Here is a 45,199-nt window from a genome sequence, read left to right as displayed (position 1 = left end):
CCCGGGCGGCCGGGGGGGGCACTCCGCGGGTTTTGGGGGGAGCGCGCGTGCGCGCGATGGGTGCTCGCGGCATCTCCCATCGCGCGCAAGCGCGCTCCCACAAGCGATAGGCAACTTAGGCGAAGGCCAGCGTCTCGGTCAGATCACCCGGTGCCGGCCCACCGGCCTTCACCATCGCATCGTCACGCATCTGCAGGCCCGGCAGCTTCTCCAGCTTGAAACGCCGCGTGAGGAAGCGGGAGATCGAGCCGGTGTCGTAGATGGTGTGCTCGACGTGGCCCTTCTTCGCGAACGGCGAGATGACCAGCGCGGGAATACGTGTACCCGGGCCCCAGCGATCGCCCTTGGGCGGCGCGATGTGATCCCACCAGCCGCCGTTCTCGTCGAAGGTGACGATGACCAGCATGTTCTTCCACTGCGGGCTCTGCTGCAGCTGGTGCACGATGCTGCCGATGTGGCGATCGCCGGCTTCCACGTCGGAGTAGCCGGCGTGCATGTTCAGGTCGCCCTGCGGCTTGTAATACGCCACGGTAGGCAGCTTGCCGGCCTTCGCATCGGCCAGGAACTTGTTGGTCTTCGGCGATTCGCCGACGCCACCATCGCGCAGGTGCTTCGCGCGCGCGTCCGTTCCCGGTGCGAGTGAAACGAAATAGTTCAGCGGCTGGTGATGCGGCTGGAAGTTCGGCGTGGAGGGGAACGTGCCGTCGTCGCTATCGCCTTTCCCGTCGAGCGCGGCCTGGAAGCCGCCACCATACCAGGCCCAGTCGATATCCCTGGCCGAGAGCATGTCACCGATCTGCTTGTGCTTCTGCGGCACAAGCGTGTTCGGGCTCGTCGCATCCGCCAGCAAGGGATTCTTGCGATCGACATTGAAGCCCGGCGAATACGGCGGGCCGATCGTGTTGACCGCGTAGAAGTCCGGCGTGAGCTGGTTGTGGTGAGCGAACTTCGGCTTGCCCTGCATCGCGCTCTTCGGCGACTTCTCGTCCATCTTGAGGCGGTAGTCGGTGGCGCTGCCGCTCTCGGTCACCGCGATGGCGAACTGCGCCGGGCTCTTGTCCGCATCCGGATAGAACGGCGGCTGCGCGGCGACGAGGTACTGGTGGTTGAGGAAGGAACCGCCGAACGCACCCATGAAGAAGCGGTCGCACAGCGTGAACTGCTCGGCCAGGCGCCACAGGCGGAGATGCACCGGCGTGTCGGCGTAATGACCCATCGTGAGTGCGCCATTGTCGCCCCAGGCGACGAAGCCATCGTTCTTGCCGCCGTTGATCTGCAGCTGGTTGTTATAGAACGCATGCACCAGGTCGCGCGTGACCACGCCATGCGGCAGCGGCGTGCCGTCACCGATATGCAGTGCCCATGGCGCGTTGGGCAGGCCGGTGATCGCGTCCTCCGCGATCTTGTACGTGCGGTGGTCCACGGTCTGCTCGTGCGGCACCAGGCCGCCCCAGATCGGCGGGAGCGTCTTCAGCACCGAGCCGTCGCGGTCGCGCTGGATGTAGCGCTCCGGCGGCACGTCCTTCAGCGGCTCCTTCAGCCCGGGGAAGTTCGCGAACAGGTTGTTGAAGCTGCGGTTCTCCGCGTAGATCACCACGACGTTGTGAATGTGCTTCTCGAGCAGCGCATCCAGCGCGGCGCCGGTGGGCGCGGGCGCATGGGCCTTCGCCGCGGGCGTGGCCGCATCCGCTGTGCCGCCAAGCGCGAGCATCGCACCGGTGGTGGCCATGCCACCAAGGAGGCGGCGGCGGCCGGTGTCGGGGGTATCGTTATCGTGCTTCTTGGTCATCGCTGCGAACCGTGGGCGTGGAGCTATCGAGGGGGAAGCTCCACGGTTTGAGAAAGTTCGGAGACGCCATGCTCGTCGAAAGCTTCAACCGCCACGACGTAGCGGACGCCCCTGTTCAGACTACGCAGGGTAAACGATGTGGGCTGATCGGCAAAACGCTGGTAGGTCGAGTGCAGCCGATCCGCCGCGAGGCCCCAGCGCACGTTATAACCGACCGCCCCCGGCACGGCTTTCCAGGCTATCGTTGCCTCGCGGGTGTCCGCGCCACGCTTTGCGCTTACGTCCCGGGGCGCCTGTGGCGCCGGGCCATCGGCGTTTCCGAACACGCGGATATCCGAGATCGCAAGGTGCTTCGCGCCGACATGCTTATGCACGTAACGGATATAACGAGGGCGCGCGGGCTGATCGAGTTCCAGGTAAGCGTTGGGCCGGTCGCGGTCGGATGACGAAAGATCGGCGAGGGTCACCCAGTGCTTGCCGTCCGTGGAACCTTCGAGCACGAATTGCGTCACGATGTCGGGTGCATCGCCGTAGCGATCCGACTGGTAATCCGCATAGTTCACCTGGATGGCACGCACGGTTGGCGTGCCTTGCAGGTCCAGCGTCACGTTCTCGCCTGCGCGGTTTTCCTTCGCGACCCAGAACGTGCGCGGGTTTTCATCGGTGAGCGCCGACGCGGCATGCTCCGGCAGTGCGGACGAAGCCGTCGCCTTCTTGCGATAAGAAAGCAGCATCCAGCCGGTGAAGGTCGTCTCGCCGTCGCGAAGCGCGCGATCGGGCATGCGGTGGGGAAAATCGCCGAAGCGTGTGTCGACCCACATCTCGCCATCGTCGTGCCAGCCCGCGGGGAACATGACGATGCGTCGTTCGAAGGTCTGGTTGACGCCCAGCCACGTGGTGCCCGTGTTCCACGTATTGCCGTACGCGTCGTCGAACGTCGAGCCGTGTCCGGCGCCGGTGGCGAAACCACCCGGTTTATAGCCCACGGGGTTGTAAGGTGCATAGGCGAACGGACCCATCGGCGAAATCGCGACATATACCCCGGTGCCGTACACGTTGTATTCGGTCCCGGGTGCACCGTACTGCAGGTAATAACGCCCGCCGTGCTTGTTCATCCACGAGCCTTCGATGTACGCCGGTTTGTCGCCCATCGTATGGTCCGGACCAAACCGTTCCCAGCCATGGTTCGCGGGATCCAGATGCAGAAGCGCAAGCGGCTGGGTCACGAACGCAAGGCGCTTTCCCTCGCCTTCGCTCGAGTCGAGGCGCATGTCGAGCTGCGCACCATAGAGCGGATACTTATCCGACGAGCCCCAGTAGAGATACACCTTGCCGTCGTCGTCGCGAAAGAGACCGGGATCCCACGGTCCAGGGGGGAGCGGTCCACGGACCTCGAGATTCCCGGCGGGGTCGTAGCGCGTCGCCCCAGGCACGGGCGGCAACTGGTGCGTCCAGAAGCTCCATTTCCCGTGGGCCGGTTCCGTCGACACCATCAACGGCTTCGGCGCGAATGCCGATTGCATAAGGAATAACTTGCCGTCGGCGACAAGGGTTGCCGGTGCGACATTCCCGTCGAATGGCCAGTGGTCGGGGCTGACAAAGTCCCAGTGCAGCAGGTCCTTTGATACCCAGTAGCCATCGGCAAGGGTCTGGAACAGGTAATACGCGTCGCCATACCGCACGATCGTGGGATCAGCGCCCGTGCGGAACGAAACGCCATCGTTCATCACCTCCCAGTTGTACCGGTAGTCGATGTCGATCGGATTGGCGTACGTATGCTGCGTGGCGCGCGCGATCACAGGTAGCGCCATTAAAAGGGTGAGGCACAAGGTACGGTGGCTCATGGATACCTCATGCTCAAAGGCTACCCCAATCAAGAGAGTATAAGCGGCGTTACATCGTCGCCCCGGCGAGCAAACGCCTGCGGTCACCATTTGGCCGCCGAGGTAGACGGAGCCGGCCTTCGGCGGTTTGCTTACGGGCGGGTGGGTCGGTCACCCTCATCCACGTAGGGTGCCGCCTACCGCCTCCGGGCTCATGCCCTACATTCTATTCAGACGTTACGTACGTCCACAACGGCCTAAACGTCTGAGCTATAGGGTATTATTTCTCGAGTCAAGGAAGAGGTGCCTATGTTGCGTTCGATGTATGCAGAATTCTGTGCTGAGAAGCTGACGGCCCTTGCTGGGCAGGTCGAGACCCTTGGTCGACTGAATGTCCTTCATCTACACACGCACTGCGAGACCTTCTATTTACATCTGCTCAACCTTATCTTCGGTCTGAAGCTGATAAATCTGAATACCACGTCGCAGAACGCGCCCGGTATCGACTTAATCGATGAATCTGCAGGACTCGCCATTCAAGTATCGGCAACTGCTACAAAGGACAAGATTGAAGGGGCTTTGGCGAGAGACTATACCGCCTACAAAGTAGACCGATTTCAGTTCATATCAATTTGTAAAGACGCGAGTAAGCTGCGAAAGCAGGTTTACGAGAATGTATCGGGCCTAAGCTTTGATCCGGTCAAGGACATCCACGACGTTATCTCTATCATGAACTGCATAGTGGCGCTTCGAGCCATTGATCAGGCGCCGGTCTATGAGTTCATAAAGAGCGAATTTGTCGAACGACGGACAGCTAAACTTCAGAGCACACTCGGCGCCATGATCGTTAAGCTTGCAGAGGCGGAAGCCATTTCAAGCCTGGCGAGCGCCGGTCTCCCCTTTGCCATCGACGAGAAGATCGACCATAACAAGCTGATTGAGGCCAGGCGCATCATTCAGGAGTGCGCGCCATACACGGCGAAGGTCGATGCTATATATGCGGAGTTCGACCGTCTCGGAAACAACAAGAGTCGATCAGTTTTTCTGGCGATTCTCGCCCTTTACGCAAGTACCTCTGACGAGGCGTCGAGCGATAAGAGGTTTCTAAAGCTCGTTTCTTTGGTCGTTGGACGCTTTTCGGAAAGTGAAGGTTTCGCAGGTCATGTAGCGATGGAGGATGCGGAGTTTGCGGCTGCTGCCCTTGTCGTTCACGCTTTCATGAACTGCAAGGTCTTTGATAGACCGCCAGGGGTCGTTCATGCTCTTGCCTGAAGACGTTAATCCAAGGCAATCGGCCTACTTCGGCGGCGGTCTTTTACTTCAGCACCTGTACGAGGTTCGTCGCGCTTCTATTTACGAGTTATTCGGACTCGTTAAGTCGGAGATTTCTTTTCCCGTTTTCGTGCTCTCGTTGGACTGGCTTTTTCTACTTGATCTTGTGGAGTTGGATGGAGATGGTTGGTTAGCCCTATGTTCTTAAGAGCCTTGGTCATATCATCAGTGGACGGCTTGATTCGAGAAATCAAGTTCCGTCAGGGCCTAAACCTAATCGTTGATGAGACGCCAACAGGTGCGGGCAAGTCTACGGGTAACAGTGTGGGCAAGACGACGGCCCTCATGCTCGTCGATTTCTGCTTGGGGGGAAGCCCGAAGCAGATCTATACCGATCCTGAAACTGGTAAGGACGAGTATCGTCTTGTTAAGGACTACTTGATTGAAAAAGAGGTTCTCGTCTCGCTGTGCCTAACTCAAGATCTTTCCTCCGACCCTTCGGGAGACGTGTGCATCGAACGCAACTTCCTATCGCGCAAGCGAGCAATTCGGCGCGTGTCGGGTCAGTCTTATACGGAGGAGGGCTTCAAAGAGGCGGTTTCGGAACTGTTGGTGCCGGGCCAGCTCGGGAAGAAACCCACATACAGGCAGATCATTTCCCATAATATTCGATATAGTGAATCGGCGAATTCGAATACGCTGAAGACGCTAGACAAATTCACGAGGGATGAGGAGTATGAGTCCCTCTATCTCTTCATGTTCGGTTGCGACGTGGCCGACGGAGAGCAGAAGCAGATGCTTCTTGCTGATCGACGCATTGAACAGAGCTTTCTGGCTCGCCTTCAGCGAACGCAATCGTTATCTGGATACGAGGCGACGCTTGCCGTCGTCGAGGCCGGGATCTCGCGAATAAACGCCGAGGTCACCTCGCTAGGCGTTAGGGCTAGCATGGATGAGGATCTGAGGATACTCAGCGATCTTAAGGTCCAGGCTCACGTGGCATCTGAAGAGATATCGCATCTTCAGCTTAAGGAGAAGCTGATCACTGATGCGGCGAGAGAGCTTCGCACCTCAAGTGTCACGATTGATATGGCGGCCTTACGGCAGCTCTATATGTCGGCACGTGATCACGTCGACGGGATACAGAAGTCGTTCGAACAGCTTGTAGAATTCCATAATGGAATGCTTGAGCAGAAGGCCGCATATATCGAACGCGACCTGACGTCAATTCGTGAGCGCATTTCCAGCCTGAAGAATCTGCGTGCCCACGTTGTAAGCGAGGAACGGTCGCTGGCGTCTTCGGTGCTCGATGGGATGACATACGAGCGTTTGTCTGACCTAAACGCAAGGCTAAATGACCTTAGTAGAAGAAAGGGAGAGGCGGAAAGCCAAATTGCATCGATACGATCGGTAAACGCTCGCATCGATGAGATAGAAGTTAGCCTCAGGAATCTCGAGAGTCTCATGTTCTCGCGTGATGCCCAGCAGCGCATTCAGTCTCAACTCAATCGGTTTAATGTCATTTTTTCCGAAGTATCTCAAGAACTTTATGGGGAGAGCTTCGCTGTTAAAGTCGAGCGAGTTGCAAGACGTGGAGCCTCGATATTCAAGTTTTCTGCGTTCAACACGAATATGAGCTCCGGAAAGAAGCAAGGCGAGATCGCTTGCTTCGATCTGGCGTACACAATTTTCGCCGACGATCAGATGATCCCCTGCGTTCATTTTCTGCTTAACGATAAACGAGAGTTGATGCACGGAAATCAGCTCGCGAGGATCGCCGCGCTCGCTGAACGTGAAGGTATTCAGTTCGTTGCATCTATGCTTCGCGACAAGCTTCCCGCTGAATTGAATCAAGACGTGTTCATCGTAACGAGGCTGTCCCAGCGCGATAAGCTATTCCGCATAGAGAAGTATGATTAGGGGTGCCAGTCACCGATTTTGGGGTATTCATAAAATCGGTTCGTCAACACGAGGGGCGCAGATGGTTTCACGAGTTCAGGGCACGACGGTGCCCGCCGGTGGCTATGAGCCACAATAATGCGCCGACACTCGTGCTGCTCCCCGGCATGGATGGTACCGGCATGCTTTTTGAACCATTCCGGGCGTGCCTGGGTGACGATCTGCGAGTACAGATCATTCCATACGCTGATCAGGCCGGCGCCGGATACGACCAGCTCGCGGAGTACGTCGCACCGTTGCTTCCGCCGTCGCCCTTCATCTTGTTGGGTGAGTCATTCGCCGGTCCGCTCGCTATCCTGTTGGCCGCGAAGAAGCCACCCGGCTTGCGTGGCCTGGTGCTTGCCGCGACGTTCGCACGTAGCCCGAGGCCTTGGGCAAGGCATCTCTCGTCCCTGGTCCCACTCATGTTCATGAGCCGGGCCTGGGCGCACGCATCGCTTCCGTTCCTGATCGGCAATCGTGCACCGCGAGCGTTGAGGCAATCCTATATGGAGGCAGTGTCGGGCATTGGGAACGCGGCGCTTCGAGGGCGCCTGGCAGCCACGCTATCGGTGGATGTCTCCTCCTCGCTCGCCTTGACGGTAGTTCCGCTGCTCTGCCTGCGTGCGACACGCGATGTTCTCGTGCCGCAAGCGGCGACGGAGCATATCCACGCCACCCGCCCGGATTCGATTCTCAAGGCAGTCGATGGACCGCACGGCATCCTGCAGTCGAATCCCCAGGCCTGCGCAGACTATGTGCGCGACTTCGTTGCAGCGAACGTCTGCAGGAAGTCTGTTCAACGTCACCAGGGTTTGCGCAACCAGTAAAGGCAGTGCGTACACGACTCGACGGAGTAGGGATCGACCCCACGCCGAAAGGGTGGATAAGGCAACTCGCCACAATGGGGACACTTCGGCGCGGCCGTCCTCGACGTTACGGCCGCTGCGAAGAAGGCGCCCATGCCCGGTATGACGGCCAGGAGCATCCACTTGCCCGCGAGCCACTGGCCTGCCAGGCCAACCACCATCCCGACGCCGCCCACGACGTAGAGCCAGCCAAAGCGTTTCCCGTACGCAGCGAGCGCAGCGCTCCATGCTTTCGTGACCTCGGGATCCAGCGTGGCGCGGATGGGTGGCGAACTCGCCACGGTCACGCTCCGCGCACCCTGACGCCTGCAGCGCGCGCCAGTTCAAGGAAGCGCGCATCGTGCGCGCCACGATCAATGAAGAGCGCGCAGGAGCGCGTGGTGAAGACGTACAGCGTGTGTGGTGACACGCAGACGCTGTGTACCGCGCGCCATGCCACTTCGGCGGACATGACCGTGGTGGTGTACTTCACGGTGTCGCGGGTGATCGTGAACACCGGTGAGCCTTCGCGCTGGGCCTTGTCGGCAAGCCTGCGTACCGTCGTCGTCATCATCCACACGATGAAGCCCAGGCCGGAGACGATGCCGACGATGGGCGGGAGCCAGTCAAGGGGGCGATGGCTCGGCGTACCCACGGAGCAAGCGATCACGGCGACGGCCGCGATCGCCATGACGAACAAGGCGCGCGGCGCCCAGCGGTACATGCCGATCACGCTGCGGCGGAGGCTGGCGGGTGTGCGTACGGTATGGATGGTCAGGACGTCGGTCTGCGGCGTTGGTGCGGTCGCGTTGCTCATGGTTCGCCTGCAAGAAGAAGCGGGTTGGACTTCGGGAAGAGGGAAGGTGAGGCCGGCCTCAGTGAACCCACGCGATCACGCCACTCGCCGTGACGCGTACCGGGGCACGGTGCCATCGAGAAGCTCCCATCGGTGGCGAGAAGGATGTCGGCTGCCGGTAGGACGATGCGGAGCTGGCCGGGCTCGGCTACGGCCCCGTAAGGCGCCCAGGGCAGGCGGCGCCAGTACGTGGCGTGCCAATCGCCGTGCTGGGCGCGCTCGAGCTTGTACACGGCACCATTCACCCAGCCCAGGTGCGACAGACCCGAGATCGCGATGATGTCGGTGCCCAGCCGTGCGATGGCCTGCACGTTCATGTCGCCTAGCTGGCTGACATGGCCTTGACCATCGTCGAAGTACAGCCCACCCCCGAACTCGCCCTTGTCGATGCCGTATAGCCGTCCACCATCGATGGACAGCTCCGGCAAAACCATGGGGCGATCGGTAAGCGCGCAACGCGAGTCGTAAGGCAACGTGCGGCCCAGGGCCCATTCCTGTCGGTGGAACGGGGTAAGCGGCGCCGGGTGCTCGATCTGGTTGATCGCGGCCGCGGCGTAATCCCGAACCGGTGGATACCAATAGCCGCTGGCGGCCCGGTGGAGCGCAGGTAATGCGGCGCGGTCGCCCAGGCGCCCCAAGGCAAGGGCCGCGAAGGCACTGGCGTAGGCATCGGCAGGATCGGCCAGTACGCGCTGGAGTGCCTGCTGTGCCGGCGGGTAGCGGACGTAGCCGAGGGAGGCTGCCGCGATCGCGCGAATGTCGGGTCGTGGACTATCAAGCAGCGCGATGGCGGCGTCTCCCGCCGCCGAGGGTGCGGAGGGTCCCAAGCTTGCCAGATCGAACAGGTCGCCCTCCGTGGGCGCACCTTGCAGCGCTGCAACGAGGTCTTTGCCTTCGCGCGTGGTGGGGCGTGTGTCATCCCGTACGGCTGCGGTGTCTATCGGCGGCAGTGCTGCTTGGGCACCGGCCATGTGCCAGGCCAATAACAGCAAGCACGCGATCCATCGCTGGGGCTTCGCACCCATGGCTCTCTCCCGGTCCCTGAAAGCCGCGACGCCCCCGCCCCGTTCGGCGAGCGCATCTTGCGTGGGCGCGGCGCATTGGCGCAAGGCATGCCGCAACGCAGCCGATTTGGTGCATGAGGCTTATAAATGCACCGTCGTGGTGCAATCCAGCACATGTCATTTGGCGGGTTTATGATGCCGGGGCTTGATCCAGGCCGGTCTTCCCATGCGGGGCCGCTGGCATAGCGATTGCTACAAGCCCTGCGCCCCAACACCTATTGCCGAGGTTTTGCCCATGTCCGCCGCTTCGAAAGTGCTGAACCTGATCCAGGACGAGGAAATCGAGTTCGTCGACCTGCGTTTCGCCGACATGCTCGGCAAGCACCACCACGTGACCTTCCCGGCCCACCAGATCGACGAAGGCACCTTCGAAGACGGCAAGATGTTCGACGGCTCCTCGATTGCTGGCTGGAAGGGCATCAACGAGTCCGACATGGTCCTGATGCCGGATCCGGAAACGGCCCACCTCGATCCGTTCAGCGCGCACAAGCAGCTGATCCTGCATTGCGACGTTCTCGAGCCGAGCACCATGCAGGCCTACGGCCGTGACCCGCGCTCGATCGCCAAGCGCGGCGAGGCGTACCTCAAGTCCACCGGCATCGCCGATACGGCGTTCTTCGGCCCGGAGCCGGAGTTCTTCATCTTCGATTCGATCCGCTGGCAGAACGACATGGGCCGCGTGTTCTACGAGATCAACTCGGAAGAAGCCGCCTGGTCGTCGCGTTACAAGTACGACGGCACCAACACCGGCCACCGCCCGGGCGTGAAGGGCGGCTATTTCCCGGTCAGCCCGGTGGATAGCCTGGGCGACCTGCGCGCCGACATGTGCAAGGTGCTCGAGTCGCTCGGCCAGGTGGTCGAAGTGCACCACCACGAAGTGGCCAATGCGGGCCAGTGCGAGATCGGCACCCGCTTCAACACGCTGGTGAAGAAGGCCGACGAATTGATGACGATGAAGTACGTCATCAAGAACGTCGCCCACCAGGCCGGCAAGACCGTGACCTTCATGCCGAAGCCGATCGTCGGCGACAACGGCTCGGGCATGCACGTGCACCAGTCGCTGTCGAAGAACGGCGAGAACCTGTTCGCGGGTGACCTGTACGGCGGCCTGTCGCAGACGGCGCTGTGGTACATCGGCGGCATCTTCAAGCACGCCAAGGCCATCAACGCGTTCGCCAACAGCACCACCAACAGCTACAAGCGCCTGGTGCCGGGCTTCGAAGCGCCGGTGATGCTCGCCTATTCGGCGCGTAACCGTTCGGCTTCGTGCCGCATCCCGTACGTCGCCAGCCCGAAGGGCCGTCGCATCGAAATCCGCTTCCCGGATCCGATGCAGTCGGGCTACCTGACCTTCACCGTGCTGATGATGGCCGGCCTGGACGGTATCCTGAACAAGATCGACCCGGGTGCACCGGCCGACAAGGACCTGTACGACCTGCCGCCGGAAGAAGAGAAGAACATCCCGCAGGTGTGCGCGAGCCTGGACGAAGCGCTCTCCGCGCTCGATAAGGATCGCGAGTTCCTGAAGGCCGGCGGCGTGTTCACCGATGATTTCATCGATGGCTACATCGCGCTGAAGATGCAGGAAGTGACCCGCTACCGTGCGAGCACCCACCCGCTGGAATTCCAGATGTACTACGCGATCTGATCGCATTCCTCGGGGTGAGGAAGGGAGGGGGAGCTTCGGCTCCCCCTTTTTTTGCCTCAAGCCTGCCCGTTTCCGGCCGATGCAGCAGGGCCAGATGACAGTTTTGTGACCGCCTGTGCCTTTTTGGCCACGCAGGAACCTGCGATGGCTGCTAATTTTTGCTGGAACCGCCGGAGTGGGTGGCGGGGTAGGAAGGGGTACATGAGTGAAGAAGACGATCCTTGCGCTGCTGGCGCTGGCCGGTAGCGCCTGCGCCATGGCGGACGACGCGCCGCGCAACCAGTACGACTGGCGCAACAACTGGCCGACGCACTATGTGTTCGCCGATGGCACCGACCTGGGCCTGTCCGTGAAGTACCAGTTCGATCTGGATCGCTTCAGCAATGACCAGGGTACGTACGAGGACGCCCAGACCAACCGCCGCAAGGAGTTCGGCTTCTTCATCCGCAAGAAGGGCGTGTATGACGCCACGGCGGTGTTCGATTTCCAGGCGAAGACGTGGCTCGACGTGTTCTTCCGCCTGCAGACCAAGGCGCTGCTCGGCGACGATGCCGGCGCGGTGCGCGTGGGCTTCATGAAGACACCGGTGGGCTTCGAGGGCAACACCAGCACGGGTACGACCTCGTTCCTGGAAACCTCGTTACCGATGCAGGCCGTGTACGCCAACCGCCGCATCGGTGTGGATTGGGCACTTGCCCGCAAGGCCTACCTGGTCCAGCTGGGTTACTACAACGGCGGCAACCTGCAGGGCGACCTGGATGGCCGCATGGTCGCGGCACGCGCGGCCTGGACGCCGAACAACGCGCCCGGCCACGTGCTGCACCTTGGCGGTTCCGTCTCACGCGAAGACCCGAAGGGCACGTGGGATGGCCGCGGCCACTACAACGTGCCGTCGGCGCGCCTGCGGGCCTTGCCCGAGGCGGGCCTGATCACGCAGCGCCTCATCGACTCCGGTGCACTGTCGCCCGCCAGCCACATCGATCGCCGCGGCGCGGAGGCGTTGTGGATCGAGGGTCCGTACAGCGTGCAGGGCGAATACCTGGATGCAAAGGTAAAGCTGGTCGGCAAGCCGGCGTACAAGGCGCATGGCTGGTACACCTTTGGCAGCTGGGTGCTCACCGGCGAGTCGCGCTCCTACAGCGCGGGCAACGTGTCCGACGTGGTGCCGAAGGGGCCGTGGGGCGCCGTCGAGGTGCTGGTGCGCTACAGCACCCTCGACCTCGACGACGGCACGACCCGTGGTGGCAACGAACACGACTGGACGCTCGGCGCCAACTGGTACCTCACGAAGTACCTGAAGCTCCAGGCCAACTACGTGCGCGCGTTCAGCGATCGGCGTGACCTGCGCATCGATCCGCATGTGTTCGAGGTGCGTGCGCAGGTCATGTTCTGACGGCGGCTAGCTCTCGCCAAGCATGGCTTCGACCAGCTCGCCGGCATCGGCAGGTGATAGCGAACCGTCGTCCCTTGGCTTGCGCGGTGGCTTCGGCGTGGGCACGTATTTGCACCCGTTGAGCTTCTGGGTGGGCACCACGCCGTCGAGCAGGAAGCGGCCGGCGGCCTCCTCGATGCACGGGGTTCGCGAGCCAGCCACGATCCCATGGCCCGAGACGCCCTGGGCCACGACGATGCGCGCATTGCCAAAACGCTCCAGGATGCGCGAGGCGCCGTCGAGTGGCGTGCGCACGTCGTACTCGGCGTGGATGAGGAGAAAAGGCGCCGTGCCCTGGATGGGCTCCAGCGAGGGACGCGTCGAAACGCGCCCTTGCCACATCGAGCAGACGAGGGCAAAGAACTCGATGCCTTGCTGGCTCGCCGGGTAGTCCCTCGCGCGCTGGCGGGCCACGTCGCGCCAATGCGTTGCCGCCGGGTTCCACGGATTGTCGTTGCAGCGCGTCGCGAGCATCACCGACTCGCGGTTGGGCAGCAGGCGCACGGGCCAGGCCGGTGCATGGATGAGCTCGCCGTCGCCGTCGAGAGGATCGACCGCATCGACCACCTGCGTGTCGTCGCCAAAGAACCAGCTGACCAGCGTTCCGGCGCGCTTGCGGACCTTGCGGTCGACCGCGTCGTCCGGCGCAAAGCGCAGGCCGGCTAATGCAGCGCGGAAATCCGATTCCGTGATCCACGGCGAGGCGGTGACCACCGGGGCGAGCGCCAGCGCGGCCTTCAACGAGGCGGGGCTGTCGATCTTCGGCAGCCATGCCTGCTTCACCCGCGGGTGCATCGCGGACACGGCCCGGATCATGTCTTCTTCGCTTTGCGTGACACCGTAACGTTCGGGCTTCGCCAGCATGGGGCGCACCGCGCGGCGGCGGAACGCGCGGTCGCGCTCGCGCAACGTGGCGAGGTCGGCATCGTCAATGCTTGCGGTGAAGTCGATGCTGGAATCCAGCAGCATGCGACCCGCCCTGGCCGGGAACATCGCCCGGTGCCATGCGCCTACCATCCCGCCATAGGAATAGCCGACGAAGTTGAGCACGTCTTCGGCCATGGCCCGTCGTGCCTGCTCCAGGTCATAGACGTGCTGCTCCGTGCCGATCCAGCGCGTCGCCGGGTTTCCCGCGCAGTCGTATGCGATCGACTGCGCGGCATCCAGGGTGGATGGCCAGTCATCGAACGCGTCCGGCGGCATGCGGATATCCTCGACGCTGCCGCAGCGAAAGGTGTAGCTCCCATCCATCCCGCGTGGAATCACCGCCACCAGGTCGTACCGGTCGGACAGCTTGCGCTGCCATCCCGTGATGGGATCGGCCGCATCGCCGGTGGCCCACTTGGAAGCGATCGAAAGAATGAAATCGCGCGGATTCCCGCCCGGGCCGCCGATGTGGAAGAAGTAAGCGCCCTGGCGCTGCGCGGGGTCCAGCGCCCTCGCCCGTACGAGCCCTACGCTGATCTTCGGGCCATCGGGGTGGTAGTGATCAAGTGGCACGGGCATGTTCGCGCATTGCAGCCTGTCGCCCAGGTGTGCGTGCAGTTGCGCTTTCAGGGCGCCCACGGCGACGTCGGTGTCGGCGAAGTCGGTGGCGGCACACTGACTCCAGGTGAGCTGCGGTGCAGGGCCATCCAGGGGGCGTGCCGCTTCGCATGCGATCGAGTGCGCGAGCAGTCCACCGCTGAAAAAACAGAGGAAAAAAGTTCGTTTCATGTCGCGTCCTTGCGTAGGTCAGGGGGCCACCGCATCCATGCGGCAATCGGTTCGGCGGGCGGGCGCGTCGGGGACTTCGCCGGTGAGCAGGAAGCGCGCCGCCGCGCGCTCGATGCACGGAACACCCGAGGCATTGAAGAGGCCATGGAGGTCACTGCCCCGCGCCATCACGAGATGCGCATTCGGGTAGTGCGCAAGCAGCGCTTCGCTGCCGCGCGCGGGTGTCGGCACGTCGTCTTCCGCTTGCAGCATGAGGAAGGGCGGCCCGCTTGCAATCACGTCCAGGTCGGGCTTGTCGACCGCGTTCCCGCCCCAGCGCGTGCACACCAGGTAGGGCGCGATGTCGGTGCCGTCAGCCTCCCAGAAGCTGAGGGCGAAGTGATCGGCGCGCGCACGTATCGCCGCATCGGTTCCCCACCACGGGCCGTCGTTGCACAGCGTGGCCATCCAGACGGAATCGCTCGGCGCGCCGATGAGTACACCCGCGGGCCGTGTTGCGCGGTACCGGGCGCTGAAGCGGTAGGGCGGCAGTAGCGGACCGGGCGCGCTGGCAGGGAGGAGCAGTTGCCGGGCCGCCGTGCGCAGCGAGGCGTCGAGCGTGGCGGCGCTCGCAAACGGGCGCCGCTCCGCCTTGGCGGAAAGTGCTTCCCAACCGTCCCAGCCGTCCTGGGCCACCCAGCCCTGCATCGTCAGCGCGGCAGCCAGGTACGTCGGCGATGTGAGCCGGTCATGCCAGGCTTCGCGCAACACGCCGGGCATCCGCCAGAGCATCGGCTTGATGTCATCGCTTTCCATGGTGAGCCCGTACATGGCAGGCGATGCGATAGCCGGGGCAAGCACGTCACGTCTGAACAGGCGCCGCTCGGCTTCCAGCGAGAGCACCGTCGCCGTCTGGTAGCTGTCGCGGAAATAGAACGGCGAATCGAGCAACATCCGGCCCATGTGCGCCGGAAACATCGCCGCATACCAGGCGCCGACCAGTGCGCCATGCGAGATGCCGTAGAAATGGATGCGTTCATCGCCGATGGCGCGGCGCACGTAATCCATGTCACGCACGTGCTGTTCGGTGTTGATCGAGCGGGCCCCGGGCACGTCGCGACAAGCCTCGGCCTCTCGTTGTGCATCGCCGAGCGTACGCTGCCAGTTCGCGTCACCGCGGTCGGTGGGAAGGAAGCGCGCCGTGGGTTGCAGGGGTGTAAGGCAGTCATAGCGCCAGCCGGCGCCGAGACCACGCGGCACCACGGCGACGAGATCGAAACGTTCGGCGAGGCGTTGCTTCTCCCGCTCGGGTGTGCCGCCGGGGCCTGGGTCCATCCACACCGAGGCGAGCGACGGCAGCACCGCGGCGGGTTGTCCGCCAGGGCCACCGACGTTGAAGAAGATGCTGCCCTCGCGACGTGCCGGATCGGCCGCCAGCACACGGACGACATCGACCTTGACCGTCCGGCCGTCCGGCTGGCGATGGTCCATCGGCATATCGACCTGCGCGCAACGAAGGCGGCCGCCCAGTTCGGGCCAGTCGCCAGTGCCGGCACCTTCGGGACATGCAGCCCAGGCGATGGCCGGAGCAGCCACGTTACCGGCTCGTGCGACCCCGGCGGGCAAGAGTGCAAGCAACATCAGAGCGCACGCGTGGTGCTTGGTGACGTCCATGTCAGCGAATCTCCAAGGGTGGGCAGTTGGTCAATCGATCGGCTGGAAGGGTCGCGTCGAGGAGGTACCGACTTGCCGCGCGGGCGACACACGGCAGGTCTTCGCGATCCGCGACACGGTGGCCGTCGATGCCGCGCGCCACCACCAATGACATGTTCTGTCGCGGGTGGAACGATGCGACGGCGCCGTGCAACGGCGCGTCGACATCGTATTCCGCGTGCACCATCAGCATCGGCGGCTGACTCGATGTATCAGGTACGTGCCACTCGGCAGCCCACGCGCGGGGCCAGTGCGCGCACACCAGGCCGGCGAAGGTTTCATTGCCCACGGCGCCAGGCCAGCTGGCGCGCAGGTCGTCAGTGCGTTGTCGCCACCACGCGTTGTCGCCGTGTAGCGAGGCATCGTCATTGCAGAGCGCGGCGAGCCTTGCTGCCACGCGTCCAGGGCCCGCAGTGAGCGCGTGCACGCCGAAGGGATCGACACCCGCATGGATGCCCTGTGCCACCACCACCTGCCGGGCCGCAGCCCGGATAGCGCCATCGCTCTCCGGATAGGGGCTGTATCGCAACGTCTCGACGCGTCGTAGCAACGTTTCCGTGTCATGCCAATCGGTAGCCTCAAGATGTGCGCCCAGGACGAGGATGGCCTTCAGCGCTTCCACGCTGGCAACAGCCGGCAGCCATGTCTCGGCAGGCAGGCGTGGCAGCATCGATATCGCATGCCAAAGCGCGGCCTCATCCGTTCCCAGTGCGTAGCGAACCGGATCGCTTACCGCCGTCCGCACCAGCCGCCGCAACCGGCGGCCGCGGCCGGCGACGGGCGCTTCAATGATTTCGCTGCGCGCGGCATCGAAGTCGACGCCGCCATCGATCAGCAGGCGTGCGATGCTGCCGGGATGGCGTTCCGCGTAACGTGTGGCCATCCATGCGGCGTCGCCGGTCGCGTACATGTGCCACGGCGCGCCTCCGAGCACGCGGCGTACCTGTTCGAGGTCGGCGATACGGACGGCGGCTCCGACGTGGGGTGCCATCGGGTCGTTGGCACACGCGGCGGCTACGGCGAGTGCGCGGTTCTCCGCGCGCAGCACGTTGGCGGAGGAAGCATCCACGCCAAGCGCCGCATGGGCAGGCAATGTCGCGCTGGCAGCGAGGCAATCGTGCGGGGCGTCGGCTAGCTGTCGGTGTGAAACCCCGACGAGCACACGCCTCGCGGCGACATCGGGCCACGCCGTCTTCGACAGTGTCGCCCAATGCATGGCCGCACGAGGGAGCGCATAGGTGGCCGGAGGTGCGAGTACGCTGTCCTCCACGAGAAGCGCGCTTCCCGGTGTCGCCTGATCGACGGCGCGTACGCGAACGATGAGCAGATCCACCGTCTCGCCTCCCGGCCTGGCCGGATCGCGCGGTACCGCTAGCGTGGCACATTGCAGCCGCGAGCCCAGGCGTGGCCAGGTGCCGTATACGGCATCGGCAGGACACGCGTGCCAGGCGAGAGTCGCGGGCTGCGTGTGGTCGGGAGGTCGATTGAGCAGCACGGTGGCGAACGCCAGCGCGCCGTGCGACAGAAGGATTGAAGCGGGCATCGTGTAGTCCTTTACGGGCGGGCAACGGCGCGCATCCCACGCGCCGTGGAGGAACAAGACTACGTAGTAACCGTCAGGTCACCTGTCATCGCATCGACCCACGCTCCGTAGTGCCAGGGCCATGCCGCGTGTAGGCGTTTTCACTGCATGTGCCAGCCATGGCTTACAAGCAGCGACTGGCCCGTGAGGGCGTTCGAGCCAAAGCCGGCAAGGAACAGCGCCGTATCGGCGATGTCCTCGAGCGTGGTGAATTCGCCATCGACCGTGTCGCGCAGCATCACGTTGCGGATCACTTCATCCTCGCTGATGCCAAGCTCCTTCGCCTGTTCGGGGATCTGCTTTTCCACCAGCGGTGTACGGACGAATCCCGGGCAGATCACGTTGGCGCGGATGCCATGGGCCGCGCCTTCCTTCGCGATGGTGCGGGCCATGCCGAGCAGGCCGTGCTTGGCCGTGACGTAAGGTGCCTTGAACTTCGAGGCCACGTGCGAATGCGCCGAGCCCATGAGGATGATGGAGCCACTGCGTCCGGCGTCGATCATCTGCCGCATTGCGGCGCGCGTGGTCAGGAAGGCTCCGTCCAGGTGGATCGCGAGCATGCGCTTCCAGTCGGCGAAGGCGAGGTCGACCAGGGGCGAGATGATCTGGATGCCGGCGTTGCTGACAAGGATATCCACCGGGCCGAGCTCGCGCGCCGTGCGCGCGAAACCCTCATCGACCTGGGCTTCGTCGGTGACGTCCATGGCCAGCCCTATCGCGTGCGAGCCCATGGTCTTCGCCGCGTCCTCGGCCTTGTCCGCCGCGATGTCCGCGACCGCGACGCGTGCGCCGGCTTTCGCATAGGCTTCGGCGATGGCGCGGCCGATGCCGCTCGCCGCGCCGGTGACCAGGGCCACCTTGCCATTCAGGTCATGCATGTCGTTACTCCGCTGGCGTGATCCGCGAAGTATGCACCCCGCCACGTGACGGGGCGTTGCATGGCGGTGCGCTCAGGGCTTGCCGAGCACGAACGATGCAGGCTCGCCGAGTGCCGACGAACCGGCGATCCACACATCGAACGTGCCTGGCTCGGCTTCGAACGTCTGGCCGTCGCGGTGCGTGAAGGCGAGATCGCTGCGCTCCAGTTCGAACGAAACCTCTTCCGAAGCACCCGGCGCGAGCAGGATCTTGCGGAACGCCTTGAGCTCGCGCACCGGGCGCACGCGGCTGGCGACGCGGTCGTGCGTGTACAGCTGCACGACTTCCTCGCCCGCGACGTCGCCGGTGTTGGTCACGGTCGCGGTGACGATGATGGTTTCGTTCCAGCCCACCTGGGCTTTCACCACGGGCTTGCCGTAACCGAACGTGGTGTAGCTGAGGCCGTGGCCGAACGGATAAAGCGCCTCGAACGTGACCTCGCGGTAGCGCGATTTGAACGCCGGAGGCTGATCGGCGAGCTCGGGACGGCCGGTACGCGGGTGGTTGTAGAAATACGGCTGCTGCCCGCTGTCCTGCGGAAAGCTGACGGGCAGGCGGCCCGAGGGGTTGTAATCGCCAAACACGACATCGGCGATCGCCGGGCCCGTCTGGCTGCCAAGGAACCAGGTGACGAGGATCGCGTTGGCTTCGCGCACCGCGCCGGTAAGGGCGAGCGCGCGGCCGTTCTTCAGCAGCGCCACGACCGGCGTGCCGGTGGCGGCGACGGCTTCCGCCAGTGCCTGCTGCGCGGGCGGCACGATGATCTGCGTGCGGGCCTGCGCTTCACCCGAATAGTTCTGCGGCTCGCCGATGGCGAGCAGCACCACGTCGGCGCGCTTCGCGGCGGCCACCGCGGCATCGATCCCGCCAGCGATCTCCTCCTCGAAACCACTGCCGGCGACCACTTCGAGCGACGCGGCATCGGCGAGCGCACCGCGCAGGCCGGTATCGATGGCGACATGGCGTGCCTTGTCGCCGAACAGGGTCCAGCAACCTTCGAGGTTCTCGACATCGGCGCCGAACGGCCCGATCAACGCGATCTTCTGGCCGGCCTTCTTCAGCGGCAGCACGCCGTCGTTCTTCAGCATCACGATGGAGCGCCGCCCCGCGTCGCGGGCAAGCTCGGCATGTTCCGCGTTCTTCGAGGTGTCCGCTTCGACCTTCGGGTCGAGCGAACGGTAGGGGTTGTCGAACAGGCCGATGGCATCCTTCACGGCGAGCACGCGGCGCACGCCCTCATCGAGCACGGCCATCGGCACGTCGCCCTTCGCCACGAGGTCGGGCAGGTTCGCGGCGTAGAAGCCGCTCTGCATGCTCATGTCCACGCCGGCGAGGAATGCCAGGCGCGAGGCATCGCGTTCGTCCTCGGCAAAGCCGTGCGCGATCAGCTCCATGTCGGCGGTGTAGTCGGAAACGACGAAGCCCTTGAATGCCCACTCACCGCGCAGGATGTCGGTCATCAGCTCGCGGTTCGCCGAGGCGGGCACGCCGTTGATGTCGTTGAACGCGCTCATGATGGTGAGCGCGCCCGCATCGATGGCGGCCTTGAACGGCGGCAGGTGCACGTCGCGCAGCGTCTGCGGCGCCATGTCGACCTGGTTGTATTCCATGCCGCCCAGGACGGCGCCATAGGCAGCGAAGTGCTTCGGCGTGGCGAGCAGCGCATCGTCCGCCTTGAGGTCCGGACCCTGGAAGCCACGCACGCGCGCGGCGGCGAACGCGCATCCGAGCACGACGTCCTCGCCTGCACCTTCGGCCACGCGGCCCCAGCGCTGGTCGCGCGCGATATCCACCGCCGGTGCGAAGGTCCAGTGGATGCCCGCCGCGGTGGCTTCGACGGCCGTGGCGCGCGCGGTGCGCTCAGCCAGGTCGGGTTCGAACGTGGACGCCTCGCCGAGCGGGATGGGAAAGACGGTACGCATGCCGTGGATCACGTCGGAGCCGAAGATCAGCGGGATGCCAAGGCGGCTCTCTTCCACGGCGACGCGCTGCGCTTCGCGGCCTTCGGCGGCACCCACGCCATTGAACAGCGAGCCGACCCGGCCTGCGCGGACCTGCTCCAGCACCTCGGCGGCACCGCGGGCGTTGGCTTCCGGGTTGATATCCGGGGCAAACGGGCGGACGGCATCGGCGAAGACGCCGAGCTGGCCGATCTTCTCCTCCACGGTCATGCGGGCGATCAGGTCTTCGATGCGGGTATTGCGGGTCATGGGCTTGCCTTGCGGGGAATGGCGTGCGGCACCTGCGGGGGGCCACGGCGGGGAAGGATACTGGCAACCAGCCCCGTCGTGGGCACGTAAATGGCGTTACGTGTAAACGATTACGTCCTTGGCGCCCAAAGACTTCACGGATGTGAAGGGCGCGGCGTCAGCGGACGTCCGCTGGGGCCGTGCGAGCGATGCCGGGCGGCGGGAAGAGCCGCGCCAGGGCGTCATTGAGCGCCTCCGAACCATAGGGTTTCACCAGGACCACCGTGCGGGTATCTGGCTGCACGCCTTCCATGTGCGCGTGGCCGGTGGCATAGACGGCGGCGAGCCCCGGCAAAAGTACCCGTGCCGCGGCGACCAGCTCGACACCGGACATACCGGGCAGGCCGACATCGCTGACCAGCACGTCGACCGGCTGCCCTTCGAGGATCTCCAGCGCGCGTGGCGCGTCGGCGGCCTCGAAGACCTCGTGGCCGCGTAGCTGGAGCATCTCCACCACGGTCGTGCGCACGAGCCAGTCGTCTTCCACCACGAGCACGCGCACGACGCGGATCGCGGGCGGCGAAGCCGCGGGTGGTGCGACCACGGTCTCAGGGTTGCCCGCGTTGCGCTGCGCCTGGCTCGACAGCATCTGGCGCAGCTTGCGCGCCAGCGTCTCGCGCGTGTACGGCTTGCTCAGCAGTTCCACGCCTTCATCGAGCCGCCCGCCGTGCACGATCGAGTTTTCCGTATAGCCCGAGGTGAACAGCACCGCGATCCCCGGCAACCGCTCGCGCGCCTTGCGCGCGAGCTCGGGGCTCTTCAGGGTGCCCGGCATCACCACGTCGGTGAACAGCAGGTCGATCGGGATGCCGCTGTCGATGATCGACAACGCACTCTGAGCGTCGCGCGCCTTCAGCACGCGGTAGCCGAGGTCCGCCAGCATGGCGACGACGGTCTCGCGGACGGCTTCATCGTCTTCGGCGACCAGGATGGTTTCGCTGCCGCCCGTGAGCGGCCCGGCATCCACGTCCACGATGATGTCTTCCGACTGCGTGGTGCGTGGCAGGTAGAGCTTGACGGTCGTGCCGTGGCCGGGCTCGCTGTACAGCTTGATGTGGCCGCCCGACTGTTTCACGAAGCCGTAGACCATCGACAGCCCGAGGCCGGTCCCGCGCCCCTCCGGCTTGGTGGTGAAGAAAGGTTCGAAGACCTTCTCCAGCGTCTGCGTGTCGATGCCCTCACCGGTATCGGTGACGGCGAGCAGCACGTACTGCCCTGCCACCACGTCATCCAGCCCGTCGACATAGTCCGCATCGAGATACGCATTGCCGGCCTCGATCGTGAGGCGGCCCTGGCCATCCATCGCGTCGCGCGCGTTAAGGGCCAGGTTGAGCAGGGCGTTCTCAACGTTGCCCGGGTCGATCAGCGTGTTCCAGAGGCCGCCGGCCACGATGGTCTCGACCTCGATGCCCTCGCCAAGCGTGCGCCGCAGGAGATCATCCATGTTGCGCACGAAACGGCCGACGTTCACGACCTTGGGCGCGAGCGGCTGGCGCCGGCCGAACGCAAGAAGCTGCGTGGCGAGCTTGGAACCGCGGGCCACGCCCGCCATGGCATTGCGCACGCGGCGCTCGCCACGCTCGCTGCCCTGCACATCCTCGGCGAGCAGCTGGAGGTTGCCGCTGATGACCTGCAGCAGGTTGTTGAAGTCGTGCGCGACGCCACCCGTGAGGTTGCCGATCGCCTCCATCTTCTGGCTCTGCCGCAGCGCATCCTGCGTGCGCAGTAGTTCAGCCGTGCGCTGGTTCACGCGATCCTGCAGGGTCGCCGCCTGGCTGGCGAGGGTGGCTTCGGCGACCTTGCGCGCGGTGGTATCCGTGATCAGGAACACCACGCCCGCGACGCGGGATGCCTCGTCGACCAGTGGGCTGAAATCGATATGTAGCCACGCATCCTCGGGCGTGCCGGCGCGGTTGAGCACGATGTGCACGTCGGGGAAGGAGAGCGTTCCGCCGGCCAGCACCGTCGCGAGCACGTGGCGGTTGAAGTCGGCGACCTCCGGCCATGCCTCGAGGATGGGCTGGCCCAGGACCTGCGGATGGCGCACGCCGGCGATCTGCCTGTAGGCATCGTTGTAGAGGAACACGCCATCGCTGCCCTGGAACAGGCCCATGGGTGCGGGCGAGCGCAGCGCGGTGGCGAGCGCGTGGCAAAGCGCGGGCCCCCAGCCGGCGATGGGGCCGAGCGACGTGGAGGCCCAGTCGTACGAGCCTATGCGTTGGCCCATCTCGCTATCGGGCGGGAGGAACCAAAGCGGCTCTGGCGGCGGGACGCTCATGCAACGGGCCTGCGGAACGAGGGCGAAGCCTCGATGGTAACCCGCACGATGGGTTACGTCGCGGCGTGGCGCACCGCATCCACCACCGCGATCAGCATGTCGCAGTCGCCATCGCTCAGCACATCGACCATCAGCGCGGCGACCGCCATGGCGGCGAAGCCCTTGCGCACCGCACCGATGGCGGCGCCCATGTTCCCCATCTTGCGGCCGAAGAAACGCCCGGCGCGCTCGAGGAACGAAAGCCTGCGCGCGATCCGGTGCACTTCCAGCGCCACCTGCGGCGCGATGCCTTCGGCCTCCTCGCGGATCAGCTCGGAGAGCGTATCCATGCGGCCCACGTAATAGCGGCTGATGCCGGTCGTGAACATGACCCAGTCGCGGGCCTGGGCCTGCGGGAGCGACATGATCTCGCTGGGGTCTTCCTCGAAATCGATGAACCCGACGCCGTGGTCGCCCACCGTGATATTGCGTGCGAAGGCCTGGCCGAGGTACCCGCCATGGCGGTGCAGCTCGCCGATCGCATGCGCGGTCTGGCGGACCAGGATGTCGGCATCGTTGGCGCTCTGCAGGCGCTTGAGGCGGTGCGCCAGGGTCGGGCCCATGTCGCTGAGGATCAGGCTGCGCGGGCCCTCGCCGAGGATGCGCGGCACCGGCGCACCACACGCGCGCAGTGCTTCGATCCGGCGTGACTCGACCCGCTTGGCGTCATCGCCCGCGTGGCGGGGCGGCGAACGCAAGGCGTTGAGTTCGAGGCGGGCGGCAAGGCTGTTCCAGAGCCGGACCAGCGCCGGCCGCAACCAGCCATCGGCTTCGTATCGCTTGAGCCAGGCGGTGCGGCCGCCCAGGGAAAATCGTTGAACCATGAGAAGAAACTCCATGCATGACGCTTGCGCCGGCGCCCCCGCGCCGTGGCACCTGCGTCACGCCCAGGAAAACGTTGCGGCCTGTCGTGGCCCGCGTTCCCCCTCCTCCTAAGCTAATTGTAAGCTTTGGAGTACAGCAATTCGACCCATCCGTCGGTATGGGCTGAGCCTGCCGTAAGGATTCCGTTAAGGAATGGCCCTCGGACGGCATCTGCTGCGCTTAATCGGCAAGACTGCCGCTCCGGCCTTCGCGCGACGTACACGCGACAGCGACGTCCCCCTATGTTGGGCACGGGGTCGCCCACCCAGCGGCCGCGCCACGACGAGGTCGCCCATGCCTTCGCCAACGAGCCCGCCTGTCATCGAGATGCACGGTGTCGGCAAGGTGTTCCTCGCCGGGGCCATCGAAAACCATGCCCTGACGGATGTCCGGCTGGTGATCCGCCGCGGGGAGTTCGTCGCGATCGGCGGGCCTTCCGGCTGCGGGAAGACCACGCTCCTTTCCCTGATGGGCTTGCTCGATACACCGACCCACGGCGAACTGCGCTTCCTCGGCGAACCCATCGGTGGCCTGTGCGGGCGCCGGCGGGCGCTGCTGCGCAACGCCCACGTCGGCTTCGTGTTCCAGGCCTTCAATCTGATCGCCGACATGACCGTGGCGGAGAACGTGGCCTTGCCGCTCGCCTTCCGTCGCGCGATGGGCCGGCGCGAACGGACGGAACGCGCCGCCGCCGCGCTCGCCAGCGTCGGCATGGCCCACCGCATGGGCCATTACCCGGGCCAGCTTTCGGGCGGCCAGCAGCAGCGTGTCGCCGTCGCGCGCGCCGTCGTCGGCGAGCCTGCCATCCTGCTGGCGGACGAGCCGACGGGGAACCTCGACCTGCGCAACGGCGAGACGGTGATCGCCCTGCTCAGCCGCTTGCACGCTGCGGGTACCACCATCTGCATGGTCACCCACGACGACCGCTTCGGTGCCGCCGCCGAGCGCACCGTGCGGCTCCTCGACGGCCGGGTGGTCGACGAGGCGACGTTCCGCCAGCTACAGCGTGAGGCGGAATGTGGGCTCGACGAGCGGCGGACGATGGAGATCTTCCCGTGAGTCTCCATGCTGTCGCGCTTCGTCGGTTGTGGCACGCGCTGCTGCGCCGTCCAGGGCACTTCCTGCTCGGCTCGGCGACCCTGGGGCTCGCCGTGGGCATGTTCTTCGCGACCTTCGCCCTCGTCGACGCGCTGCTCCTCCGGCCGCCGGCCTTCGATCACCACCGGAGCGTGGTGCTCTATGGCGAAGTCGTGCGCCCGGGTGCGCCACGCAGCATGGCGGCTTCGCTTTACGATGCCATCGGCCTCCCGGCGGGCGCGCTTTCGCGCGGGCTGGCGCGCAGCGTGGAATGGGCGTCGGTGCGTGGCGAAGGCCATGCCGGGCTATTGATGATCCAGCGCGTGGATCCGGGCTTCCTGCCGACGCTGGGAGTCGTGCCTGCGCTCGGTGGCATCGCACTCGAGCACGGCGGTGCCGATGGCCTGCTCATCTCCTGGCGTCTCTGGCAGGCATGGTTTGGCGGCGATGCCACGATCGTGGGCCGCCATGTGGCGGTGGATGGCCGTGAGCTCGCCATCGCCGGCGTCCTGCCCGAAACGTACCGGCTGTTCGACGATGTCGATGTGCTACTCCCGCTGCGCGCGGTGCCTGGAGCGGGCGCCACCGTATCGAACTACATCGCGGTGGCCCGGCTGGCGCCAGGCGAAAACCCGGATGCGTTCGCGACGCGTGCGCGTGCGGCCTCGCCGGAGGCGCGGGCACGCGAGGGATTCGGCGCGACGCCCATTGTCGATGCGCTCACCGAAGCCAGCGCGTCCACGTTGTGGTTCTTCCTCGGCTGCGCCGTACTCGTGCTGGCCACGGCATGCGGCAATCTGGCGAACCTCATCCTGGCGCGCGCTCTGGGACGCGGCCAGGAGACGGCGCTGCGCAGGGCGCTGGGTGCAGGCTTCTGGGGTGCGTGGACGACCGCGGCGATCGAAGCCGCGGTGATCGGCGTGGTCGGGCTGGCGGTGGGTGTGGTGCTTGGCCACGCCCTCGTCCGCGCCGGCGAAGGCGACATCCCCGATGCCTGGCGGATCAACGCCGGCCCGCTCGCCATCGGCTGGCACGTGTACGTGGCGAGTGGCGTGGTGGCCTTCGCGGTCGTGGCGCTCGCCGTGATCGGCGGCACGCTGCACGAGCACGGCGACGCCTTGCTGCACGAATACATCGGGGGTTACCGCCAGCCGTCGGAACGGGTCACGGCGGGCGGCATTCGCGTGGCCATGGTGCAGTTCCAGCTGGCGCTCGCCACGGTGTTGCTTTCGTTATGCGTCGTGCGCGGCATGCAGGCCTGGCGGGCGCAGGAGGTTGCGCCGGGCTTCGAGCCGGCGCACGCGGTGGCGGCGCGCTTCCGGCCTGATACAGCACACATCAACGTCGTGGCGGCGATGGTCGGGACCATGCGTGCCATCGACGCCCGCGCGAGCGCGTTGCCCGGCGTCGTCAGCACGGGCATCACCATCCAGCTCCCGGCGAGCACCAGTTTCAACGTGGCCTTTGCCGGCCCTGGCGGCGTCCCCGTGGAGACGCAATTCGCATTGCACACGCCGGGTGCGCGAGGCGCGCTGGGCCTGCGGCTCCTCGCGGGCCGGGACCTCAACAGCGACGACGGGAGCGCCGCGCCCGGCGTCGTCCTTGTGAACCGGGCATTCCTGGCCAGCATTCCCGGTGCGAAGCTCGGCGGCACGGTGCTCAAGGTGTCCCGCAGCCTCGGCGACCGCCCCCTTCGTATCGTCGGCGTGGTCGCCGACACGCGTGATGCCGGTCCCGCGCGTGCGCCGCGGCCCCTGGCGATCATGCCGTTCGCGCAGCTGCCGGCCAGCGAGTTCCAGAACCTGCGGAACCTCCTTTCGTACTACCTCGTCGTGCGTGGCCCGGATGATGCCGGCGCGGCCGGCGTCGATCTCGCCGAAGCGATGCATGCGATGAACCCGTGGCTCACCGTCGAACCACCGCGGCCACTGGCTCGCGCATGGCGGGAATCCGGTGCAGACATCGCGCGCGACACCTGGCTGGCCGCGTGGTTCGCATGCGTCGGTCTCGGGCTCGGCCTCGTTGGCGTCTATTCCGCGCAGCGCGTGGAGGTCGCCTCGCGCCAGCGCGATCTCGGATTGTGCGCGGCGCTTGGCGCATCTCCCGGCGTGCTCCTTGGCATGTGCCTCGCCCGCGGCGTCGCACGTGGATCGTTCGGCATCGCGCTCGGCCTCGGCGCCGCGTTCGCGTTGAGCCGGTGGCCTCCGCCGGGCCTCGTGCCCGGCGTACGGCTCGATCCCGCCGCCGCGCTCATCGCTGCCATCGCCATGCTGCTGCTCACCGCGGCGGTGGCGCTGTTACCCGCATGGCGCTCGGCGGGCACTCCCGCCTGGGTCGTCCTGCGTAGCCCGTGAGGACATCGAAATGAACCGCACCACACTTCATGCGCCGGTCCTTGTTGTCGATGACCATCCGGATGTCCGGCTCGCGCTATGCATGCTGTTGCGCAGTGAAGGCCTTGCCGCCGTCGAGGCGGCATCCCCCGCTTCGGCCCGCGATATCGCGGCGCGCCGGGTGTTGTCCTGCGCCATCGTCGACCTGAACTACACCGCGGATACCACCTCGGGGCATGAAGGCCTGGAGCTCGTGCCGCGCCTGCGTGAGCTCGCGCCCGCCATGCCGGTGGTGGCGATGACCGCGTGGGGGAGTATCGATCTAGCGGTCGAAGCCATGCGGCGGGGCGCTGCGGACTTCATCGAAAAGCCGTGGGAGAAACGGCGCCTCCTGAGCACCGTGCAGAACCAGGTGGCCCTGTACGACGCACGCGAGGAGAACCGCCGGCTCAAGGCGGAAGCGCTGTTGTACAGGGAGGGCCCGGGAGGCATCTGTGCGACGGAATCATCGGCGATGCGCCGCGTGCTCGAACTGGTCGAGCGTATCGCGCAGGGCTACGCCAACGTGCTGGTACTCGGCGAGAACGGCACGGGCAAGTCCCTGCTGGCCCGTGACATCCACGCACGCTCGAAGCGTGCGGCGGCCCCGCTCGTCCGTATCGACATGGGCAGCCTGGCCGAGTCGCGTTTCACGGATGAGCTGTTCGGCGACGCGTCCGGTGAACATCCCGGGCGTTTCGAGGTGGCCGACAAGGGCACCCTGGTGCTCGAGGAGGTGTCCACGATCCCGGTCTTCCAGCAGGTCAAGCTCCTGCGCGTGCTCGAAGAGGGCGAGCTCGAGCGCAACGGCTCCGGCCAGACGCGGCGCGTCGATGTGCGCGTGGTCTCGACCAGCAACGCCGACCTCGAAGCGCAGGCGCGTGCCAACCGCTTCCGCCTGGACCTGCTGTACCGGCTGAACGCGATGCAGGTCCGGCTGCCCGCGTTGCGCGAGCGGGCCGAGGACATCATCCCGCTCGCGCGGCATTTCCTCCTGCGGGAATGCCGGCGCCTCGGTCGCGATGCCGCGCGGTTCTCGCTATCGGCCGAGCGGGCGCTGCGCAACTACGGGTGGCCGGGCAATATCCGCGAACTCGAACACGCCGTGGAACGCGCCGTGCTCACGAGCACGGGCGGCACCGAGATCGAGACGGATGCGCTGGCCCTCAACCGGCCCGAAGATGCGCCGCTGCTGCTGGATCGCCTGACCTTGCCGGAGGCGGAGCACCTGCTGATCACCCAGGCCCTGGACCGCAACGAGAACAACCTGCAGCGTGCCGCGGATGCACTGGGTATTTCGCGGCAGGCGCTGTACCGACGGCTCGACAAGCGAAAGACACGGGATCCGGCGGAACCCGTCGAGTGAGCGAGGCCCCGATGCCTGAGCGACCGCCGCAGACACACTTCGCCCCTTCACCCGCCGCTGGCGTGGCGCTGTGGGGCCTGGGCTTCATGGCGCCGACGGTGGCGGCGGCCGTGTGCCTGGCGTGCGGCCCGCCCGAGAAGCCGCTGGTGCGCGCTGCCTTGCTGGTGGCTGGCGTGGGCGGCTCGCTACTGGTGGGCTGGATCGGAGGCCGGCGCATCCTGGCATCGCTACGCACGGTGGCCGACCTGCTCGGCGCATTGCGCGAAGGCGACCTCGGCCTGCGCGGCCACGTGCGTCCCGGCCACGATCCCTTGCAGGGCCTGATCTCGGATGTCAACGAACTATCCGATGAACTGCGACGTGGCCGTCGCGTGCGCACGGAGGCATCGCGCTTCCTCGGCAAGACACTCGTCGCCTTGCACAGCGCGGTAATCGTCGTGGACGAGCATGGCGCGATCCGGCTGATCAACCCCACCGCGCGGCAGCTGATCGGTGCGGAAAGGAAATCAGTCATCGGTGCGGATCCTGCGACGCTGGGCTTCGCGGAGGCGATGAGTGCGCCTGACGGGAGCATCCTCTCGCATCGCTTTCCTGCGGCGAGCGGGCGCTGGGCCGTACGCCGCGCCACGTGGTACAGCGACGGCCGCGAACACACGCTGGTGATGCTGCACGACGTGAGTGCGGCGCTCAACGAGGAAGAGCACCGCGCCTGGCAACGGCTCATCCGCGTCCTCAGCCATGAGCTGAACAACTCGCTGACACCGATCGGATCGCTCGCGGAAACGCTCACGACCCTGCTCGCGCGTTACGGTGCGAATACGTCGCAGGTCGAGTTGCGCGACGGCCTCGAGGCGATCGCGCGGCGTTCCGGATCGCTCGCCCGGTTCGTGGGCGGATACGGCCGGCTGGCGCGCCTTCCGCCGATCGTGGCGCAACCGTTCCGGCTGGACCTTGCGCTGGCCAGGATCGCCCAACTGGAGCAGCGCGTTCCCGTGGCGCTCGAAGGGCGCGTGGCACTCGTCGTCCATGGTGACGAGGACCAGCTGGGGCAGGCGTTGGTGAACCTGGTGCGTAACGCCGCGGAGTCGTCGATGCTTACCGACGGAGGCGTGCGCATCGACTGGTTCGCGCAGGGCCAGGAAGCGTGGGTCGAGGTGGTCGACAGCGGCATCGGGTTGCCCGTCACCGATTCCCTGTTCGTGCCGTTCTTCACGACCAAGCCCGAAGGATCCGGCATTGGCCTGAGCCTGGCGCGGCTCATTGTCGAGGGCCATGGCGGTAGCGTCGGCCTCGCCAACCGTTGCGACGGCGAGCGTGGTGCCGTGGCGACCGTGCGGCTGAGGCTGGCGGGCTAGATGTCCGGATGCGGACAGCACTGTCCGGATCCGGACATCGTGGGTGACCGGAAACGGACCTGGCGCGTGAAAAGCGGGTAGATGCGGGGAGAACAGGTGCACGCAGTGGCTGAACCGGATTGTCCGCCACGCGGCCACGCTCCTAGATTCGAGCCGCACCGCACTTCCGGCGGTGTGCCCGAACCCGCAACGGAGAATCACGATGCATTCCATCCTTGCCCTTCAGCAGCTCGACGTCGAGGCCACCGTCCCGGGCCTCGACACACCCCAGAGTTCCTACAGCGGTTCCGGCTGCATCATCGGGGCCGCCGATCTCGGCGAAGGGTAAGGGTGCATCGCCCATCCATGGGTCGGGCGGAGTCGTAAGGCACACGGGAGCGATGGCCCCCGTGCCGACGTCCGGGTCGGCACGAGGGCCGGGTCCACCCGCGGGGGGCAGTGATCGGCATGGAGCGCTACAGGCAGTTGTGGCCGTATACGGCGGTGGATCGTGAGTTCTTCGAATCCTACGCGCAGCACCGCATCAATCCCGATGATTTCGAGCACGTCGTACGGGGGCAGCTGCCTCCGGATTGGGTCATGCGCCGCTCCGGCGTATGGATCCAGGCCCAGCGCGAAAGCGCGAAGCTGCCGATGCAGGGCTGGAAGATCCACGTATCGTCCGTGGCCGCGACGGCGCGGATCGTGCTGGCCATCACCGCCGCGATCCTTATCGCCAACGATGCGCCGTTCAAGTTCGCCGGTGATCTCCGCCTGCTCGGCGCCATCAACGGCAAGCGCTGGCCACGCGGCGGCGCGGGCAAGTTCATCACGGTCTATCCCGCCGACCTGCGCACGTTCCGCCGCCTGCTCGAGGATCTGGCCGCCGCGCTCGGGGGCTACGTGGGGCCGCACATCCTGACCGACCGCCGGCATCCGGATTGCCCGGTCGTCTCCTACCGCTACGGCGGCATGCTGAGTGCGTACCGCATCGATCCGAGTGGCCGCCGCCAGTGGTTGCTGCGGCGGCCCGATGGTGGCGCCGAACCCGATGATCGCCAGCCGCGCTATCGCGTACCCGACTGGCTCGCGGATCCCCTCGGCGATGAGCCCGGCTTGTCGAAAACGGACGCGCCGCTGCTGGGCGGCGGACGCTTCCGCCCGCTCAAGGCGCTCACGTTCTCCGCCGCGGGCGGCGTGTACGTCGCGGACGATCTTTACGAGGGCCGTCGCGTCGTGATCAAGGAAGCGCGCCCCTACATCGGTGCGGCGGAGCCAGTCACCAGCAGCCTGCGCAAGGAATTTCGCCTGCTGCGCAGGCTGGCGCCGCTGGTGGTCGCGCCGCGGCCTGTCGCCTATTTTCGCGAATGGGAACACAGCTTCCTTGCTGAGGAGATGCTGGAAGGCGACACCTTGCGCGCCTGGCTTGCCCGTCGCTACCCGGCATTGCGCAGCCGCGCTTCGCGTGCCGACGTGGCGAGCTACTTCGACGAAGTCTGCGATGTGTTCAGCCAACTCGCGGCAACGCTGTCGCGCGTGCACGACGCCGGCGTGTCCATTGGCGACCTGTCGTTCCACAACGTGATCGTCGAACCGACGGGCACGGTGCGACTGATCGACCTCGAAACCGCCGTGGAGGATGGCCTCGACCGGATCGCGGATGCGTGGACGCCGGGTTTCGGTCCTGCGCTTGCCTCACGCGAGGGCCATCCCGCGGCGATCGCCGCCGATCGCTACGCATTCGGTGCCAACCTGTTCGCCGCGTGCGCCCCAGTCAATGCGCTGGCGGCCCTGGATCCGGCGGCGACGGGGCGGTTCCTCCGCCAGTTTGTCGAGGACATGGACTACCCCCCGGCCTATGCGGACACGGTCGAGTCACTGATGCATCCGTCGCCGATGATGCGGCCTGATCCGGTCGTCGCGATGGCTGCGCTGCGGAAGGCAGTGGCCGCGATGCCGAGCGATCACGCTCTCGTGGCCCACCGCATGCGGGCCGCGATCCCCACGCCGGGCATCCCCGCGCGCGTGTTCGCTTACCTGGAGCAGCAGGCGCGAGCACCACGGCCCGATCGCTTTGTTCCCGCGGGGCCGGAAGTGTTCGAGAGCCATCCGTTCGGTATCGCGCATGGTGCAGCGGGCGTGCTCCACGCGTACCAGCGCAGCCGGCGAAAACCACCCGAGAACCTGCTGCCCTGGCTTCGCGATGGGTTAGGCGAAGCGCACGAACGCGGTGCCGGCCTGCTCGGTGGCGATGCCGGTATCGCGTGGGTCCTGTTCGACGCGGGCGACGCCGACCTTGCGTGCCACGTGTTACGCGCCACCCCGCTCGACGGCGCGATCTGCGACGTCGCCGGCCTCGACGAGGGTGTCGCCGGATGGGGACTCGCCCGGCTCAAGGCGTGGCACGCCACGGGCAAGGGCGAATTCCTCGATGCGGCGGTGGCCGCGGGCGCGCATGTGCTCGCGCATGCGCATGCGTCCGCGGAAGGCATCCACTGGCCGTCCGGTGAGCGTCAGCCACTTGGCCTGGGCCATGGTGCGAGCGGCGTCGCCCTGTTCCTGCTCCACCTGCACATGGCGACCGGCGAACCACGCTACCTCGCCGCGGCGCGTGACGCGCTGGACTTCGATCTGGCGCACGGCTTGCCGGGCGACGGGGGCACCCTCGCGTGGCCGGCGTGGAAGGGCTCAGCCACGACCTTGCCCTATCTCCGTGAAGGCACCGCCGGCGTCCTCGCCGTCGCCGCGCGGATGCATGCGTGCACGCGCGACGATCGTTACCGCGACATCGTCCTGCGCGCCGAAGCGGACCTGTTTCGCCGCCACGCCATCCGGCCCGGGTTGTTCGACGGGCTCGCCGGCGTGGGCGACACGCTGCTCGATCTGGCCGCGTTCTTCCCGGAGCGTGCCGCGCTTTATCACGACGAGGCGAAGCGTGTCGCTTGTGGCATCGAGCCGTTCCTGTTGCCGCGCGGCGATGCACTGGCCGTGCCGGGCGCGGAGCTCGCGCGGATCAGTTGCGACCTCGCCACCGGCAACGCAGGCGTCGGTAGTTTCCTCGACCGCCTCACGCAGGGCGGCAGTGCCTCGTTCATGCTCGATGAAGCGCTGCCCGCCGCCACCCTGCCACGCAGCGTGGCGGCGGCCTGAGCGGCTAGAGGCGGAACTTCGCTTCCGCCAGCCAGGTGCGCGAGGGATACGGGTAGTAAACGTAGTAGCGACGATTGGTGAGGTTATCGATCCCGACACTCAGTTCGACATGCGGATTCACCGTCCATGCGGCCTTCGCATCCAGCGTGAGGAAGTCGCTGGCGCCGCCGAAGGTATCCGGGTTCGTGTCGCTGTGGTCGAGCGTGTTGTACTGGCGCCCGGAGTAACGACCCGCGAGCGTCAACGCCACGTCCGTTCGTACGTGCATCGTGGCGACGAGGTTGGCCCGCCAGCGTGGGATGCGGTAGAACTGCTTGCCCTCCGAGGCGGGATTGCGATGGTTGCGTACCGTCGTGGCCTGCGTATAGGCCGCGTTCGCGGACAGATCCAGCCACGGGACCAGCACCGCCTCGCCATCGAAGCTCGCCTCGGCGCCGCGGGTACGCACCAGGTCGACGTTCTGCACGCTCGTCACGTTCGGGAACACGGTGGTGTCGGTCTGGCTGAATAGCGCATTGCGCGTGTCACTGCGGAACACGGTGAAGCGCGTGACGTTGCCGGGGTGGTACCACTCCGCGGAGAGTTCGCGGGAGAGATCGTTTTCCGGCTTCAGGTTGGGGTCGTTGTTGACCAGGCTGATGCCGTTGAACGTGCCCTGGAACAGTTCGTTCACGGTCGGGAAGCGGTAGGCACGCGCGCCGGAAAGGCGCAGCGTCAGCGCGTCGGACGCGGCGTATGCCAGCGACACTTTCGGCGACGTGTGGGTTTCCTTGCGCTCGGGATAGCCGGTGCTGGCGCTCGCCGTCGCGCGCGTGCCGTTGAACGCGCGCCACTGCTCGTAGCGCGCACCTGTGGTCAACCGCCAGCGTTCATCCCATTGCCACGCATCCTGGACGTAGATCGCCTGGGTTTGCGTGCTGCCGCCGTTGGCGGCGGTGAGCGCGCCGGCATCGCCCCGGCGCCAGTTGTCGAGGCCATAGCTCGCGTTGTCGAGCCGGTAACCGTCGTAGTGGTAGCCGAAGCTCACGGCATGTGTGTTCGGGCCGGCAGTGTCGGGGGTATGGCTCGCGCGCAGGTCGAGGGTGCGCCAGCGGCTGCCATCGCCCGCGGTCAGCAGGCCGGGGCCATCGTACGTCACGGCGTTGGCGGTACGGTCACGGTTCCGGTCCATGTCGAAATACGACACGTTGCCCTCGACGTTCCAGCCCGTCGCGCGATGCGTCCCGAGCGACAGGCCGTAGAGGTAGTTGCGGCTCTGCCGCGTCCCGGGCGCGAAGAAGTTGGCGGGCAACGTGTACTGACGGCCATCGATGCTGACCGGTCCCGACCACACCGGGTTGCCGGCCCCATCGCGCAGGAACGTCTCCGTGCGATGCGACAGATCCTGCTTCCAGTAACCGAGCGTCGCGGCGGCCGTGAGCTCGGGCGTGATGTCGTAGCTGAAGCGCGCGTGGGCTTCATCCTGGCTCGTCGCTTCCTGTCCTTCCGCGTTGATGCCCAGCACCTCGCGCGGCAGGCCGTTCGCACCCGTGTCACCGATGGCCCCGGTGACCGGCCGGCTGTTGCCCGGCACCGCCGAGCGGTTCTGCACGGCGTACACGAGCGGCTGGCCATTCGACTGCAGGTGCGATACGCCGATGAGGAACGCGAAGCGGCCCTCGCGGTCACCAATGGTCGCGGTCTGCTTGCTGCCGCCGTAGTCGCGATCCACGCCGTAGGTGTGCACGTGCTGCGTGAAGGCCTGCACGTCACCGGTGATCTCGAGCTTCTCGGGCATGCGCGTGGTCATGACCACCGTCGCGCCGATGCTGTTGCCCGGATACAGCGCGGAATAGGCCCCGTAGATCACATCGATGCGGGCGAGGTTGTCCGGGAACGCCATGGACCAGCGCGGTGGGTTGGCCCAGTTGTTACCCAGCAGGTTGGAGAGCAGCAGACCGTCCAGGTAGACGAGCCCGCGCGCGCTCTGCTGGTTGCTCGTGCCGCGCACGGAGAACGTCGCGTTCTCGTCGCCGGCGAAGCGCTTGCGGATGCCGAACGCCGGCAGGTACTTCAGGGCGTCCTCGGTGTTCACGATGTTCAGCCGCTTGAGCTTCGCGGGCGTGATCGTCTCGACCGCCGCCGGCATGTCGGGATCGATGGCGGCACCGTGGCTGGTCGCCGATACGCGAACCTCGTGCAGGTTGGTGGTGGCGGGCGGCGGGAGTTCGGGTGCGTCCGCGGCATGCGCGGCGCACGCGCCACTGGCGATGGCGCAGGCAATGGCACGCGCAAGTGCGCGTCCCTCGATGGCAAGGAAAGTCATGGTCTTGGGGTCCGTGGGTCGTGTGCGTACGGCGGGATCGGTAACGATCAGGCGTGCGCGTCGACCGGCGGACCTCGTGGGTGGGCGTGGAAGGTGGCGCGGACCATGAACCCGTCGCGCGCCGGCATGGGCACATCCGCGTGGACCGCGAGCCGCGGCACGCTGGCGGCAAACGAGGCGCCTGCCAGGCCCGGGTGGTGCGCGAAAAGCGTGCAGTACCCGCACGCGGCGCCGTCATCGCCGTGGCCTTGCGATCCGCCGCCGTGGTGGTGGGCGTCCGCCGGCTCGCACCAGGCGCCAAGGTCGGGGAAGCTCCAGGCGCTGACCCGGGAGATCGTGGGAGCGAGCGCGGCGAGCCAGACGGCGAGGATCGCCATCCATCCCAACCCACGCATTTTCAGCGCTCCACGACGCACCTGGCGTCTCCCTGATGACAACCCCGGACCCGGGTCCAGGGATAATGGCACGGACGCGGGTGAACGGCGTGCGACACGGTGTCGCCCCGGGCGCACCAGCGGGTCAGGCGCGGTTCGCGGCAGCGGGTGCGGGTAACGGCGGGACCGCCGGCGGTGTCGCCAGCTCCGGCGGGTTACGCAGGCACAGGACGATCAGCACGGCGGTGGTGCCGATGCAGCTGGCAAGCAGGAAGCCATCCAGGATCGAGAGTGTGTACGCCTGGGCGCGCACGGCCGCGGCGACGAGGCCCGCACCACGCGCTTCCGCGCCACCGGTGCCCTGGGTCAGCGGGCCGACGAAGCTGGCGTAGGCGCTGATGCGCGCATCGGTCAAGGGCGCCCCGTTCATCACGTGCTGGCCGATGAGGTTGGAGTGGTACTGCTCGGCCTTGCGGGTGAACGAGATAAGAAGCGACGTACCGAGCTCACCACCGAACAGGCGCGCGGTCTGGATGATCGCGCCGAACGTGATGCCGTCGGTTGGCCCGATGTGGTGGGCGAAGAAGTAGATGACCGCCGTGAGTTCCAGCGTCTCGCCAACGGCCTGCAACAGCAGGGCCATCTGGAAATCGCCTTCGGCCCATTCCGAAGTGATGCCCGTGGCGAGCAGGAAGCCCGCGGTGGCGACGGAGAAGCCGACCCCGATCGCGAACCGTGCATCCACGCGGTTGAGCAGCCACGCCACGGTCGGCGCGATGATCAGCTGGGGTAACGCTACCCAGAGCAACGCATTGCCGACCTCGAGCGGGCGCAGGCCGCGCACCTGGATCAGGAAGTTCGCGACCAGCGTATTGCTCGACGTGACGAGGAAACGCGTGGCGAGGATGAGCAGGATGCACAGGAACACGTTGCGCCGGACAAGCAGGCTGAAATCCACGCTGGGCGCGGGCAGCGTCGTCTCGTGCAACAGGAACAGGCCGATCGCGATGATGCCCGCGGCGAGCACGCCGACCACGAACATCGACGAGAACCAGTCGAGCCGGTCGCCCTGGTCCAGGGCGACAAAGACCAGCGTGAAGCCGATGGCACCCGTCACCATGCCGCGGAAGTCGCCGCCACGCAGGTATTCCATGTCGATCGGCAGCCGGCGCAGGCCGAACCAGTACAGGAAGAACATGGGCACCGCGACCACGGTGTTCTGCCAGAAGATCCAGTCCCAGGTCGCGTGTTCGACGTACCAGCCCTCGAGCGAACTTGCGACATTGAGGCCGAGGATGATGTTCATCGCATAAGCCGCGAGGCCCCAGGGCCACAACGACTTCGGCAGGCCAAGCAGGATGAAGGATGCCGTGAGCGGGATGAAGGTGCCCGAGCCCAGCCCGGCGACCACCTGCAGCACGATGAGGCTGCGCAGGTCCGGCGCGAACGGGATCAGGAACTCCGCCACGCCATAGATCACGCAGCCAACCATGAGTACGCGGCGGGGGCTGAAGGCGCGGCCGAGGAAGATGGCCAGCGGACCGATGAACATCTGCGACGCGGAGAACGCGGTGGGGATCCACGCGCCCTCGTCGAAGCCCGCGCTGACGGCACCGCGTACGTCCGACAGGCCGATGGACGTGAGGCGCGAGGTGAGCGTGGTGGCGACCGCGCCGAGCAGCACGGCGACGATACCGAGCCAGGGCAGGGGCGCCGTGGCCGGTACTGGTGCCGCGGGCGTGGCGACCGCGTTCACCGCGGTACCGTCACGCTGGCGGTTACCGGCTGGCGTGGCACGGGATCGCCTTCCTGCCAGCCGCCGCCGAGGGCCTTCACCAGCGAGATCGCGGAAAGCAGCCGCTGCTGGTCGTTCTGGATGGCGGCACGCTGGCTCGCCAACGCCTGGCGTTCGGAATCCACCACTTCGAAATACCCGGCAAGGCCGCGGTCGTAGCGCGAGCGCGACACCTTCGCCGCCGCCGTCGCCGCATCGACCGTGGCGGCCAGCGCCGTGCCCTGCTCACGCAGCCAGGTGCCGTCGCTCAGCGCATCCTGCACTTCGCGGAACGCGACGATGCCATCCTGGCGCCAGCGCGCGTACGCACCGCGATACGCCGCTTCCGCAGCCTCCAGTCGTGCGCGGTTCCGCCCGCCCTCGAAGATCGGCAGGTGCACGGTCGGGCCAATGCCCCACAGCCGGCTATCGCGCTGGGCCAGGTCGCCAGCGCTGTTGCTGGCGTAGCCGGCGGAGGCGGTGAGTTGCACCGAGGGGAAGAAGGCCGTACGCGCCACGCCGATGCGCGCGCTGGCCGCGGCGAGTGCACGTTCGTCGCTCGCGACGTCCGGGCGCCGCGTGAGCAGCGTGGAAGGGAGGCCGGCCGGAATATCCGGCACCGTTGGCGTCCACGGTTTGGGCGCGACGTGGAAATCCGGCGCGTCGCGCGCTTCGAGTACGGCCAGCGCATGCTCCAGGTTGTCGCGCCTGCGGTGGGCGTCGGCCAGGTCGGCACGCGTCTGCGCTAGATCCGCGCGTGCGCGCAGCACATCGAGGTCGCCGACCACGCCGGCGTGCGCGCGGCGGTCGGCGAGTTTCAGTGCGTCTTCGCGCAGGGACACCGTGCGACCCAACACGTCGATGTCGCGATCGGTACTGCGCAATGAGAGATAGGTGGAGGCGCTGGCCGCCGCCAGGCTCAGGCGCAACGCGGCGATGCTGTCGGCGCTGGCGTCGACATCGCCCTGCGCGGCTTCCACGCTGCGGCGTACGCGGCCCCACAGGTCGACTTCGTAGGCCACATCCACGGGCACGCGATACAGCGTGGTCTCCAGCGCAGGCAGCGCGTTCGACACCGTGCCCGAGGTGCGCGCGCGCTGGTAGGCCGGGTCGAGCGACACCTGCGGGAACTCGTCCGCCCGCGCTACGCCCAGCAGCGCGCGGGTCTGGTCGTAGCGTGCCAGCGCGCCGGCGAGGTCCTGGTTCGCGGCAAGCGTTGCGTCGATATGCTGGCCGAGCTCTTCGTCACCGAACAGCGTCCACCAGCGGTCGGGCAGGGTGCTCGCGGTGGTGGTGGGGTGTTGCCATGCGGCGGGCGCGGGGCGCTCCGGACGCTGGTAGTCCGGGCCGAGCACGCAGCCGGCCAGCGTGGCGGCCGCGCACAGCACGATCGCGGCGCGGCGCAGGATCACTTCGAGTCCCCGGCGCGGATCTTCACGATCATGGAAAGGCCTGGCGGAAGGCGCTCGCGGTAGCGTCGCAGGTCATCCGCGCCGAACAGGATCTTCACCGGCACGCGCTGGACCACCTTGGTGAAGTTACCGGTGGCGTTATCCGGCGGGAGGAGGGCGAACTGCGAGCCGGAGGCGGGTGAGATGCTGTCGACGTGGCCGATGAACGTGACGCCGGGTAATGCGTCCACGGTCATGCGGGCTTCGGTGCCGCGCGTCATCCCGTGCAGCTGCGTTTCCTTGTAGTTCGCGACCACCCAGACTTCATCGGAGACGATCGAGAGCAGGGTCTGCCCCGCGCTCACGCGCGCACCGACCTCGACGGTGCGCCGGCCGACGTAGCCACTCACCGGGGCGATGACCTTGGTGTAGCCGTAGGCCAGCTGGGCATCGTGCAGCGCCGCCTCGCCCGTGGCGACCTGCGCCTTCGCCGATTCCAGTGCCGCGGTCGCTGCGACCTTGCGCGCCTCCGCACTGGTCTTGTTCGCTTTCGCCGAATCGGAAGCCGCGCGCGCGGCGTCGTATTCCTGCTTCGAGATGCCGCGCGGGGTTTCGTTGACGAGCTCGCTGGCGCGGGTGAGGTCGAAGCCGGTCTTCCGCACGGTGGCATCCGCGGCGACGATGGCGGCGCCGGCTTCGGCGATCTGCGCCTCCGCGCTGGCCACCTGGCCCTGCGCGCGATTGATGTCCGCGCGGGCCTGTTCCACGCGCACGTCGAAATCGCGCGTGTCGAGCTGCAGCAGGACCTCGCCGGCTTTGACGTGCTGGTTGTCATTGACGTACAGCGCCGTGACCGTGCCGGTCACGCGCGGCGCCACCGGATGGATGCGCCCCGTCACATAGGCATCGGTCGTCGTCTCCGTGCGGTCGAGCCAGGCGAAGAGCAGTACGACGAGGGTGCCTAGCACCAGCACGGCGCCGATGATGCGCAAGGCGAGTTTCATGTGGGCCATACCCTCGTTCGATCCGGCCACGCTGCCACCGTGGCGCGTGGCTGGCTTGGAGATCCTTGTCCGTCGCGGGCGCCGGTTTCCGTGCCCGGTGGCGCCGCGTATAGTCCTTTCCGATCCCACTGCCGGAAACGCCCACCATGCGCCTGCGCCCCTTCGTTGCGTTGTTGCTGCTCACCGGCGCGTCAGCGGCCTCCGCCGCCGATCTCGTCGTCTCCGCCGCATCCAGCCTGACCGATGCGTTCCAGGCCGTCGGCAAGGCGTATGAGGCGAAGCATCCCGGCACGCACGTGGTGCTGAACTTCGCCGCGTCCGACGTGCTGCTGCGCCAGATCGCCAGCGGCGCGCCCGCCGATGTCTTCGCCTCGGCCGACCAGACCGCGATGGACAAGGCCGTGGCGGCCAAGGCCATCGATCCGTCGACCCGCAAGGACTTCGCCTCCAACCGGCTTGTGCTGGTCGTGCCGCAGGACAGCAAGGCCACGATCGGTTCGCCGGCCGACCTCAAGGCCGACAGCGTGAAGCGCGTGGCTTACGGCGACCCGGCATCGGTCCCGGTGGGCCGGTATACCAAGGCGGCGCTGGAGCAACAGGGCCTCTGGGACGCGGTGTCGGCCAAGGGCGTGCTCGCCCAGAATGTCCGCCAGAGCCTCGATTACGTCGCCCGCGGCGAGGTCGACGCGGGCTTCGTCTTCGCGACGGACGCCGCGATCATGAAGGACAAGGTGAAGGTCGCCGCGACCGTGCCGACGCCGAAGCCGATCACGTACCCGATCGCGGTCGTCGCCGGTTCGAAGCAGCCGGCGGACGCGGCCGCCTTCGAAGCCTTCGTGCAGTCGGCGGAGGGTCGCAAGATCCTGTCCGGTTTCGGCTTCGAGGCACCGTAAGCCCGGCGTGGATTCGCTCTGGGTACCCCTGCTGCTGACGCTGAAGGTCGCCCTGTGGGCGACCGCGCTGAACCTTGTCCTCGGCGTGGCGGTGGCGTTCGGCCTTTCGCGCTGGCGTTCGCATGCGCGCGAGGTGGCCGATGCGATCCTCACCCTGCCGCTCGTCCTGCCGCCCACGGTGCTCGGCTATTACCTGCTCGTGCTGCTGGGCCGGCGCGGCGTATTCGGCGAATGGCTGGACCGCCTCGGCATCGAGCTGGTGTTCACCTGGCAGGGCGCGGTGGTGGCGTCAACGCTCGTGGCGTTCCCGCTCGTGCACAAGGCGGCGCGCGCGGCCTTCGAGGCGGTGGATCCCCAGCTGGAAAACGCAGGGCGCGTGCTCGGGTTGCGCGAGGGCGCGGTGTTCTTCCGCATCTCGCTGCCGCTGGCGGCGCGCGGCATCACCGCGGGCGCCTTGCTCGCCTTCGCCCGCGCCATGGGTGAATTCGGTGCCACGCTCATGATCGCCGGCAACCTGCCGGGACGCACCCAGACGCTTTCCGTGGCGATCTACGCCGCCGTGCAGGCTGGCGACGACCGCAGCGCCGCGATCATGGTGGCGGTGACGTCGGTGACCTGCGTCGTGGCGCTGCTGCTCGCGGGCTGGCTGGCGCCCGATCACCTGCGCCGGAGTCGCCCGTGAGCGTCGATGTCGCGATCCGCAAGGTGCTGCGTGACGACGATCGCCACTTCGACCTCGACGTGGCCTTTGCCTCGGATGCGCGGCGCATCGTGCTGTTCGGCCCCTCCGGCGCCGGCAAGAGCCTGACGCTGCGTGCGGTGGCCGGCCTGCTGGTGCCCGATGACGGGCACGTCCGCGTGGATGGCCAGACCCTGTTCGACGCCGCCGCCGGCGTGGCGCTGCCGCCGAGGGAGCGTGGGGTCGCCTACGTGTTCCAGGACTATGCGCTGTTCCCGCACCTCACGGTCGCGCAGAACATCGGTTTCTCACTCGTCCGCGGGTGGTTGAATCCATCGCGCCGCGCACGCGATCCCCGCGTCGCGCGCCTGCTGGAGCTTTTCGAACTGGGTGGTGTCGCCGACAGCTACGCCTCGCGCATATCGGGTGGCCAGCGCCAGCGCGTCGCCCTCGCGCGTGCGCTGGTGTCGGAGCCACGCCTGGTCCTGCTCGACGAACCGTTCGCGGCACTGGATCCCGCGCTACGCGGCCGGATGCGTACGGAGCTGCTGGCCCTGCAGCAGCGGCTGGACCTGCAACTGCTCGTCATCACCCATGACCCAGCGGATGTTGAGGCCTTGCAGGGCCATACGATCGAACTCCGCGACGGACGCGTCGTGGCATGAGCACGGTGCGTAAGAACCGTCGGTTATCATCGGCAGCCATCGTCCCCGCCCGGATACATCGTTGAGCACGCCCAGCCAGAATCCCCGGGGGAAAGCCCTCGCCATCCGCGCGCTGAAATACGGCGTGACGCTGGCGATCGTAGGCGCGGCGGCGTTCCTGTTGCATCGCTATATCGCGAAGATGGCCTGGCACGACGTGCGCGATGCGCTGACCCGCATCCCGCGCTGGCACATCATCGGCTCCATCGGCGCCGCGCTGTCGAGCTGGGCCTGCCTTACGGCTTACGACGTGTTCGCCGTGGAGACCGTGGTGCCGGGCAAGGTGTCGATGAAGATGAAGATCTTCTCCGGCGCCACGACCCACGCCATCTGCAATGCGCTCGGCTTCCATGCGATCACCGGCACGGCCTTGCGCTACCGCTTGCTGTCGACCCAGAGTGTGCGTGCGGCGGACGTCGCGCGCGTCGTCGGCCTCGTCGGCTTCGCGGTCGGCATGGGCTTCGCCGCGGTGACCTGCATCGCGCTGGTCATGGAGCCCTCCATCGCGAACGAATGGGGCCGCTGGCTGGGCATGGGCCTCGTCGTCGCCTTCGTGCTCCTGCTGCACTGGCTCGCGGGCAAGCACGATGAACTCAAGGTGTGGAAGTTCACCACGCCGGTGCCCTCGGCGCGCTCCGCCGCCGCGCAGATCGCGATCGGCGTAGTCGAGATGGTGGGCGCCATCCTGACGATGTACCTGCTGCTGCCGCCCGACATCGCCGGCAGCTTCCTCGATTTCGCACCCATATACGTGGGCGCGGTGCTCGCCGGCATCATCAGCAATACGCCGGGCGGTATCGGCGCGTTCGAGGCGCTCACGCTCGCCGCATTCCCGCAGGAACAGCGCGCGCAGGTGCTTGCCGCGCTGCTCGCGTATCGCGTGATCTATGGCTTCGGCCCCTTCGTCATCGCCTCGATCGCACTGGGTGGCTTTGAGTTCCGCCGGCGCGCACGGAAAGTCGCATGAAATACCTGGTTCCCCTGATGCTCGCGCTGCTCGCAGGCTGCGCCGCTACCCCGCATGCGCGTCGCACCGATGTGCTGTTCTGGAACCAGGCGCAGCGCGAAGCCAACTTCCGCGCGATGGACACGCAGTACGCGAGCAACGTGGTGAAGCATGGCGTCGCGCATCCGTTGCCCGCCGGCAAACCGATCGTGCCCGTGCTCGACGATGGCACCTCGCTCGAGGCGTACATGGCTGCGCACCATGTGGCAGGCATCATGGTCCTGCAGGACGGCAGGGTGCGGCTTGAGCGTTACGGGCTCGGCGCTGATGCCCGGACGCGCTGGACATCGTTCTCCGTCGCGAAGTCATTCACATCGACGCTTGTTGGCGCCGCGTTGCGCGATGGGGCGATCCATTCGCTCGATGACAAGGTCGTGCGTTACATCCCCGAAGTCGCGGTGGGCGCATACCGTGATGTCACGGTTCGCCAGTTGCTGACGATGACCTCGGGCGTGCGCTGGAACGAGGATTACAGCGATCCGCACTCGGATGTGGCGCAGATGTACGAGGGCCGCCGCGTGCCCGGTGAACCCTTGCTGGTGACCTACATGGCACCGCTGCCGCGCGAGTTCGCGCCGGGCGAACGCTGGGGGTACAAGACCGGCGAAACCGACCTGGTCGGCATCCTCGTCAACCGGGCGACCGGGAAGACGCTGGCTGCATACCTTTCGGAAAAAATCTGGCGTCCTTACGGCATGGCGAACGATGCGCTGTGGCTGAAGGATGCGATCGACGGTACGGAAGCGGGTGGTTCGGGCGTGTCGGCCACGCTGGGCGACTATGCGCGCCTCGGCCAGTTCCTGCTCGACGGCGGCATGGCCGGCGGGCATGCCGTGCTTGCGGACGGCTGGCTGGCCGATGCCACGAAGAAACATGCGGATATCGGCGCACCTGGGCGTGGTTACGGCTACCAGTGGTGGACGTGGGACGACGGGGCTTTTGCCGGCATCGGCATCTTCGGCCAGCTGCTCTATGTCGACCCGGCGCGCCACCTCGTCATCGTGCAGCTGGCGGCGTGGCCGGTGGCCACGGACGATGCGCAGGCGAAGACGCGCGGCGATTTCGTACGAGCCGTGACCCATGCCATCGACGCCCAGCCGTAAGGGGTACAATCGGGGCTCCCCCACCCCAGGCCTTCCCCCATGCCGCTTTCCTGGAACGAACTGACCTGCACGCCGGACGAAGAAGCGATCAAGTCGCTCGCGGCATCGTGGGAATGGCAGATCGGTAAAGACTTCACGCCGCTGCTGTTCACCGCGCTGGGCGACATGTTTTACCAGAGCGACAAGGGCGAGGCGGTGTACTGGCTGAACACCGGCACGGCGGAAGTCGAGCGCGTGGCGGACAACGTCGACGCATTCAACCAGCAGCTGCGCGAAGAGATCGCCGACGAATGGCTGTTGCCGCCGCTGGTCGAGGCACTGATCGAGGCCGGCAAGGTCTGCGCGGAAGGCGAGTGCTACACGTACGTGACGCTACCGGTCTTCGCCGAGGGCGAGTACACCGTCGAGAACTTCAACCCGGTTCCGGCGCGCGAGCACTTCGAGCTCACCGGCTCGGTCCTGCAGGAGCTGCAGGATCTCCCCGACGGCACGAACGTCAACATCGATATCACCCACTAAAACCTGTGGGAGCGGGGGGGGGGGCGGGGGGGGGTGGGGGGGGGCCCCCCCCCCCCCCCCGCCCGCGCCCACCCCCCGTTGTTTTTTATCTGCGAGGTAGTGTTAAAACACAGCAGGGGGGGGGTTTATTTGGTTCGAAG

34 protein-coding genes are annotated in these 45,199 nt (G+C 66.5%); 18 read left to right on the top strand and 16 right to left on the bottom strand.

The annotated features are described in order from the left end of the window. Positions 1-115: 115 nt before the first annotated feature. Positions 116-1,789: an acid phosphatase gene (gene acpA, locus ACZ6YI_RS11730; protein WP_465778817.1), complete on the bottom strand. Its 1,674-nt coding sequence runs from the start codon at positions 1,787-1,789 to the stop codon at positions 116-118. A 23-nt stretch (positions 1,790-1,812) separates the two neighbouring features. Next, positions 1,813-3,633, bottom strand: a complete 1,821-nt coding sequence (locus ACZ6YI_RS11725) for a family 43 glycosylhydrolase (protein WP_465778816.1) — start codon at positions 3,631-3,633, stop codon at positions 1,813-1,815. Positions 3,634-3,921: 288 nt separating this feature from the next. Here ACZ6YI_RS11725 and ACZ6YI_RS11720 point away from each other — a divergent pair, with 288 nt between their 5' ends. The 4 genes from ACZ6YI_RS11720 (at position 3,922) to ACZ6YI_RS11705 (ending at position 7,652) form a co-directional block, all read left to right on the top strand. After that, complete coding sequence (locus ACZ6YI_RS11720) at positions 3,922-4,884, top strand: ABC-three component system protein (RefSeq protein ID WP_440330241.1); 963 nt, start codon at positions 3,922-3,924, stop codon at positions 4,882-4,884. Further along, complete coding sequence (locus ACZ6YI_RS11715) at positions 4,871-5,092, top strand: ABC-three component system middle component 6 (RefSeq protein WP_440330240.1); 222 nt, start codon at positions 4,871-4,873, stop codon at positions 5,090-5,092. Before ACZ6YI_RS11720 ends, ACZ6YI_RS11715 begins: the two co-directional genes overlap by 14 nt. A 20-nt stretch (positions 5,093-5,112) precedes the next feature. Next, the gene (locus ACZ6YI_RS11710; RefSeq protein ID WP_440330238.1) at positions 5,113-6,804 is read left to right on the top strand and encodes a DUF2326 domain-containing protein; all 1,692 of its coding nucleotides are present in this window, start codon (positions 5,113-5,115) and stop codon (positions 6,802-6,804) included. A 104-nt stretch (positions 6,805-6,908) separates the two neighbouring features. Then, positions 6,909-7,652 (top strand): alpha/beta fold hydrolase, encoded by a 744-nt coding sequence (locus ACZ6YI_RS11705; RefSeq protein ID WP_465778815.1) that lies wholly within the window; start codon positions 6,909-6,911, stop codon positions 7,650-7,652. Positions 7,653-7,974: 322 nt separating this feature from the next. On the opposite strand, the gene ACZ6YI_RS11700 is transcribed toward ACZ6YI_RS11705, so the two are convergent. Together ACZ6YI_RS11700 and ACZ6YI_RS11695 are read right to left on the bottom strand one after the other, a co-directional pair. Beyond that, positions 7,975-8,487 carry a YcxB family protein gene (locus ACZ6YI_RS11700; protein ID WP_465778814.1) on the bottom strand — a complete coding sequence of 171 codons (513 nt, stop codon included), beginning with the start codon at positions 8,485-8,487 and terminating at the stop codon, positions 7,975-7,977. Further along, complete coding sequence (locus tag ACZ6YI_RS11695; protein WP_465778813.1) at positions 8,484-9,551, bottom strand: HEAT repeat domain-containing protein; 1,068 nt, start codon at positions 9,549-9,551, stop codon at positions 8,484-8,486. Before ACZ6YI_RS11695 ends, ACZ6YI_RS11700 begins: the two co-directional genes overlap by 4 nt. Positions 9,552-9,825: 274 nt before the next feature. Here ACZ6YI_RS11695 and glnA point away from each other — a divergent pair, with 274 nt between their 5' ends. After that, positions 9,826-11,238: a type I glutamate--ammonia ligase gene (gene glnA, locus ACZ6YI_RS11690; RefSeq protein WP_440324639.1), complete on the top strand. Its 1,413-nt coding sequence runs from the start codon at positions 9,826-9,828 to the stop codon at positions 11,236-11,238. A 256-nt stretch (positions 11,239-11,494) separates the two neighbouring features. Further along, entirely contained in the window at positions 11,495-12,631 is a 1,137-nt protein-coding gene (locus tag ACZ6YI_RS11685) for an OprO/OprP family phosphate-selective porin (protein ID WP_465778947.1), read from the top strand. A gap of 6 nt (positions 12,632-12,637) precedes the next feature. Here the strand turns inward: ACZ6YI_RS11685 and ACZ6YI_RS11680 are convergent, their stop codons facing one another. From ACZ6YI_RS11680 to ACZ6YI_RS11650, 7 genes are all read right to left on the bottom strand, one after another. After that, positions 12,638-14,386 carry an alpha/beta hydrolase gene (locus tag ACZ6YI_RS11680; protein ID WP_465778812.1) on the bottom strand — a complete coding sequence of 583 codons (1,749 nt, stop codon included), beginning with the start codon at positions 14,384-14,386 and terminating at the stop codon, positions 12,638-12,640. Between the two features lie 18 nt (positions 14,387-14,404). Continuing rightward, the gene (locus ACZ6YI_RS11675) at positions 14,405-16,039 is read right to left on the bottom strand and encodes an alpha/beta fold hydrolase (protein WP_465778811.1); all 1,635 of its coding nucleotides are present in this window, start codon (positions 16,037-16,039) and stop codon (positions 14,405-14,407) included. A gap of 1 nt (position 16,040) precedes the next feature. After that, on the bottom strand, positions 16,041-17,621 hold the full coding sequence (locus ACZ6YI_RS11670; RefSeq protein ID WP_465778810.1) for an alpha/beta hydrolase: 1,581 nt from the start codon (positions 17,619-17,621) through the stop codon (positions 16,041-16,043). 140 nt (positions 17,622-17,761) lie between these two features. Then, entirely contained in the window at positions 17,762-18,538 is a 777-nt protein-coding gene (locus ACZ6YI_RS11665; protein WP_465778809.1) for a 3-hydroxybutyrate dehydrogenase, read from the bottom strand. A 72-nt stretch (positions 18,539-18,610) separates the two neighbouring features. Further along, on the bottom strand, positions 18,611-20,788 hold the full coding sequence (locus ACZ6YI_RS11660) for a glycoside hydrolase family 3 N-terminal domain-containing protein (protein ID WP_465778808.1): 2,178 nt from the start codon (positions 20,786-20,788) through the stop codon (positions 18,611-18,613). Between the two features lie 157 nt (positions 20,789-20,945). Continuing rightward, positions 20,946-23,054, bottom strand: a complete 2,109-nt coding sequence (locus ACZ6YI_RS11655) for a hybrid sensor histidine kinase/response regulator (RefSeq protein WP_465778807.1) — start codon at positions 23,052-23,054, stop codon at positions 20,946-20,948. 104 nt (positions 23,055-23,158) lie between these two features. Next, positions 23,159-23,968 (bottom strand): hypothetical protein, encoded by an 810-nt coding sequence (locus ACZ6YI_RS11650; protein ID WP_465778806.1) that lies wholly within the window; start codon positions 23,966-23,968, stop codon positions 23,159-23,161. Positions 23,969-24,302: 334 nt separating this feature from the next. On the opposite strand from ACZ6YI_RS11650, the gene ACZ6YI_RS11645 reads away from it, so the two are divergent. The 6 genes from ACZ6YI_RS11645 (at position 24,303) to lanKC (ending at position 33,307) form a co-directional block, all read left to right on the top strand. After that, positions 24,303-25,067, top strand: a complete 765-nt coding sequence (locus tag ACZ6YI_RS11645) for an ABC transporter ATP-binding protein (protein WP_440324650.1) — start codon at positions 24,303-24,305, stop codon at positions 25,065-25,067. Beyond that, positions 25,064-27,439, top strand: coding sequence for an ABC transporter permease (locus tag ACZ6YI_RS11640; protein WP_465778805.1), 2,376 nt, complete (start codon positions 25,064-25,066; stop codon positions 27,437-27,439). The genes ACZ6YI_RS11645 and ACZ6YI_RS11640 overlap by 4 nt, the downstream gene beginning before the upstream one ends. A 10-nt stretch (positions 27,440-27,449) precedes the next feature. After that, positions 27,450-28,823, top strand: a complete 1,374-nt coding sequence (locus ACZ6YI_RS11635) for a sigma-54-dependent transcriptional regulator (protein ID WP_465778804.1) — start codon at positions 27,450-27,452, stop codon at positions 28,821-28,823. 11 nt (positions 28,824-28,834) lie between these two features. Further along, a complete protein-coding gene (locus ACZ6YI_RS11630; RefSeq protein ID WP_465778803.1) occupies positions 28,835-30,178 on the top strand; it encodes a sensor histidine kinase in 1,344 nt (447 codons plus the stop codon). 202 nt (positions 30,179-30,380) lie between these two features. Next, on the top strand, positions 30,381-30,506 hold the full coding sequence (locus ACZ6YI_RS11625; protein WP_465778802.1) for a hypothetical protein: 126 nt from the start codon (positions 30,381-30,383) through the stop codon (positions 30,504-30,506). 119 nt (positions 30,507-30,625) lie between these two features. Beyond that, positions 30,626-33,307, top strand: a complete 2,682-nt coding sequence (gene lanKC / locus ACZ6YI_RS11620; protein ID WP_465778801.1) for a class III lanthionine synthetase LanKC — start codon at positions 30,626-30,628, stop codon at positions 33,305-33,307. 4 nt (positions 33,308-33,311) lie between these two features. Here the strand turns inward: lanKC and ACZ6YI_RS11615 are convergent, their stop codons facing one another. The 5 genes from ACZ6YI_RS11615 to ACZ6YI_RS11595 form a co-directional block, all read right to left on the bottom strand. Continuing rightward, a complete protein-coding gene (locus ACZ6YI_RS11615) occupies positions 33,312-35,612 on the bottom strand; it encodes a TonB-dependent receptor (protein WP_465778800.1) in 2,301 nt (766 codons plus the stop codon). Positions 35,613-35,659: 47 nt separating this feature from the next. Further along, on the bottom strand, positions 35,660-36,007 hold the full coding sequence (locus tag ACZ6YI_RS11610; RefSeq protein WP_465778799.1) for a DUF2946 domain-containing protein: 348 nt from the start codon (positions 36,005-36,007) through the stop codon (positions 35,660-35,662). A gap of 124 nt (positions 36,008-36,131) precedes the next feature. After that, positions 36,132-37,742 (bottom strand): MFS transporter, encoded by a 1,611-nt coding sequence (locus ACZ6YI_RS11605; protein WP_465778798.1) that lies wholly within the window; start codon positions 37,740-37,742, stop codon positions 36,132-36,134. Then, complete coding sequence (locus ACZ6YI_RS11600; protein ID WP_465778797.1) at positions 37,739-39,172, bottom strand: efflux transporter outer membrane subunit; 1,434 nt, start codon at positions 39,170-39,172, stop codon at positions 37,739-37,741. Before ACZ6YI_RS11600 ends, ACZ6YI_RS11605 begins: the two co-directional genes overlap by 4 nt. Next, positions 39,169-40,155 carry an HlyD family secretion protein gene (locus ACZ6YI_RS11595; RefSeq protein ID WP_465778796.1) on the bottom strand — a complete coding sequence of 329 codons (987 nt, stop codon included), beginning with the start codon at positions 40,153-40,155 and terminating at the stop codon, positions 39,169-39,171. Before ACZ6YI_RS11595 ends, ACZ6YI_RS11600 begins: the two co-directional genes overlap by 4 nt. A gap of 146 nt (positions 40,156-40,301) precedes the next feature. Between ACZ6YI_RS11595 and modA the strand changes: the two genes are divergently transcribed. The 6 genes from modA (at position 40,302) to ACZ6YI_RS11565 (ending at position 45,059) form a co-directional block, all read left to right on the top strand. Beyond that, positions 40,302-41,048 carry a molybdate ABC transporter substrate-binding protein gene (gene modA, locus ACZ6YI_RS11590; protein WP_465778795.1) on the top strand — a complete coding sequence of 249 codons (747 nt, stop codon included), beginning with the start codon at positions 40,302-40,304 and terminating at the stop codon, positions 41,046-41,048. 7 nt (positions 41,049-41,055) lie between these two features. Further along, positions 41,056-41,730 (top strand): molybdate ABC transporter permease subunit, encoded by a 675-nt coding sequence (modB, locus tag ACZ6YI_RS11585; RefSeq protein WP_465778794.1) that lies wholly within the window; start codon positions 41,056-41,058, stop codon positions 41,728-41,730. After that, positions 41,727-42,392 carry an ABC transporter ATP-binding protein gene (locus ACZ6YI_RS11580; RefSeq protein ID WP_465778793.1) on the top strand — a complete coding sequence of 222 codons (666 nt, stop codon included), beginning with the start codon at positions 41,727-41,729 and terminating at the stop codon, positions 42,390-42,392. The genes modB and ACZ6YI_RS11580 overlap by 4 nt, the downstream gene beginning before the upstream one ends. A 61-nt stretch (positions 42,393-42,453) precedes the next feature. Beyond that, the gene (locus ACZ6YI_RS11575) at positions 42,454-43,398 is read left to right on the top strand and encodes a lysylphosphatidylglycerol synthase transmembrane domain-containing protein (RefSeq protein ID WP_465778792.1); all 945 of its coding nucleotides are present in this window, start codon (positions 42,454-42,456) and stop codon (positions 43,396-43,398) included. Continuing rightward, positions 43,395-44,540 carry a serine hydrolase domain-containing protein gene (locus ACZ6YI_RS11570; protein WP_465778791.1) on the top strand — a complete coding sequence of 382 codons (1,146 nt, stop codon included), beginning with the start codon at positions 43,395-43,397 and terminating at the stop codon, positions 44,538-44,540. The genes ACZ6YI_RS11575 and ACZ6YI_RS11570 overlap by 4 nt, the downstream gene beginning before the upstream one ends. Before the next feature lie 39 nt (positions 44,541-44,579). Then, a complete protein-coding gene (locus ACZ6YI_RS11565) occupies positions 44,580-45,059 on the top strand; it encodes a T6SS immunity protein Tdi1 domain-containing protein (RefSeq protein ID WP_465778790.1) in 480 nt (159 codons plus the stop codon). Positions 45,060-45,199: the final 140 nt, after the last annotated feature.

It is taken from the genome of Luteibacter sp. NPDC104163 (assembly GCF_055584245.1).
This window is presented reverse-complemented; position numbering and strand designations above follow the sequence as displayed.

What these genes read in the sequence shown, in the direction of transcription:
- ACZ6YI_RS11615 (WP_465778800.1), bottom strand. Translation starts at nt 35,612, where the DNA reads ATGACTTTCCTTGCCATCGAGGGACGCGCACTTGCGCGTGCCATTGCC.
- ACZ6YI_RS11705 (WP_465778815.1), top strand. Translation starts at nt 6,909, where the DNA reads ATGAGCCACAATAATGCGCCGACACTCGTGCTGCTCCCCGGCATGGAT.
- ACZ6YI_RS11700 (WP_465778814.1), bottom strand. Translation starts at nt 8,487, where the DNA reads ATGAGCAACGCGACCGCACCAACGCCGCAGACCGACGTCCTGACCATC.
- lanKC (WP_465778801.1), top strand. Translation starts at nt 30,626, where the DNA reads ATGGAGCGCTACAGGCAGTTGTGGCCGTATACGGCGGTGGATCGTGAG.
- modA (WP_465778795.1), top strand. Translation starts at nt 40,302, where the DNA reads ATGCGCCTGCGCCCCTTCGTTGCGTTGTTGCTGCTCACCGGCGCGTCA.
- ACZ6YI_RS11680 (WP_465778812.1), bottom strand. Translation starts at nt 14,386, where the DNA reads ATGAAACGAACTTTTTTCCTCTGTTTTTTCAGCGGTGGACTGCTCGCG.
- ACZ6YI_RS11565 (WP_465778790.1), top strand. Translation starts at nt 44,580, where the DNA reads ATGCCGCTTTCCTGGAACGAACTGACCTGCACGCCGGACGAAGAAGCG.
- ACZ6YI_RS11685 (WP_465778947.1), top strand. Translation starts at nt 11,495, where the DNA reads ATGGCGGACGACGCGCCGCGCAACCAGTACGACTGGCGCAACAACTGG.
- glnA (WP_440324639.1), top strand. Translation starts at nt 9,826, where the DNA reads ATGTCCGCCGCTTCGAAAGTGCTGAACCTGATCCAGGACGAGGAAATC.
- ACZ6YI_RS11665 (WP_465778809.1), bottom strand. Translation starts at nt 18,538, where the DNA reads ATGCATGACCTGAATGGCAAGGTGGCCCTGGTCACCGGCGCGGCGAGC.
- ACZ6YI_RS11650 (WP_465778806.1), bottom strand. Translation starts at nt 23,968, where the DNA reads ATGGTTCAACGATTTTCCCTGGGCGGCCGCACCGCCTGGCTCAAGCGA.
- ACZ6YI_RS11635 (WP_465778804.1), top strand. Translation starts at nt 27,450, where the DNA reads ATGAACCGCACCACACTTCATGCGCCGGTCCTTGTTGTCGATGACCAT.
- ACZ6YI_RS11720 (WP_440330241.1), top strand. Translation starts at nt 3,922, where the DNA reads ATGTTGCGTTCGATGTATGCAGAATTCTGTGCTGAGAAGCTGACGGCC.
- ACZ6YI_RS11715 (WP_440330240.1), top strand. Translation starts at nt 4,871, where the DNA reads ATGCTCTTGCCTGAAGACGTTAATCCAAGGCAATCGGCCTACTTCGGC.
- acpA (WP_465778817.1), bottom strand. Translation starts at nt 1,789, where the DNA reads ATGACCAAGAAGCACGATAACGATACCCCCGACACCGGCCGCCGCCGC.
- ACZ6YI_RS11725 (WP_465778816.1), bottom strand. Translation starts at nt 3,633, where the DNA reads ATGAGCCACCGTACCTTGTGCCTCACCCTTTTAATGGCGCTACCTGTG.
- ACZ6YI_RS11625 (WP_465778802.1), top strand. Translation starts at nt 30,381, where the DNA reads ATGCATTCCATCCTTGCCCTTCAGCAGCTCGACGTCGAGGCCACCGTC.
- ACZ6YI_RS11645 (WP_440324650.1), top strand. Translation starts at nt 24,303, where the DNA reads ATGCCTTCGCCAACGAGCCCGCCTGTCATCGAGATGCACGGTGTCGGC.
- ACZ6YI_RS11695 (WP_465778813.1), bottom strand. Translation starts at nt 9,551, where the DNA reads ATGGGTGCGAAGCCCCAGCGATGGATCGCGTGCTTGCTGTTATTGGCC.
- ACZ6YI_RS11610 (WP_465778799.1), bottom strand. Translation starts at nt 36,007, where the DNA reads ATGCGTGGGTTGGGATGGATGGCGATCCTCGCCGTCTGGCTCGCCGCG.
- ACZ6YI_RS11630 (WP_465778803.1), top strand. Translation starts at nt 28,835, where the DNA reads ATGCCTGAGCGACCGCCGCAGACACACTTCGCCCCTTCACCCGCCGCT.
- ACZ6YI_RS11675 (WP_465778811.1), bottom strand. Translation starts at nt 16,039, where the DNA reads ATGGACGTCACCAAGCACCACGCGTGCGCTCTGATGTTGCTTGCACTC.
- ACZ6YI_RS11595 (WP_465778796.1), bottom strand. Translation starts at nt 40,155, where the DNA reads ATGAAACTCGCCTTGCGCATCATCGGCGCCGTGCTGGTGCTAGGCACC.
- ACZ6YI_RS11670 (WP_465778810.1), bottom strand. Translation starts at nt 17,621, where the DNA reads ATGCCCGCTTCAATCCTTCTGTCGCACGGCGCGCTGGCGTTCGCCACC.
- ACZ6YI_RS11660 (WP_465778808.1), bottom strand. Translation starts at nt 20,788, where the DNA reads ATGACCCGCAATACCCGCATCGAAGACCTGATCGCCCGCATGACCGTG.
- ACZ6YI_RS11570 (WP_465778791.1), top strand. Translation starts at nt 43,395, where the DNA reads ATGAAATACCTGGTTCCCCTGATGCTCGCGCTGCTCGCAGGCTGCGCC.
- ACZ6YI_RS11655 (WP_465778807.1), bottom strand. Translation starts at nt 23,054, where the DNA reads ATGGGCCAACGCATAGGCTCGTACGACTGGGCCTCCACGTCGCTCGGC.